At 71.8% G+C, this 55,303-nt stretch carries 52 protein-coding genes and 2 pseudogenes (2 of these 54 running past the window's edge); 28 read left to right on the top strand and 26 right to left on the bottom strand.

Annotated elements, in window-relative coordinates; translation table 11 throughout:
- Positions 1-901, top strand: partial view of a PucR family transcriptional regulator ligand-binding domain-containing protein gene (locus AB0C16_RS20895; RefSeq protein WP_357685223.1) — the 3' portion only. Its footprint begins 683 nt before the window's first position; the window shows 901 of its 1,584 coding nt (coding positions 684-1,584); its start codon lies off the left edge, out of view; it ends in the stop codon at positions 899-901.
- Here the strand turns inward: AB0C16_RS20895 and AB0C16_RS20890 are convergent.
- The gene (locus tag AB0C16_RS20890) at positions 861-1,484 is read right to left on the bottom strand and encodes a TetR/AcrR family transcriptional regulator (protein WP_357685221.1); all 624 of its coding nucleotides are present in this window, start codon (positions 1,482-1,484) and stop codon (positions 861-863) included. The genes AB0C16_RS20895 and AB0C16_RS20890 overlap by 41 nt on opposite strands.
- Before the next feature lie 230 nt (positions 1,485-1,714).
- Between AB0C16_RS20890 and AB0C16_RS20885 the strand changes: the two genes are divergently transcribed.
- Complete coding sequence (locus AB0C16_RS20885) at positions 1,715-3,142, top strand: aldehyde dehydrogenase family protein (RefSeq protein ID WP_357685219.1); 1,428 nt, start codon at positions 1,715-1,717, stop codon at positions 3,140-3,142.
- A gap of 16 nt (positions 3,143-3,158) precedes the next feature.
- Here the strand turns inward: AB0C16_RS20885 and AB0C16_RS20880 are convergent, their stop codons facing one another.
- Both AB0C16_RS20880 and AB0C16_RS20875 read right to left on the bottom strand, forming a co-directional pair.
- A complete protein-coding gene (locus AB0C16_RS20880) occupies positions 3,159-4,232 on the bottom strand; it encodes a trypsin-like serine protease (protein ID WP_357685217.1) in 1,074 nt (357 codons plus the stop codon).
- A gap of 57 nt (positions 4,233-4,289) precedes the next feature.
- Positions 4,290-5,291, bottom strand: coding sequence for a peptidase (locus AB0C16_RS20875; protein ID WP_357685215.1), 1,002 nt, complete (start codon positions 5,289-5,291; stop codon positions 4,290-4,292).
- A gap of 197 nt (positions 5,292-5,488) precedes the next feature.
- Here AB0C16_RS20875 and dxr point away from each other — a divergent pair, with 197 nt between their 5' ends.
- From dxr to AB0C16_RS20840, 7 genes are all read left to right on the top strand, one after another.
- A complete protein-coding gene (gene dxr, locus AB0C16_RS20870; protein WP_357685213.1) occupies positions 5,489-6,679 on the top strand; it encodes a 1-deoxy-D-xylulose-5-phosphate reductoisomerase in 1,191 nt (396 codons plus the stop codon).
- 42 nt (positions 6,680-6,721) lie between these two features.
- Entirely contained in the window at positions 6,722-7,888 is a 1,167-nt protein-coding gene (ispG, locus tag AB0C16_RS20865) for a flavodoxin-dependent (E)-4-hydroxy-3-methylbut-2-enyl-diphosphate synthase (protein ID WP_357685211.1), read from the top strand.
- A gap of 128 nt (positions 7,889-8,016) precedes the next feature.
- Positions 8,017-9,591, top strand: coding sequence for an alpha/beta hydrolase (locus tag AB0C16_RS20860; protein WP_357685209.1), 1,575 nt, complete (start codon positions 8,017-8,019; stop codon positions 9,589-9,591).
- Between the two features lie 36 nt (positions 9,592-9,627).
- A complete protein-coding gene (locus tag AB0C16_RS20855) occupies positions 9,628-10,470 on the top strand; it encodes a GNAT family N-acetyltransferase (protein WP_357685282.1) in 843 nt (280 codons plus the stop codon).
- A 254-nt stretch (positions 10,471-10,724) separates the two neighbouring features.
- A complete protein-coding gene (locus tag AB0C16_RS20850) occupies positions 10,725-11,129 on the top strand; it encodes a YbaB/EbfC family nucleoid-associated protein (protein ID WP_357685207.1) in 405 nt (134 codons plus the stop codon).
- A gap of 120 nt (positions 11,130-11,249) precedes the next feature.
- Positions 11,250-11,573, top strand: a complete 324-nt coding sequence (locus tag AB0C16_RS20845) for a hypothetical protein (RefSeq protein WP_357685205.1) — start codon at positions 11,250-11,252, stop codon at positions 11,571-11,573.
- The gene (locus tag AB0C16_RS20840; protein WP_357685203.1) at positions 11,564-12,412 is read left to right on the top strand and encodes a hypothetical protein; all 849 of its coding nucleotides are present in this window, start codon (positions 11,564-11,566) and stop codon (positions 12,410-12,412) included. Before AB0C16_RS20845 ends, AB0C16_RS20840 begins: the two co-directional genes overlap by 10 nt.
- A gap of 661 nt (positions 12,413-13,073) precedes the next feature.
- Here the strand turns inward: AB0C16_RS20840 and AB0C16_RS20835 are convergent.
- From AB0C16_RS20835 to AB0C16_RS20825, 3 genes and pseudogenes are all read right to left on the bottom strand, one after another.
- The gene (locus AB0C16_RS20835) at positions 13,074-13,451 is read right to left on the bottom strand and encodes a DUF3037 domain-containing protein (protein ID WP_357685201.1); all 378 of its coding nucleotides are present in this window, start codon (positions 13,449-13,451) and stop codon (positions 13,074-13,076) included.
- Positions 13,448-14,257: a HipA family kinase gene (locus tag AB0C16_RS20830; RefSeq protein ID WP_357685200.1), complete on the bottom strand. Its 810-nt coding sequence runs from the start codon at positions 14,255-14,257 to the stop codon at positions 13,448-13,450. The genes AB0C16_RS20835 and AB0C16_RS20830 overlap by 4 nt, the downstream gene beginning before the upstream one ends.
- Before the next feature lie 122 nt (positions 14,258-14,379).
- A pseudogene (locus AB0C16_RS20825) lies at positions 14,380-14,508 on the bottom strand (LLM class flavin-dependent oxidoreductase); the annotation flags it as partial.
- Between the two features lie 94 nt (positions 14,509-14,602).
- Here AB0C16_RS20825 and AB0C16_RS20820 point away from each other — a divergent pair.
- The 3 genes and pseudogenes from AB0C16_RS20820 to AB0C16_RS20810 all read left to right on the top strand — a co-directional run bounded on the left by AB0C16_RS20820 (position 14,603) and on the right by AB0C16_RS20810 (position 18,573).
- On the top strand, positions 14,603-15,421 hold the full coding sequence (locus tag AB0C16_RS20820; RefSeq protein WP_357685198.1) for an LLM class F420-dependent oxidoreductase: 819 nt from the start codon (positions 14,603-14,605) through the stop codon (positions 15,419-15,421).
- Between the two features lie 14 nt (positions 15,422-15,435).
- Positions 15,436-16,292, top strand: a pseudogene (locus AB0C16_RS20815) (RNA-guided endonuclease TnpB family protein); the annotation flags it as partial.
- A gap of 166 nt (positions 16,293-16,458) precedes the next feature.
- Positions 16,459-18,573 carry a PASTA domain-containing protein gene (locus AB0C16_RS20810; protein ID WP_357685281.1) on the top strand — a complete coding sequence of 705 codons (2,115 nt, stop codon included), beginning with the start codon at positions 16,459-16,461 and terminating at the stop codon, positions 18,571-18,573.
- A gap of 72 nt (positions 18,574-18,645) precedes the next feature.
- On the opposite strand, the gene AB0C16_RS20805 is transcribed toward AB0C16_RS20810, so the two are convergent.
- Entirely contained in the window at positions 18,646-19,167 is a 522-nt protein-coding gene (locus AB0C16_RS20805; protein ID WP_357685196.1) for a TetR family transcriptional regulator, read from the bottom strand.
- Positions 19,168-19,264: 97 nt separating this feature from the next.
- Here AB0C16_RS20805 and AB0C16_RS20800 point away from each other — a divergent pair, with 97 nt between their 5' ends.
- Positions 19,265-21,478: an MMPL family transporter gene (locus AB0C16_RS20800; RefSeq protein WP_357685194.1), complete on the top strand. Its 2,214-nt coding sequence runs from the start codon at positions 19,265-19,267 to the stop codon at positions 21,476-21,478.
- 16 nt (positions 21,479-21,494) lie between these two features.
- On the opposite strand, the gene AB0C16_RS20795 is transcribed toward AB0C16_RS20800, so the two are convergent.
- Entirely contained in the window at positions 21,495-21,806 is a 312-nt protein-coding gene (locus tag AB0C16_RS20795; RefSeq protein ID WP_357685279.1) for an ATP-binding protein, read from the bottom strand.
- 91 nt (positions 21,807-21,897) lie between these two features.
- On the bottom strand, positions 21,898-22,116 hold the full coding sequence (locus AB0C16_RS20790) for a DUF4328 domain-containing protein (RefSeq protein WP_357685192.1): 219 nt from the start codon (positions 22,114-22,116) through the stop codon (positions 21,898-21,900).
- Positions 22,117-22,257: 141 nt separating this feature from the next.
- Between AB0C16_RS20790 and AB0C16_RS20785 the strand changes: the two genes are divergently transcribed.
- Genes AB0C16_RS20785 through AB0C16_RS20775 form a run of 3 tightly spaced genes read left to right on the top strand, consistent with a single transcriptional unit; the run spans position 22,258 to position 25,043 of the window.
- Positions 22,258-23,301, top strand: coding sequence for an AraC family transcriptional regulator (locus AB0C16_RS20785; protein WP_357685190.1), 1,044 nt, complete (start codon positions 22,258-22,260; stop codon positions 23,299-23,301).
- Between the two features lie 33 nt (positions 23,302-23,334).
- Complete coding sequence (locus tag AB0C16_RS20780; protein ID WP_357685188.1) at positions 23,335-24,552, top strand: styrene monooxygenase/indole monooxygenase family protein; 1,218 nt, start codon at positions 23,335-23,337, stop codon at positions 24,550-24,552.
- Positions 24,549-25,043, top strand: coding sequence for a flavin reductase family protein (locus AB0C16_RS20775; protein ID WP_357685186.1), 495 nt, complete (start codon positions 24,549-24,551; stop codon positions 25,041-25,043). The genes AB0C16_RS20780 and AB0C16_RS20775 overlap by 4 nt, the downstream gene beginning before the upstream one ends.
- 37 nt (positions 25,044-25,080) lie before the next feature.
- Here the strand turns inward: AB0C16_RS20775 and AB0C16_RS20770 are convergent, their stop codons facing one another.
- The 3 genes from AB0C16_RS20770 to AB0C16_RS20760 all read right to left on the bottom strand — a co-directional run bounded on the left by AB0C16_RS20770 (position 25,081) and on the right by AB0C16_RS20760 (position 27,009).
- Positions 25,081-25,728: a metalloregulator ArsR/SmtB family transcription factor gene (locus AB0C16_RS20770; protein ID WP_357685184.1), complete on the bottom strand. Its 648-nt coding sequence runs from the start codon at positions 25,726-25,728 to the stop codon at positions 25,081-25,083.
- Positions 25,728-26,243 (bottom strand): cupin domain-containing protein, encoded by a 516-nt coding sequence (locus AB0C16_RS20765; protein ID WP_357685182.1) that lies wholly within the window; start codon positions 26,241-26,243, stop codon positions 25,728-25,730. The genes AB0C16_RS20770 and AB0C16_RS20765 overlap by 1 nt, the downstream gene beginning before the upstream one ends.
- 160 nt (positions 26,244-26,403) lie before the next feature.
- On the bottom strand, positions 26,404-27,009 hold the full coding sequence (locus tag AB0C16_RS20760) for a VOC family protein (RefSeq protein WP_357685180.1): 606 nt from the start codon (positions 27,007-27,009) through the stop codon (positions 26,404-26,406).
- 161 nt (positions 27,010-27,170) lie between these two features.
- On the opposite strand from AB0C16_RS20760, the gene AB0C16_RS20755 reads away from it, so the two are divergent.
- From AB0C16_RS20755 to AB0C16_RS20745, 3 genes are all read left to right on the top strand, one after another.
- Positions 27,171-28,136, top strand: a complete 966-nt coding sequence (locus tag AB0C16_RS20755; RefSeq protein WP_357685178.1) for an alpha/beta hydrolase — start codon at positions 27,171-27,173, stop codon at positions 28,134-28,136.
- A 259-nt stretch (positions 28,137-28,395) separates the two neighbouring features.
- The gene (locus tag AB0C16_RS20750; protein WP_357685176.1) at positions 28,396-29,124 is read left to right on the top strand and encodes a GNAT family N-acyltransferase; all 729 of its coding nucleotides are present in this window, start codon (positions 28,396-28,398) and stop codon (positions 29,122-29,124) included.
- Entirely contained in the window at positions 29,121-29,843 is a 723-nt protein-coding gene (locus tag AB0C16_RS20745; RefSeq protein WP_357685174.1) for a hypothetical protein, read from the top strand. Before AB0C16_RS20750 ends, AB0C16_RS20745 begins: the two co-directional genes overlap by 4 nt.
- A gap of 61 nt (positions 29,844-29,904) precedes the next feature.
- Here AB0C16_RS20745 and AB0C16_RS20740 read toward each other — a convergent pair whose 3' ends face one another.
- The gene (locus AB0C16_RS20740; RefSeq protein WP_357685172.1) at positions 29,905-31,980 is read right to left on the bottom strand and encodes a CHAP domain-containing protein; all 2,076 of its coding nucleotides are present in this window, start codon (positions 31,978-31,980) and stop codon (positions 29,905-29,907) included.
- 298 nt (positions 31,981-32,278) lie between these two features.
- On the opposite strand from AB0C16_RS20740, the gene AB0C16_RS20735 reads away from it, so the two are divergent.
- Entirely contained in the window at positions 32,279-32,956 is a 678-nt protein-coding gene (locus AB0C16_RS20735) for a PaaI family thioesterase (protein ID WP_357685170.1), read from the top strand.
- Positions 32,957-32,984: 28 nt separating this feature from the next.
- On the opposite strand, the gene AB0C16_RS20730 is transcribed toward AB0C16_RS20735, so the two are convergent.
- From AB0C16_RS20730 to AB0C16_RS20695, 8 genes are all read right to left on the bottom strand, one after another.
- Positions 32,985-33,734, bottom strand: coding sequence for a glucose 1-dehydrogenase (locus tag AB0C16_RS20730; RefSeq protein ID WP_357685168.1), 750 nt, complete (start codon positions 33,732-33,734; stop codon positions 32,985-32,987).
- The gene (locus AB0C16_RS20725) at positions 33,721-33,966 is read right to left on the bottom strand and encodes a hypothetical protein (protein WP_357685167.1); all 246 of its coding nucleotides are present in this window, start codon (positions 33,964-33,966) and stop codon (positions 33,721-33,723) included. The genes AB0C16_RS20730 and AB0C16_RS20725 overlap by 14 nt, the downstream gene beginning before the upstream one ends.
- A gap of 98 nt (positions 33,967-34,064) precedes the next feature.
- On the bottom strand, positions 34,065-35,849 hold the full coding sequence (locus AB0C16_RS20720) for a protein kinase (protein WP_357685165.1): 1,785 nt from the start codon (positions 35,847-35,849) through the stop codon (positions 34,065-34,067).
- A gap of 201 nt (positions 35,850-36,050) precedes the next feature.
- Positions 36,051-37,235, bottom strand: a complete 1,185-nt coding sequence (locus AB0C16_RS20715) for a serine hydrolase domain-containing protein (protein ID WP_357685163.1) — start codon at positions 37,233-37,235, stop codon at positions 36,051-36,053.
- A 277-nt stretch (positions 37,236-37,512) separates the two neighbouring features.
- Positions 37,513-38,988 (bottom strand): ATP-binding protein, encoded by a 1,476-nt coding sequence (locus tag AB0C16_RS20710; RefSeq protein WP_357685161.1) that lies wholly within the window; start codon positions 38,986-38,988, stop codon positions 37,513-37,515.
- A complete protein-coding gene (locus AB0C16_RS20705) occupies positions 38,985-40,634 on the bottom strand; it encodes an FAD-dependent oxidoreductase (RefSeq protein ID WP_357685159.1) in 1,650 nt (549 codons plus the stop codon). Before AB0C16_RS20705 ends, AB0C16_RS20710 begins: the two co-directional genes overlap by 4 nt.
- Before the next feature lie 101 nt (positions 40,635-40,735).
- Entirely contained in the window at positions 40,736-41,491 is a 756-nt protein-coding gene (locus tag AB0C16_RS20700; RefSeq protein WP_357685157.1) for an SDR family oxidoreductase, read from the bottom strand.
- 7 nt (positions 41,492-41,498) lie between these two features.
- Entirely contained in the window at positions 41,499-42,368 is an 870-nt protein-coding gene (locus AB0C16_RS20695; RefSeq protein ID WP_357685277.1) for an RNA polymerase sigma-70 factor, read from the bottom strand.
- 218 nt (positions 42,369-42,586) lie between these two features.
- Between AB0C16_RS20695 and AB0C16_RS20690 the strand changes: the two genes are divergently transcribed.
- Entirely contained in the window at positions 42,587-43,261 is a 675-nt protein-coding gene (locus AB0C16_RS20690) for a ThuA domain-containing protein (protein ID WP_357685155.1), read from the top strand.
- A gap of 105 nt (positions 43,262-43,366) precedes the next feature.
- Here the strand turns inward: AB0C16_RS20690 and AB0C16_RS20685 are convergent, their stop codons facing one another.
- From AB0C16_RS20685 to AB0C16_RS20675, 3 genes are all read right to left on the bottom strand, one after another.
- The gene (locus AB0C16_RS20685) at positions 43,367-44,002 is read right to left on the bottom strand and encodes a MerR family transcriptional regulator (RefSeq protein WP_357685153.1); all 636 of its coding nucleotides are present in this window, start codon (positions 44,000-44,002) and stop codon (positions 43,367-43,369) included.
- A gap of 15 nt (positions 44,003-44,017) precedes the next feature.
- Positions 44,018-44,866 carry a LysR family transcriptional regulator gene (locus AB0C16_RS20680; RefSeq protein ID WP_357685151.1) on the bottom strand — a complete coding sequence of 283 codons (849 nt, stop codon included), beginning with the start codon at positions 44,864-44,866 and terminating at the stop codon, positions 44,018-44,020.
- A gap of 241 nt (positions 44,867-45,107) precedes the next feature.
- On the bottom strand, positions 45,108-46,055 hold the full coding sequence (locus tag AB0C16_RS20675; protein ID WP_357685149.1) for a BadF/BadG/BcrA/BcrD ATPase family protein: 948 nt from the start codon (positions 46,053-46,055) through the stop codon (positions 45,108-45,110).
- Positions 46,056-46,134: 79 nt separating this feature from the next.
- On the opposite strand from AB0C16_RS20675, the gene AB0C16_RS20670 reads away from it, so the two are divergent.
- From AB0C16_RS20670 to AB0C16_RS20645, 6 genes are read left to right on the top strand one after another with little or no spacing between them, the layout of a single operon-like run.
- Positions 46,135-47,004: a MurR/RpiR family transcriptional regulator gene (locus AB0C16_RS20670; RefSeq protein WP_357685147.1), complete on the top strand. Its 870-nt coding sequence runs from the start codon at positions 46,135-46,137 to the stop codon at positions 47,002-47,004.
- Positions 47,005-47,739, top strand: a complete 735-nt coding sequence (locus AB0C16_RS20665) for an SIS domain-containing protein (RefSeq protein WP_357685145.1) — start codon at positions 47,005-47,007, stop codon at positions 47,737-47,739.
- Between the two features lie 16 nt (positions 47,740-47,755).
- A complete protein-coding gene (ngcE, locus tag AB0C16_RS20660; protein WP_357685143.1) occupies positions 47,756-49,168 on the top strand; it encodes an N-acetylglucosamine/diacetylchitobiose ABC transporter substrate-binding protein in 1,413 nt (470 codons plus the stop codon).
- Positions 49,168-50,079, top strand: coding sequence for a sugar ABC transporter permease (locus AB0C16_RS20655; protein ID WP_357685141.1), 912 nt, complete (start codon positions 49,168-49,170; stop codon positions 50,077-50,079). The genes ngcE and AB0C16_RS20655 overlap by 1 nt, the downstream gene beginning before the upstream one ends.
- A gap of 2 nt (positions 50,080-50,081) precedes the next feature.
- Positions 50,082-50,999 carry a carbohydrate ABC transporter permease gene (locus AB0C16_RS20650; protein WP_357685139.1) on the top strand — a complete coding sequence of 306 codons (918 nt, stop codon included), beginning with the start codon at positions 50,082-50,084 and terminating at the stop codon, positions 50,997-50,999.
- A gap of 51 nt (positions 51,000-51,050) precedes the next feature.
- Positions 51,051-51,896: a phosphotransferase gene (locus AB0C16_RS20645; protein ID WP_357685137.1), complete on the top strand. Its 846-nt coding sequence runs from the start codon at positions 51,051-51,053 to the stop codon at positions 51,894-51,896.
- Between the two features lie 108 nt (positions 51,897-52,004).
- Here the strand turns inward: AB0C16_RS20645 and metE are convergent, their stop codons facing one another.
- Positions 52,005-54,230 (bottom strand): 5-methyltetrahydropteroyltriglutamate--homocysteine S-methyltransferase, encoded by a 2,226-nt coding sequence (metE, locus tag AB0C16_RS20640; RefSeq protein WP_357685135.1) that lies wholly within the window; start codon positions 54,228-54,230, stop codon positions 52,005-52,007.
- Positions 54,231-54,313: 83 nt separating this feature from the next.
- On the opposite strand from metE, the gene AB0C16_RS20635 reads away from it, so the two are divergent.
- Positions 54,314-55,150, top strand: coding sequence for a LysR family transcriptional regulator (locus AB0C16_RS20635; RefSeq protein ID WP_357685275.1), 837 nt, complete (start codon positions 54,314-54,316; stop codon positions 55,148-55,150).
- A gap of 42 nt (positions 55,151-55,192) precedes the next feature.
- Here the strand turns inward: AB0C16_RS20635 and AB0C16_RS20630 are convergent, their stop codons facing one another.
- Positions 55,193-55,303: the final stretch of a DNA alkylation repair protein gene (locus AB0C16_RS20630; protein WP_357685134.1), read on the bottom strand. It continues 570 nt past the right edge of the window; only the last 111 of its 681 coding nucleotides appear in the window; the start codon falls outside the window, past its right edge — the gene reads right to left on this strand; it ends in the stop codon at positions 55,193-55,195.

Raw genomic sequence — 55,303 nt, 5'->3', positions numbered from 1 at the left:
CGGTCAGGTGTCCGCGGGGAGGCTACCGGCCAGTCTGGCGATCTCCGGGCCCGGCGGGCAGATCATCGTGCAGCCACTCGGCGGCGGGGCACGGCCGCGCGGGTTCTTCGCCGTGGGCGCGGCGCACGCCTTCTCACCCGTCAGCCACACGGTGATCAACGCGGCGGGCTCCCTCCTCACCCTGGCGCTGGAGCAGGGCGGCGCCCAGCGCGAGGGCGAGCGCCGGGTGCGCTCCGCCGTGCTCGCGCTACTGCTCGGCGGCGAGACCGAGCGGGCACGTGAGGTGCTGGAGACGCTCGGCGCGCGGACGCCCGAGGAGCCGCTGGTCGTGCTGGCCGCCGGCGGCGAGGCGCTCGACGCGCTGGAGCCGCACGCGTTCGCCGCCCGCCTCGGCGAGGAGGGCCCGGCCGTGGCGCTGGTGACCGAGGAGACGGCCGAGAAGGTGGCCGCGCAGGCCGGCGGGTCCGTGGGGATGAGCGCGCCGTGCGCCTACAGCGACCTGCGCGGCGGCCTCGACCAGGCGCGACGGGCGCTGCAGGCCGGTCGCGGCGGGGTCGTGCGGTTCGCCGAGCTGGCCGGGCAGGGGGTGCTCAAGCTGCTCGACCCGGCCGCGGCGCAGGCGTTCGGGGCCGCGCTGCTCGCCCCGCTCGTGCGTTACGGCTCGCGAGCCGACCTGGTCGACTCGCTCCGCGCCTACCTCGACAGCAACGGTCACTGGGACGCGGCCGCCCAGCGGCTCGGCATCCACCGCCACACCCTGCGCTACCGGATGAAGCGGGTGGCCGAGCTGCTCGGCCGGGACCTCGACGATCCCGGCGTGCGGGCCGAGCTGTGGATCGCGCTGGCCGCGACGGCTTCCGCTACTTCTGCACCAGAAAGCAGCAGATCGTCGCCGTCGTGACCACTTCGTAGGTGCGGCCGTCGCGCAGGTGCCCCCCGCGCTCCAGGCTGATCGCGCCCTGCGCCGCGGCCCACAGCGCGTCGGCGATCTTGCGTGGCTGGGTGGCGACGAGGTAGCCGGTGGAAATGCAGTCGGCGATGGCCCGGTCGAGGAGGTTGAGCGCCGCGCGGGCGAGGGTCCGGGCCCGCTCGCTGGGTTCGAAGCCGGGGATCGCCCGCTCGAACATGAGGCTGTAGTAGCCGGGCTCGGCCAGGCAGGCGTGCCGGTAGGCGGGGCCGAGCGCGGTCAGGTACTCGAGAGGGTCGCCGCGGTGCGGCACGGCCTCCAGGAAGCGCCGGAACCGCTCGAACCCCTCCAGATAGAGGGCCTCGGCGAGCCCCTCTCTGTTGCCGAACATCGTGTAGATGACGGTCGTGGTGCAGCCGGCCTCGGTGGCGATCCTGCGCATGGTCAGGCTCTCGGGCCCGTCGGAGACCAGGAGGTTCACCGCGACGTCGAGCAGCCGGGAACGCAGCTCGTCATGGCTGGCGCGTTCGCCCAACAGGTAGGCGCCTTGAAGCCCGAGCGGCGCCGAGGAGGTCATGGGCCCACGCCTTTCTGCTCGTGGGCCCACCGCGCTGGGGAACCCGCACCCGAGACTTAGCCATGGCGGAGATTCTTCAAACCGCCCTGCATGGTAAACATCCCGAATTAGGTCTACTTCCGTTACATAGCGGGTATACAAGAGGGCTTGTACTTATCGGTGAGCCCTGCCGGGACACTTGTGCAACGTGGTGTAAATCCCCGGTCTCCACCGTCGCATAACGTCATGGCATGGACGTGCGCACCTTCTGGCTAGCAGGACGCCCCGCCACCGGGGACACCGAGCTCACCGTGACCAACCCCCATGACGGTCGCGAGGTCGGCCGCTACTCAGTTCCCACCGAGGCCCAGGTCGAAGAGGCCGTCGCCGCGGCCCACGCGGTGACCCGGCAGGCCGCCGCGCTGCCCGTGCATGTGCGCGCCGAGGCGCTCGCCCACGTCTCGCGCCGCCTGGCGGAGCGGACCGACGAGATCGCCCACCTGATCTCGCGCGAGAACGGCAAGCCGATCTTCTGGGCCCGGGGCGAGGTCGGCCGGGCCGTCGCCACCTTCCGCTTCGCCGCCGAGGAGACCCGCCGCTGGTCGGGCGACGTGCAGCGGCTCGACACCGAGCCCGCCGCGGCCGGTCGCCTGGCCTACGTGTCGCGCGTCCCCCACGGCCCGGTGCTGGCCATCACGCCGTTCAACTTCCCGCTCAACCTGGTCGCCCACAAGGTCGCCCCCGCCATCGCCGTCGGCGCCCCCGTGATCGTCAAGCCCGCCCCGGCCACCCCGCTCTCCGCGCTCCTCCTCGGCGAGATCCTGGCCGAGACCGATCTGCCCGCCGGGATGTTCTCGGTGCTGCCGGTCGAGAACGAGCGGGCCGCCGGCCTGGTCCAGGACCCCCGGCTGCCCGTCGTCTCGTTCACCGGCTCGGCGCCCGTCGGCTACGCGATCGCCGACCAGGTCCCGCGCAAGCACGTGACCCTGGAGCTCGGCGGCAACGCCGCGGCCGTCGTCCTGGCCGACGCCGACCTCGACTGGGCCGCCTCCCGCGTCGCGCTGTTCTCCAACTACCAGGCGGGCCAGAGCTGCATCGCCGTACAGCGGGTGATCGTCGAGGAGCCGGTCTACGACGCGTTCGCCGAGCGGCTGCTGTCCGCCGTCGGCGCGCTCGTCACCGGCGACCCCGCCGACGAGAAGACCCAGGTCGGCCCGCTGGTGTCCGTCGCCGCGGCCGAGCGGGTCGAGCAGTGGGTGAAGGAGGCCGTCTCGGCCGGCGCGAGCGTGCTCGCCGGAGGCACCCGCGACGGCGCCACCGTCGCCCCCACCGTCCTCGCCGACGTGCCGGCGGACGCCAAGCTCTCCTGCGAGGAGGTCTTCGGCCCCGTCATGATCCTCCAGCGGGTGTCCTCGATCGACGAGGCGTACGCGATGGTCAACGACTCGAAGTACGGGCTGCAGGCCGGGGTGTTCACCCGCTCGCTGGACGCCGCCTTCCGGGCCAACCGGGAGCTGGAGGTAGGCGGCGTGATCATCGGCGACGTGCCCTCCTACCGGGCCGACCAGATGCCGTACGGCGGCGTCAAGGACTCGGGCGTGGGCCGCGAGGGGCTCAACTCCGCCATGCGCGACTACACCTACGAGAAGGTCATGGTGCTGACGGGGCTGATGCTCTGACCGGCGGCGCCGCCGGTCAGGAGCGCTCCGCGGCGGTGAACAGGGCCTTGGCCGAGCTGCTGAAGTAGGGGCCGTACATCGTGCGGTGGTCGTCGCTGTACTTGAAGCTGCTCACCGAGGTGACCGTGCCCTGGCCGCTGCCGAGGTCGAAGCGGGACAACCAGGGGCCGCCGCTGGAGCCGGCCGTCATGTCGCAGCCGAGGCCCTGGTCGCGGGTCTCGCCGTGGGGGTCGTCGTGCAGCGGGCCGGCGCAGTAGACCAGGTGCTCGCCGTTGTAGGGCGGGTCGGCGGGGTAGCCGAAGCCGAAGGCCTGGCCGCCGCGCGGGGCGTCGAAGGAGATCTCCTGGGCGCCCACCACGTCGGTCACATGCCTGCCCGACGAGGTGGCCAGCGCCACCATGCCCACGTCGTAGCTGTCGTCGGCGGCGTGGGACCACGGCGCGGCGACGAACATGCGGCGGGCGGGATAGCGGCCGTAGGGCTGGCCGCCGCCCTCGTGGTAGCCGGGCACGAAGGTCCAGTTGTCGGCCCACTGGCCGGTGCCGTCCTTGACACAGTGGCCGGCGGTGACCACCACGTCGCGGTTGGCGCTGCGGACCGTGCTGGCCGAGCAGACGAAGTCGGCCCCGGCCACGGTGAGGAACACCCGCCCGGTGGTGCGGGTCACCGCGCCGCCCGTCATCCAGCGGGAGCCGGCGGTCCGCTGCTGGGGTCTGGCCGACAGGTGGCGGCGGGTGGCGACCTTCGTGGTCGCGCCCGACAGCTCGGGCGCGAGGCCCACCCCCGCCTTGCCGGTCAGCCCGCTCACCAGGCCGCCGCCCTTGGTGACGATGTCCAGCAAGTCGATCGGCAGGGCCGCGGCCATCCGCTGCGGTGTCCAGTAGTCGAGCACCCGCCGCTGGTCGGCGGAGCCGCGCGCGGCCACGTGCTCGACGACCTCTGATCGCTTCGCCGCGGGCAGGTGCTGGACGGCGGCCGGACGGTCTGGCCGCGGCTCCCGCTGTTGGGTGGGAGTGGCGCCTACGAGAGCCGGGCCCATCAGTCCCGCGACGAGCGGAACGGCTGCCAGCATGGGGGTGCTCAAGGTCATGGCACCCGAGTGTGCACTACGGGATGTGTCGTTGCCGCTACTTTCGGTAAAGAGCGCTCAGAGGGTGTTGGCGCTCTGCGCGGCCTGGTAGACGGCCTGAGCCTCATTTCCGAAATATGGGCCGAACATCCAGTTCGGGGCGAAGTTGTATTTGAAGCTGTTCACGGAGTTCAGCGAGCCGAGCCCGGTGGACTCGTCGAAATTCCTGAACCACGGACCACCGCTCGCGCCGCCGGTCATGTTGCAGGTAAGGCCGTGATCCCGGGACATCAGAAAGTCGTCGAACGCGCGCCCGGCGCAGTAGATCAGCTTCGACCCGTCGTACGGCGCCGCCGCCGGGTAGCCGAACGCGTACATCTGCTGCCGCCTGGACTGGTTGAACGCCAGCCCCTGCCCGCCCACCGCGTCGACCAGCGTCCTCCCCTCCAGTGGCGCCACCACGGCGGCGGCGATGTCGAAGTTGATGTCCTCGCTCGCGTTCCACTGCTGGGTGGTCAGCAGCCTGGTCGCCACCCAGGTGCCGTGGGGCCGGTCGCCGTTGTCGTAGCCCGGGACGAACACCCAGTTGGTGTGGAACGCGCCGCCCAGCTTCACGCAGTGCCCCGCGGTCATCACCACGCTCTTGTTCGCGCTGGTCACGGCCGAGCCTGAGCAGGAGGAGTTGCGCCCCTGGTAGGTGAAGAAGATCCGCCCGGTGGTGCGCGTGACCGTGCCGCCGCCGGTCCACGCGGCGCCGGGGCTGTTGGGGGCCTGCGCCCGCAGGGAGGTGGAGACGGCGGTGCCCTGGGTGGTCCAGGGCGTGCCCGTGGTCGGCTCGCCGGGGCCGCCGGTCCCCATCGTGGCGCCCTGCTTGGGGGCCGGCGCGGCGAGCGGCTGCGCCGCCTCCATCTTCTGCGGGGTCCAGTACCGCAGGACCGCCCTCTGCTCGGCGGAGGAGTCGGCGGCGGCCTTGGCGGCGGGCTTGGGCGGCGCCGTCCGTGCCTGGGCCGCTCCCACCGGAAGCAGGGCACCCCCGAGGGTGAGGGTGACGACGGAAAGCAGAGCGACTCTGCGGTGCATTACGTACCTCCCGAAACCGGAAACTGAGGTTGGAAGGTAGCGGGGGCAATATCCGGATTTCTCGACATTTGCGCATTCGGATATAGCGCTATTCCGGCATTAACGCGCTCAAATATCTGCCGTCACATTCGTCGCGAGTTTTCGGCCGCCGCCGGGCCCCGTGTCTGGACACCGCGCGGAGCGGGGACAATGGACGGGTGCATGCAGACACCCTCCGCTCCGTGGTCGTCCTCGGCTCCACCGGCTCGGTCGGCACCCAGGCCCTCGATGTCATCGCCGCCAACCCGAGGGGGTTCCGCGTCGCCGCGCTCGCGGCCGGCGGAGGCAAGGTCGAGCTGCTGGCCAGGCAGGCGGCCGAGTTCGGCGCCGAGGCCGTGGCCGTCGCCGACCCCTCGGCGGTCCCGGCCCTGCGCGAGGCGCTGGCGGCGCTCGGCGCCGATCCCACGGTCCTCGCCGGGCCCGAGGGCGTCGCGGAGGTGGCCGCCTGGCAGGCCGACGTGGTGCTCAACGGCATCACCGGCGCGCTCGGCCTGACCTCCACGCTGGTCGCGCTGGAGGCCGGCCGCACACTCGCGCTGGCCAACAAGGAGTCGCTGATCATCGGCGGGCCCCTGGTGAAGCGGCTGGCCAAGCCGGGCCAGATCCTCCCCGTCGACTCCGAGCACTCGGCCGTGCAGCAGTGCCTGTGGGCGTCCGGGCCCGGCGGCCACGACCCCGACGCCGTCAAGCAGCTCGTGATCACCGCGAGCGGCGGGCCGTTCAGGGGCATGAAGCGGGCCGAGATGGCCGATGTGACGCCCGAGATGGCACTGGCCCACCCCACCTGGTCCATGGGCCCGGTGATCACCGTCAACTCCGCCACCCTGGTCAACAAGGGGCTGGAGGTGATCGAGGCCCACCTGCTCTTCGACATCGGCTTCGACCGGATCGCGGTGGTGGTGCACCCGCAGTCGATCATCCACTCCATGGTCGAGTTCATCGACGGCTCCACCATCGCGCAGGCCAGCCCGCCGGACATGCGGCTGCCGATCGCGCTGGCGCTCGGCCACCCCGCCCGCCTCGCCGGCGCCGGCCGGCCCATCGACTGGACCACCGCCCACACCTGGACCTTCGAGCCGCTCGACGACGAGGCCTTCCCCGCCGTCGCGCTGGCCAGGCACGTCGGCGCCGAGGGCGGCACCGCGCCCGCCGTCTACAACGCGGCCAACGAGGCGAGCCTCGACGCGTTCATGCGCGGTGACCTGCCGTTCCCGGCGATCGTCGACACCGTGGCCGAGGTCGTCCAAGAGCACCAGGTCACCCCGGCCGACACGGTCGAGGAGGTGCTCGCCGCCGACGCCTGGGCCCGCGTCCGGGCGGCGGAGATCACGGCCCGGCAGTCCCGATAGCTACCTAGACTGGACAACGTCGTCGACACCCAAGAGGGAGAAATGGCTTCTGTAGCACTCGGCATCCCGACGGTCCGCACCAAGCCGCTCGCCGAACGCCGACACTCCCGCCAGATCATGGTAGGCAGCGTGCCCGTGGGGGGCGACGCTCCCGTCTCCGTTCAGTCGATGACCACCACGGTCACCGCCGACGTCAACGCCACCCTGCAGCAGATCGCCGAGCTCACCGCCTCGGGCTGCCAGATCGTCCGCGTGGCCGTGCCGTCCCAGGACGACGCCGAGGCGCTGCCGACGATCGCCCGGAAGTCGCAGATCCCGGTGATCGCCGACATCCACTTCCAGCCCAAGTACGTCTTCGCCGCGATCGAGGCGGGCTGCGCGGCCGTGCGGGTCAACCCCGGCAACATCAAGAAGTTCGACGACAAGGTGGGCGAGATCGCCAGGGCGGCCGCCGACCACGGCGTGCCCATCCGCATCGGCGTCAACGCCGGCTCGCTCGACCCGCGGTTGCTGGAGAAATACGGCAAGGCCACGCCCGAGGCGCTGGTCGAGTCGGCGCTGTGGGAGTGCTCGCTGTTCGAGGAGCACGGCTTCCGCGACATCAAGATCTCGGTCAAGCACAACGACCCGGTCGTCATGATCAACGCCTACCGGCTGCTGGCCGCCAGGTGCGACTACCCCCTCCACCTGGGCGTCACCGAGGCCGGTCCGGCCTTCCAGGGCACGATCAAGTCGGCAGTGGCCTTCGGCGCGCTGCTGGCCGAGGGCATCGGCGACACGATCAGGGTGTCGCTGTCGGCGCCTCCCGTGGAGGAGGTCAAGGTCGGCGCCCAGATCCTCGAGTCGCTCGGGCTGCGCGAGCGCGGCCTGGAGATCGTGTCCTGCCCGTCGTGCGGGCGCGCCCAGGTCGACGTCTACACGCTGGCCGAGCAGGTGCAGGCCGGGCTCGAGGGCCTGACGGTGCCGCTGCGGGTGGCCGTCATGGGCTGCGTGGTCAACGGGCCCGGCGAGGCGCGCGAGGCCGACCTCGGGGTCGCCTCGGGCAACGGCAAGGGGCAGATCTTCGTCAAGGGCGAGGTCATCAAGACGGTGCCCGAGTCGCAGATCGTGGAGACCCTGATCGAGGAGGCCCTGCGCATCGCCGAGGAGATGGGCGTGGAGGTCGACCTCGACGACGACGCCACCGGTCCGCAGGTCACCGTGGGCTGACCCAGCCACCCCCGATCGTTACGGCGTGCAATCGTCTGATTACAAGTTGGCAAGCTTTTCCCATACTCAGCGTCACCGATCCGTCACCCGCGCCAGCATTTCTCCCTATGAGATGGGGAAGCGGGCAGGTGAAGCGATTCGCAGGGGTTGTCACCGCACTGGTGATGCTGTCCGGCGGAGTGGCGGGCGTCCAGGGGGCCGCCGCCGCGGGGAGCCGGCCGGTCGACGAGGTCGCCTGGGGCGCGTGCCCCCGGACCGCGGCGACGCCCGTCGCGACTCCTGGTGTGGAGTGCGCGACGATCCGCGTGCCGCTCGACTACCGCGAGCCGTGGGGTCAGTCGATCAAGCTGGCCGTCAACCGGATCCGGGGCACGGTCTCGCGCGACGCCAACCACCTGGGCACGCTGCTCGTCAACCCCGGCGGGCCGGGCGCTTCGGGGCTCCGGCTGGCCGAATACGTGGCCGCCGCGCTGCCCGCCGACCTGGCCGCGCGCTATGACGTGGTCGGCTTCGATCCGCGCGGGGTGGGGCGCAGCCAGCCCGCCATGCGGTGCGTCGACGCCTCGTCCTACTACGCGCCGCCGCGCCCCGACGCGGTGCCGCGCACCAGGCGCGACGAGCGCGCCCTGGTCGACCGGGCCGCCGACTACGCCAGTCGCTGCGGCAACCTGTGGGCCTGGCTGCTGCCCCACATGACCACCGAGAACGTCGCCAGGGACCTCGACTCCATCCGTGCCGCGCTGGGCGAGCAGCAGATCAGCTACCTCGGCTACTCCTACGGCACCTACATCGGCGGCGTCTACGCCACGCTCTTCCCCGACCGGGTCAAGCGCCTCGTCATGGACAGCTCGGTCAGCCCCGACGACGTCTGGTACCAGTCCAACCTGGACCAGGATCCCGCCTTCGACCGCAGGCACCGCGACTTCCTCGCCTGGACCGCGCGGCACAACGCGGTCTACAGGCTCGGCGGCACGGCCAAGGAGACCAGGTTCGCCTGGTACGCCATGCGCTCCAGGCTGCGCGACCGGCCCGCCGGCGGGGTCGTCGGCCCGAGCGAGCTCGACGACCTGTTCACCGTCGGCGGCTACACCGACCGGATCTGGCCGGAGCTGGCCCGGGTCTGGTCGGCGTACGTGCGCGAGGGTGACGTCAAGGGGCTGGCCGAGGCGTACAACCGGTTCGGGAGCCAGGACGCCGAGGACGAGAACGGTTACGCCGTCTACCTGAGCGTGCAGTGCCGTGACGCCGCCTGGCCGCGCTCGTGGGACACCTGGCGGCACGACATGACCCGCATGCACCGCCGTGCGCCGTTCATGACGTGGTCCAACGCCTGGTTCAACGCGCCGTGCGCCTTCTGGTCGGTCGCCGGGGGCACGCCGGTCACCGTCCAGGGGTCGACGAAGCTGCCGCCCATCCTCATGCTCCAGTCGCGCGGTGACGCCGCCACGCCGTACCAGGGGGCTCTGCACATGCTGCGCCGCTTCCCGACCGCGCGGATGGTCGTGGAGGCGGGCGGCAACCATGGCGTCTCGCTGGCCGGCAACCGGTGCGTCGACCGTCACCTGGCCGCGTACCTGACCGACGGCACGATTCCGGCGCGGACCGCCGCCTGCGACGCCGCGCCCGCCCCCCGCGCCGTGGCGCGCATGGCGGCCGGCGGGTCGTTGGGTCACGATCGGCTCACCGACGTACTGACCAGATAAGCCAATCCGTAGTCGTTCGCGTAGTCTGACCATGTGATGCTGCGTACATCGGCGTCGCGCGTGCTCGACGACAGCGACCGGGACGAGGCACTCGCCTTGCTCGACAACGACCCGGTCGCCAACGTCTTCGTCGCCTCCCGAGTGCGGACCGTCGGACTCAGTCCGGCGCGGCTGGGCGGGCAGATGTGGGGGTTCGGGCCGCGCGGCGGTCTCGTTTCGCTCTGCTACGCCGGAGCCAACCTGGTGCCGGTCGCCGCCGGTCCCGAGGCCGTGCACGCCTTCGCCGACCGGGCCCGCAAGCAGGGCCGCCGCTGCTCGTCGATCGTGGGCCCGGTCGACGCGGTCTCGCTGATGTGGGAGCGGCTGGAGCCCTACTGGGGCAGGGCCCGCGCGATCAGGTGGGCGCAGCCGGTCATGGCCACCTCGCGGAAGCCGCCCGTCCCCGCCGACCCGCTGGTGCGGCGGGTCCGGCCGGAGGAGTTCGACATCCTGCTGCCCGCCTGCGTGGCGATGTTCACCGAGGAGGTGGGCGTCTCGCCCAACCTCGGCGACGGCGGCGCCCTCTACCGCACCCGGGTCGCCGAGCTGATCCGCATCGGCAGGTCGTACGCCCGCATCGACGACGGGCGCGTGGTGTTCAAGGCGGAGATCGGCGCGGTCACCCCGTTCGCCAGCCAGATCCAGGGCGTCTGGGTGGACCCCGACCTGCGCGGGCGAGGACACGCGGTCGCGGGGATGGCCGCCGTCGTGGAGGCCGCCCTCGCCTGCTTCGCCCCCGTGGTCACCTTGTACGTCAACGACTTCAACACCTCGGCGCGGGCGGTCTACCGCCGGGTGGGCTTCCACGAGGTCGACACCTTCATGTCGGTCCTCTTCTAAAAGGGTTCGTCCAATGACGTTTCGCACTGCCGTCGAACGTGGCGGCAAGACCGCCACGGGGCTCGGGCCGCTCTCCCAGCCGGCTCGCCCGGTTGGCCGGATACACCCAGGTCTTGCGGCTATGAGGGCCAACGAAGTCAAGGAAGATTTCTAACCGGTTCTGGGCGGATTTGCTTGGTATGGCGGGGCAGGGCATGGTGCCGGCGATAAGCAGATCAAAGGCGTGTCAATTAGACATGATGAGGAACAGGCGGATGTCCGTATCTTCGAGCGGGAACGATGATTTCGGCCTGGATGCCGAACTGGCCCGCGTCGGCCGGGAGGTGGAGCGGCTGCGGGATCAGATGGCGAAGGTAAGTGGCAAGGCCGAGGCGGCTGGAGGGCTGGTGGCCGCGCGGGTCGGCGCGGATGGCCGGCTGGTGGGCCTGAAGCTTCAGCCACGCGTGATGCGGCTGGGTTCTGATGAGCTGGCCGAGGCGATTGTTGCGGCGGTCAATGCCGCGCTTGAGGACGGCGCCCGGCAGATGCGGCAGATGACGGTTGCTGCAGTCGATGATGGCCGCGCTGGTGCCGCGGGGACCGAGAGCGTGTCCGGGCCTGGACGCGATGCCACCCTTCAGCTGCTAGAAGACTTGAATCGGCAGTTGGGACAGCTATGAGCCCCGCCACTTTCCGGTGCTCGGCCGGCGCCGTCGAGATTACGGGCAACTGCGTGCTCGGTATCTGACAGTTCGTCCCATAGATCTGATCAACGACAAGGATGAGAGGCGACTGCAACGATGAGCAATCAGGAGGGTATGTCCGTGGCATTCGGTGCGGCGGAACATGCCACCCGGGAGATGATGCAGACCGTTGAACAATATGCCGAGGCCGTCGAGCTCCTCCGGGCCGGCCTTGTCACCTGTAGTGCTGGCGGTTCGCAGGACGGGGAACTGAGCGCGATACTGGGAGAGTTCACCGGCCTGCTGGTACGGGTGGCTGATCGCACCACGCAGGCTTATGCGGCCACGGCCGACGGTATGGCTGACTCGGTGACGGCCGTGAGCCAGGCTGACGCCGCCTCCGCTGAGCAGTTGAGCCCGGGGCGCACCGCATGGGTCTGACAATCCCCGCCGAGCTCACCAGCGTGGCCGCCCTTGTCGGCGGCGGGGTCGCCGAGCTGTTCACCGTGGACGAGGACAACGTGAAAGCGATCGGTAACACGATCGGCGCGTTCACCCGTCAAGCCATACCAGCCCTGGACGGGACCGAGCAGGCCGCCACCCGGTTCACCACCGCAACCAGCGGACCAACCCGAGACACCTTCGCCGGCCACTGGAACACCCTCGCCGCCAACGGTCACACCGGCAAGCTGCTCCATGTCGCCGAACGGGCATCCACCGTTCTCACCGTCACCGCCGAGGCAATCCGAACGGTCAAGATCGCCGCGCTGGGATGGCTGACCGCGTGTGCCGCGCAGCTGGCCATCGCAGCCGTCACTGCGGCCACCGGCGGCCTCATCATCACCGTCCGCGCGATACTGCACGCTCGCACATCCATCAACGCCGTCACCCGTCGCCTCTTCACCCACCTGCGCGGCGCCGTCGCCAACGCTATCCGCCGCGCCAGCAACAGCCTCCGCACCACCCTCGAGCAGCTCGGCAACCTCGGCCCCCACTCCCGCCTAGCCTTCTCTGGACCAAGCCCTGCGCAGGCCGGAGGACGAGGGGGCAACAGAATGAACGCAGATTTTTCCAAACGTGGCTGGAGAGGAAAGGACGGAGCCCCGGGTCCACGGGCCAGAGGCGTGGCCGTAGAGGTAGCGGAAGGCGATGCCAGATTGGCCGCGGAACAGGCCCGCGCACTGAAAGATGCTGCCGACGCCCTCCGAGGCATCAGTCCGAAGGCCGCCCAGCAAAAGGCAGCCGAAGCCGAGCTGCGCGGAACAGGTCGAGACAACTGAGCCAGGCCGTGGACACGCAGGTGGGTAGCGGGGCGGCCCATCATCGCCGAGCACGGCCAGGCGCTCGGCGTTGGCCGAGTCGGCGGAGACACCGACTATGGCAGTCGCGGGCCGCGGCGATGCAGCGGGCACGTGGGTGACGCCGGTGCCGATGATCTGCTCGATCTCCTCGCGGGGGTTGCCGATGTCATAGCGGCCACGACGTTGCTGCCCCGCTCGGGGTAAAGCAGGGGCGCGCCGTCGGCCAGCGCCTCCTCGGCGACGACGGCGTCGACCCGTCGTAGTTAATGTCGTTCACCAGGACTCCCCGGTCGGGTCGCCCCTGAGTTCGTCGTCGGTCAGCACGCCCAGTTTCTCGGCCGCCCCCACAGTCGGCTGTCACCAGTCAGCCGTTTGTACGCTCGCAAGGGCACGTCGATGAGGCCGCCCACTCCAGGGGCCCGGCGGCCGCTCCCTGGGCGATTGCCCGCACTTCTGGGACCTCCGCCAGGCTGTGTCGGGTTCGACGACCGCCCGCTCGAACGTCTCCCGTCCCCCTGTCCACCTCCCACGGGTGGTCTTGCCGCGCTCACCTCAGCACGGGTGGGATGGAGAGCGTCGAGCGCCCGGCGACCGAGATCGCCGCCGGGCCCGGCCGATGGGCACCGGCGCCGTTGCCAGGTCACAGGCGCACCAGGACGTCGAAGAGCCTGGTCAGCTCGGTGCCGGGGTCGGTGGTGAGGCCGGCGTGGACCGGGCCGGTCTGGACGATCGTGCTGCGCGGCGCGGTCAGCCAGCGGAACCTGCCGCCCAGCGACTCCCCGGCCAGCGGGCCGGCCTCCTCGCCGCAGGCCAGCTCGTAGGCGCCGAGCGCCCGGCGGACGCCCTCGGCGTCGGCGTCGGGATCGAGGGCGCGCAGGCGCACGGCGTCGAGTTCGACCCGCGCGCAGAGGTAGTCGCGTGGCTGGCAGTAGAGGAGCACGCCCACGTTGATCTGCTCGCCGCGCTCGATCCGGGGCACGACGCGGATCACCGCGTACTCGTACACGTCCTTGCTCATCGGCGGCCTCCCCGCCAGAACTCGCCGACGGACGCCGGCCCCGTCCGGTGGGCCTTGGGCTCGCCGCGGGTCAGCCACGCGCGCGGTCCGTGGGCGCGCCGCAGCAGGTGGTCGACGTAGGCGTCGCGGACGGCCTGTGCCGAGCCGAATCCCGGCTCGCCGTCGAGCCACTCGTCGGGCACCAGGGCGGTCACCTTCGCCAGCAGCTCTGGCGTGATCCGCGCGGAGAGCTCTTCGGCGGCCGCGTCGACGCCGGTCGCGAACGGGGCCAGCACGTGGTCGCTCGCGTCGAACGGGCGCTGGGGATCGGCCGTCTTCCAGTTGTGGTGGAACCAGAGCGCGGCGCCGTGGTCGATCAGCCAGACATCCTGGTGCCAGAGGAGCAGGTTGGGGTTGCGCCAGCTTCGGTCGATGTTGTGGATCAGCCCGTCGAACCAGAGTGTGCGGGAGGCGAAGCCGGGGTCGGGTGACCAGGTGAGCGGCTCGAAGCCGAGGGCGCCTGGCAGGAAGTCGATCGCCAGGTTGATGCCGGTGCTGGCCTTGAGCAGGTCCTGGACCTCCTCGTCGGGCTCGCGGACGCCGAGCTGGGGGTCGAGGTCGATCAGCTTGAGGTCGGGGGTGCGCAGGCCGAGCCGGCGGGCGAGCTCGGCGCAGATGATCTCGGCGACGAGGACGCGGCGGCCCTGCCCGGCTTCGCGAAATTTCACGACATAGGTGCCGAGGTCATCGGCTTCGACGACTCCCGGCAGCGAGCCGCCCTCCCGCAACGGCGTCACGTATCGCGTCGCGGCGATCCTTTCCAGCACGCCCCGAGGCTATCGCGCCGCGGGACCGTCTCCGGCTGCCGGGCGCGGCGGTCAGATCTTCGCGATGATCTCTTCGGCGAAGCGGTGATAGGCGCCGGCGTCGGCCTTGGCGGCGTGGTCGCCGGGGTCGGGGTGAACATCCACGGCAGGATGTTCTCCTGCCCGGCCCTGATGACCGAGCGGTCGGAGATCGTGAACGGCTGCCACAGCTCGGGGTGCGGGTTCTGATACAGCCTGGGGCAGACAGCGACGGCCCCATGCCCTCAGAATGGAAATGTTCGATCATCATCAGCGCGTCGAAGCCGATCCGGGGCGGCGCGCTTGGTTGACGGAAGGACGGTGCGCATGAGGCTCGGCGTCACGATGTTCGCCACAGACCTGGCCATGCCGATTCACGAGCTGGCCCGGGCGGCCGAGGAACGCGGCTTCGCCTCGCTGTACATGCCCGAGCACACCCACATCCCGGTCTCGCGGCGCACCCCGCCGGCGGGCGGGCAGGCTGAGCTCCCCGAGGAGTACAAACGCACCCTCGACCCACTGGTCGCGCTCTCGTTCGCCGCCGCCGCGACCGAGCGGCTGCTGGTCGGCACCGGCATCCTGCTCGCCGCCCAGCGCGACCCCATCGTCACCGCCAAGGCCATCGCCACGCTCGACCACCTCTCGGGCGGGCGCGCGGTGGTCGGCATCGGCTTCGGCTGGAACGTGGAGGAGATCGAGAACCACGGCGTCCCGTACGGCTCCCGGCGCGAGGTGGCCCGTGAGCACGTGCTGGCGATGCGGGCGCTCTGGCGCGACGAGGTCGCCTCCTTCGACGGGTTCGAGGCGTCCTGGTCGTGGCCCAAACCGATCTCCGGGCCGCCCGTCTACGTGGGGGGCGCGGCCGGGCCCAAGCTGTTCGCGCAGGTCGCCGAATACGCCGACGGCTGGATGCCGATCGGCGGCAAGGGAGTCAAGGCCGCGCTGCCCGCCCTGCGCGAGGCGTGCGAGAAGGCCGGTCGGCCGATGGCGCGGGTGATCCCGTTCGGCACGCTGCCGACGCGGGAGAAACTCGACTACTACGCCGGGCTGGGCGTCGAGGAGGTCGTGGTCGCCCTGCCCAGCGCGTCGTCCGGCGAGGTGCTGGCCAAGCTGGACGAGTACGCCCGGCTCATCGCGTCTCTTTGAGGTTGGAGACCTTGTTGACGCTGGCCAAGATGTCCGAGCCGCTGGACATCGTGTGGTCGCGCCCTCTCCCCGAAGGTGCGCGGCCGTCCACGGTGACCGTGGGCAAGGACGCGGCCGGGCGCTGGTTCGTGTCCATCCTGGTGGAGGAGAAGATCGCCCCACTGCCCCCGGTAGAGGCTCGGGTGGGGGTGGATGCGGGCATCAGCGCTCTGGTGACGCTGTCGACCGGGGAGAAGATCGTCAACCCGCGTCATGAGCGGGCCGACCGCAGGCGGCCGGCCCGTGCTCAGCGGGCGCCGGCCCGCAAACAGAAAGGCTCGAACAGCCGGGCCAAGGCCCGGCTGACGGTGGCTCGCGTGTACGCGCGGATCGCCGACCGCAGACGCGACTTCCCGCACAAGGTCAGCACACGGCTTGTTCGCGAGAACCAAACGATCGCCGTGGAAGACCTGACCATCCGCACCATGGTCAAGAATCACAACCTGGCGCGCGCCATCTCCGACGCGTCCTGGCGCCAGTTGCGCGGCATGCTGGAGTACAAGAGCCGCTGGTATGGGCGGCGGCTTGTCGTGGTGGACCGCTGGTTCCCGTCCTCCAAGCTGTGCTCGGCGTGCGGCACCATCACCGACACGATGCCGTTGAACGTCCGGACCTGGGTATGCGCCTGCGGCGCACACCACGATCGGGACGTCAACGTGGCCAAGAACATTCTCGCCGCCGGGCTGGCGGAGAGCTGAAACGCCTGTGGAGCCGGCGTAAGACCTCAAGGGAAGTCCCCTTTCCTGGCGGGCGGCCGGCGGTGAAGCAGGAAATCTCACCCGTGAGGGTGGGAATCGCCCTCGTTCACGAGGAGAGGAGGTCAACAAGGTGACGCGCCAGGGTGACGAAGGCATGACGTATTCGGGTAGCCTCTCCCGCTCGTCCTGACCGCCTTTGTCACGGTCGGGCGGCGATTGCCGTGGTCACCGTTGACTCCCGGCCGCCGGTTGCCTTCAGTGGATGGGGAAGAAGGCGGCGAGGGGAGGGGCCCCGTGCCTATGGCACAGCCGCTCAGAACGGGGGACCCGCGGCGGCTCGGGGCGTACGAGCTGTCGGGGCGCCTGGGCGAGGGTGGTCAGGGCGTGGTGTACCTCGGGACGAGGGGCGAGGCGAGCCACGGCGAGCAAGACTACGGCGAGGAGAGGCGCGGCGAGGAGCGGCAGGACGACGAGAGGCGCGGCGAAGAGAGGTCCGGCGAAGGGCGGTACGGCGAGGAGAGGTACGCGGTCAAGCTGCTGCATGGATCCGTGGGGGATGAGAGGGCGGCGTTCCTGCGGGAGGTGGAGCTGGCCAAGCACGTCGCGCGGTTCTGCACCGCCCAGGTGATCGAGGCGGGGTTCGACGACGGCCGGCCGTACATCGTGAGCGAGTACGTCGACGGGCCGTCGCTGCAGCGGCACGTCGCGCTCACCGGGCCGCCGGTCGGCGGCGCGCTGGAGCGGATCGCGGTGAGCACCGCGACGGCGCTCGCGGCGATCCACCGGGCGGGCATCGTGCACCGTGACTTCAAACCGCAGAACGTGCTGCTCGGCCCCGACGGGCCGCGCGTGATCGACTTCGGGCTGGCGCGGGCGCTGGACGCGGCGGCGACGGTGAGCGGCAGGGGAGTCGGCACGCCCGCCTACATGGCTCCGGAGCAGATCACGGCGTCGGCCGTCACCGGGGCGGCCGACGTGTTCTCCTGGGGCGCCACGATGTGCTTCGCGGCCAACGCGTCGGCGCCGTTCGGTCAGGACTCCGTGGCGCCGGTGCTGCACCGCATCCTGACCGCCGCGCCCGAGCTCGGCCGGTTGGACGGCCGGCTGCGGGAAATCGTCGAGGCTTGCCTGGACAAGAATCCGCGCAACCGGCCCACCAGTCGCGAGCTGCTGCTGGACCTGCTGGGGGATCCCGGGGCCGTGCCCGCGGAGGTGCTGCGCTCACCTCCGCCGCTCATCGTGCGCGTGCCCCCCGCGACCGCCTTCGCGTCTCCGGGCTCCGTGCCGGGTTCCGTGCCGGGTTCCGTGCCGGGCTCTGTATCGGACTCTGCGTCGGTCGCGCAGCCGGAGGCCACCGGCGCGCCCGGCGGTTACCGTCTCCCCGGCCCGGTTTCGTCAGGGGAGCACCCGCCCCCGGGGTCTCCCGCCACGTCGGCCGGCATGGGACTGGGAGTGGTCCACGGGACCGGGCCGTCCTTCGCCGAGGTGGAGACGACGCGGCGGACCGGCCAGGCGTTCAACCGGGCGGGTCTCGCGGTGTCCGCCGCGCTGCTGGTCAGCGCGGCGGTGCTGGTCACCGTGGTGGTGCCGGCGTTCCGGTCGGACGGCCCGCCGCGGGCCGCCGGGCCCACCGCCATCACGACCGCTCCGGCCGGCACGCTGACCCGGCCGGACGCGAAGGCCACCGAGAAGAGCGGGCGGACACCGGAGACCCGCGGGCCGTCCTCCGAACCGCCGGCCAGGGTGCCCGCTGGGGTGCGGGTGCCCGCGCTCGCGGGGCTGGACCGCGCCGCCGCGATCAGGGCGCTCAAGCGGGCGGGGCTGGCCACCGGCACCGTCACCCAGGTCGACTCCGGCCGCGAGGTCGGCCTGGTGCTGACCACCCAGCCTGTGGCGGGAGCCCTCGTGTCCAAGGGGGCCGCGGTCGGGCTGCGCGTGTCGGCCGGGTTGCCGGTGCCCGTCGTCGCCGGTCTCCAGCGCAAGGCCGCGGAGGCGGCCCTGACCGGAGCCGGGCTCACGGTGGGCGCGGTCACCGCCTCCTGCTCCACGCAACCGACCGGGCAGGTGGTGTCCAGCAAGCCGGAGGCGGGCAGCCGTGTCGCGGGCGGCGCCCGGGTGGCGCTGGTCGTGTCGCGCCAGGGTGCGGCCGTCCCATCGGTCACCGGCAAGGCGCCCGCGGCCGCGCGCGCCGAGCTGCGTGCCGCCGGGTTCACGGTGACGCGGCAGGGTCGGATGGTGACCGACGAGGCGCAGGTGGGCACCGTGCTGGCGCAGAGCGTCGCGGCCGGTGCCTGCGCCAGGCCGGGCAGCGGCGTGGTGATCACCGTCGGCGTCGAGGCGCAGACCGACCCGGATCCCACGGAGCCCTCGGAGCCGCCCGCCACCCAGTCTCCGGAGCCGCCCGCCGAGGGTTAGCGACCCGGCCGGCGGCGGCGCACGGCGGCGCCGCATCCTCGCCGACCGCCGCGGGAGCGCGACGTGCCCGGCCTAGATCGCCTGGACCGCCCGGGTGAGCACCTTCTCGACCTGCTCCGGAGGCAGGTCCATCGTCTGCACGACACCCCACTGCAACGCGCCGAGCACCGCCCAGCCGCGCAGCCTGCTCTCGGCATCGGGATCGGGGCCCACCAGTCTGACGAAGATCTCGTCCCGGAACGTTCTGATGGCCTCGCCCGGCGAGCCCGGCGGGGCGTCGTCGGCTCCGTTGATGTCCTCCATGACCAGCCGGATCACCGCGCGGTGCCGTACCACGAAGGAGACCAGTGCCCCGAGGAAGGCCCCCCGGTCGCCGAACTCGGTCCCCAGCAGCGTGAGCATGTCGTCGGCGGCGGGGGCGAGCAGCTCGGAGGCCAGCCGGTCCTTCGGGTGGAAGTGGTAGGCGACGGCCGTCTTGGTGAGGCCGACGGCCGCGGCGATGTCGGCCAGCGAGGTGTTGGAGTAGCCGCGCTCGGCGAACAGCTCCCGGGCCGCCGCCAGGATTCGGCTGCGCGTGTCGTCGGCTGTGGTCATCGTCTCATTTCCGCACATGCACCGGCGTACCGGATATTTCGCGTTCTATCGTAGGTCCTGTACGACCGTACAGGACGGCCGTCGAGGGGGATCTGCGATGACGCGCTTTCTGGGACGGCTGGGCGGCTGGTGCGCACGACACGGGCGGATCGTCCTGACGTTATGGGTGATCGCGGCGGCGGCCCTGCTGGGCGGCAGCCTGGTGATCGGCAGCCCGGTCAGCACGGACGTGACGATCCCCGGCACCGACGCGCAGCGCGCCCACGACCTGATGCGCTCCGGCTTCGGCCCCGGTTACGGGCCGGGCGGCACCGTCCAGCTCGTGCTCTACTCGGAGAAGGAGCCGCTAACTGCCGAGCGCGGCAAGCAGGCCGTCGAACAGGCCATGGACCGCATCCGCGCCCTTCCGCACGTCGTGAAGGTGGAGACGCCGTACCGGATGGGCGGCATCGCGTCCAACCTGCGCATCGGCGTCATCAGCGTGCGCATGGAAGGGCACGACGGCAGCAAGGTCGCCGAGACCACGCAGGCCGTGTCGAAGGCGGCCGACCCGGCGCGGGCCGCCGGGCTGGAGGTCGTGCCCGCCGACAGCTCGACGCCGGCCGACAAGGAGATCAAGACCGGCCCCAGCGAGATCATCGGAGTGACGTGCGCGCTCCTGGTCCTGGTGTTCGCGTTCGGGACGCTGACGGCGGCGATGGTGCCCATCTTCACCGCGCTGGTCAGCGTCGCCACCGGGCTGGGCATCATCGGGCTGCTCGGACACGTCGTGGACGTGCCCAAGCAGGCCGGCATCATGGCCACGATGATCGGGCTCGGCGTGGGCATCGACTACGCCCTGTTCCTGCTGTCACGGCACCGGCGGCTGCTCGCCTCCGGCGTCACCGTCGGCGAGTCGGTGCGGCGGACCGTGGCCAGCTCGGGCGGGGCCGTGGTGTTCGCGGGCGGCACTGTCATCATCGCGCTGAGCGCGCTCATGCTCGGCGGCTTCCCGCTGCTGCGGACGCTCGGCTGGATCACCGGCATCTCCGTGGTGACCGCCGTGCTCACCTCGGTCACGCTGGTGCCCGCGCTGCTCGGGATGCTCGGCCACCGGATCAACGCCCTCAAGGTGCCCTTCCTCGGCCGGCGCCCCGAATCGTCCGGCTGGGGCGCGCTCGGCGCCTGGGTCGCCCGCCGGCCCTGGCGGGTCCTGCTCGGCAGCGTGGTCGTGCTCGCCGCGCTGGCCGCGCCCGCGCTGGCGCTGAAGCTCGGGCCGCTCGACGACGGGTACGGCACGCAGGGGTCGGACTCCCGGCGGTCGTACGAGCTGATGGCGGTCGGCTTCGGCCCCGGCAGCAACGGACCGTTGCTCGTCGTCGCCCAGCTGCCGTCGCGGGTGGCGGACACCGACAAGCCCGCCCCGATCGTCGAGCGGATCACCCGCGAGATCGAGGCCGTCGACGGCGTCGCGCACGTGGCGCCCGCGCAGGTCAACGACTCGGGCCGGTCCGTCCTGGTTCAGGTCGTCCCGGAGTACGCGCCCAGCGACACCCGGGCCGCCGAGGTGGTGCGCGACGTCCGCGCCATCTCCGTTCCCGGCGTCTCGCTGCACGTCGGCGGGGAGGTCGCCGCTCTGGCCGACGCCGCCGACCGCATGTCCGACCGCACCCCGCTGGTCATCGGAGTCGTCGTGGTGCTCAGCGCCATGCTGTTGCTGCTGGCCTTCCGCGCGCCCGTCGTCGCCGTCAAGGCGGCGCTGATGAACCTCGTGTCGCTGGGGGCCGCCTTCGGGGCGCTCGCCCTGGTGTTCTCGGTCGGGCTGGGCAGCGGGCTCGTCGGCATGGACGCGCCGGCCGGCGCCTCGTACCTGCAGACCGTCTTCTTCGCGGTGCCGATCGAGAGTTACGTGCCGCTGATGCTGTTCGCGGTGCTGTTCGGGCTCTCCATGGACTACGAGGTGTTCCTGCTGACCGCGGTGCGCCAGGCCTACCAGCGGCACGGCGACAACGCCCGCGCCGTGGCGGAGGGCCTCGGGGCGACCGGCCGGGTCATCACCTCGGCGGCGCTCATCATGGTCGCCGTCTTCGTGGCCTTCATCGCCTATCCGGACCCGATGGTCAAGACGTTCGGGGTGGGCCTGGCCGTGGCCATCGCGGTGGACGCCACGATCATCCGGGGCTTCCTGGTGCCCGCCACCATGGTGCTGCTCGGCCGCGCCAACTGGTGGTGCCCGGCCTGGCTCGACCGCCTCCTGCCCAACCTCTCGGTCGAGGGCCACGACGAGGACCCGGCCCCCGCACCGCCCGCCAAGGAGCTCGTCCACACCTGACCGGTATGGGGCGAGCTCAGGGGGTGTGGATTCTCGCCCAGACCTTGTGGTCGATCTCGTCGTCGCCTTCGTGACCTGTTCGGTCGGCGATGGCGGCGACGATGGCCAGGCCACGTCCGTGTTCGGCGGTGGTGCGGCAGGGGGTGGCGAAGCGTGGGGTGGCACCCCATCCGCAGTCATAGACGGCGAGGGTGATCGCCGCGGTGGTGCGGGTGATTTCGACGATGAAGGTGCCATGAGGACGGTTGCTGCCGGTGTGCTGGAGGGCGTTGGTGGCGAGTTCGGCGATGATGAGTTCGGCGTCGTCCTGGCAGGGGGAGTCGGCCAGGAGGTAGCGGGTGAAGTGGCGGGCGCGGGGGATCTGGTCAGGGTGCCGGGGAAGGTGCGTCGCCAGGTCAGGCCGCCGGGGTGCAGGTCGATCATCGCGTTGACGTGCTCGGGCCGGATCGGGTGGGTGGGCGTGGTGGGGGTGTCTTGGTCAGGGATGCACAGAGGCGTGGATATCTCTGCCAGCTCGCCCACCAGACGGTGACCAGTCGGGAGCGGGGTGACGGGTCGGCGCCGGCTCGATGGGAGGCACGCCAGATGTCGTCGACGATCTGCTTGGGATACCAGAAGCGATGATCGGCACCACCCACCCGGCGAGCTGTACGGGCGCGCCAGGCGCGTATACCGGAGCCGGTTGAACTCGGTAGCTGTGTGCATTTCTACCTGGAACGCCGCCTCCCGCTCTGACGATGATCACGTGTCACCCGGATACGTGCGAAGGCAGGCGCTCGATGGTGCACAGGGTTTTGCTGGACAACACGCCGCTGGTCACCGGCTCGGATCCGGACGAGGTGCGCGAGCAGGTGGGGCGGGTGTTCTGCGCGCACCGGCTGGACCTGACCGGCGATCCCGCCCTGCTGGCGGCGCGGTTCAACTCCGCGCAGCTCGGCTCAGTACGGGTGAGCTACCTCGACTACGGCACCGACGTCCGCATCGAGCCGGGGGAGCTGGAGTCGTTCTTCCTGGTGCAGGTGCCCCTGGCCGGGCACAGCCTGATCCGCTGCGGCGGGCAGGAGATCGTCTCCACCCCTTCGCTGGCTTCGCTGCCGTCGCCCACGGAGCATCTCGACATGCGCTGGGCCGCGCAATGCCCGCAGCTGATCGTCAAGTTCGACCGCGTGACCGTCGAGCAGACCCTGGAGCAGATGCTCGGTGAGCGGCTCGACCGGCCGCTCGTCTTCGACCTGGGGATGGACATGACCAGTGGCTGGGCCCGGAGCTGGCGGGCGATGGCCGACCTGATCGTCCATGCGGCCGAGGACGGCGGCGGGCTGGCCGCGCAGTCGCTGGCCCTCGCCCACCTGGAGAACGCGCTCCTGTCCAGCTTGCTCACCATGCAGCCGTCCAACTACTGGCCGAAGCTGGCCGCGCCGCGGCCGCCGGCCGTGCCGAAGGTGGTGCGGCGGGCGATGGGGTTCATCGAGGAGCACGCCCACCTGCCGATCAACACCGCCGACGTGGCGGGGGCCGTCGCGGTCAGCACCCGCTCGCTGCAGGAAGGCTTCCGCGCGCACCTGGGCCTGACCCCGATGGCACACCTGCGTGACGTGCGGCTGGCCAGGGTGCACGAGGAGCTGCTGGGCGCCGACCCGGCGCGGGTCACGGTCACCGCCGTTGCCGCACGCTGGGGTTTCCCGCATCAGGGCCGCTTCGCCGCCGCCTACAGGGACAGGTACGGCCAGGCACCGTCGGCGACGCTGCGTAACTCCGCGCCAATCGGACGGAACCCGCGCTCAGCGGATGGATGGCGTACGGCACCGAAACGTACCTTCTGATCATCCACTCCAGCACACAGAAGGACCACCACCATGCGCGACATCCTCATCGTCGGCGCCGGGCAGGCCGGGCTCCACCTGGCGCTCGGCCTGCTGCGCAACGGTTACGGCGTCACCGTCGTCTCCAACCGCGCCCCCGAGGACATCCGGCACGGCCGGGTCACGTCGAGCCAGGCCATGTTCGGCACCGCGCTCGGCCACGAGCGCGACCTCGGCCTCGACCAGTGGCCGGACTGCCCGCCGATCGACGGTATCCAGCTCGCCGTCCCCGGGCCCGACGGTGGCAAGGCCATCGGCTGGGCGGCCCGGCTGAACGAGCCCGCCCGCTCGGTCGACCAGCGGCTGAAGATGCCCGCCTGGCTCGCCGAGGTGGAGAGGCTGGGCGGGAAGGTCGTCATCCACGACGCGACGCCCGGCGACCTGGAGGAGTACGCGGCCCGTCACGACCTGGTCATGGTGGCCGCGGGCAAGGGGAAGATCGCCTCGCTGTTCGAGCGGGACGCCGCCCGTTCGCCGTACGACGTCCCGCAGCGCGCCCTGGCCCTCACCTACGTCAACGGGCTCACCCCCCGGCCCGGACACTCCGCCGTCTGCTTCAACCTGATCCCCGGCGTCGGCGAGTACTTCGTCTTTCCCGCGCTCACCGTCACCGGCCCGTGCGAGATCATGGTGTTCGAGGGTGTCCCCGGCGGGCCGATGGACTGCTGGGGCGACGTCTTCACCCCCGCTGAGCACCTGGCCAGGAGCCGCTCGATCCTGGAGACGTACCTGCCGTGGGAGGCCGCCCGCTGCGCCGACGTCGAGCTCACCGATGAGCGTGGCACCCTCGCCGGCCGGTTCGCGCCCACGGTCCGCCGGCCCGTCGCCGTCCTGCCGACGGGCGCCCCGGTGCTCGGCGTCGCCGACGTGGTGGTGCTCAACGACCCCATCACCGGCCAGGGCGCCAACAACGCCGCCAAGTGCGCCTCCGCCTACCTCGCCGCCATCCTGGAGCGCGGCGACCAGCCGTTCGACCAGGCGTGGATGGAGGCCACCTTCGAGCGTTACTGGGCGGGCGCCCGGCACGCCACCGAGTGGACCAATGCCCTGCTCGCCCCTCCGCCGCCGCACGTGCTGGAGATCCTCGGCGCCGCCGGCTCCCTGCCCGCGGTGGCCTCCCGCTTCGTCAACGGGTTCGACGACCCGGCGGACTTCGCCGAGTGGTTCATGGACCCGGCCGCAGCACGCGACTACCTCGCGAGCGCGTCATGAGGACACTGCGTGACGCGCTCGGCCGCTACGCCACCGGGGTGGCGGTGGTCACCACCTGCGCGCCGGGCGGGGAGCGGATCGGGGTCACCGTGAACTCCTTCGCCTCCGTCTCGCTTGACCCCGCCCTGGTGTTGTGGTGCCTGTCCAAACGGGCGCCGAGCACCCCGGTGTTCCTGCGGGCCGAGGGGTTCGCCGTCAATGTCCTGGCCTGCGGCCAGGAGCACCTGTCGCAGCGGTTCGCCAGACCGGCGCCGGACAAGTTCGCCGGAGTGGAGACCCGTCTCACGCCCAGCGGGCTGCCGGCTCTCGCCGGTGCCCTGGCCTTCTTCGCCTGCCGTACGGTGACCGCGTACGAGGGCGGTGACCATCGCATCTTCATCGGCGAGGTCGAGCACTTCCAGTGGCAGGAAGGCGAGCCGCTGGTCTTCCACGCGGGCCGCTACCGCGAGCTGGGCGCCATGGACCCGACCATGGACCGGATCGGAGCCTGAGCCACTACCCGTGATCAAACCGGCTGGTGGGGACCCCTCAGAGGGCAGAGGGGCGGCCGGAGCGGCGCCAGGCTGTGAAGCCGCCGTCCAGGGGGCGGGCGGTGTGGCCGTGGGCGCGCAGGAGGCGGACCGCCTTCGGGGAGACGACGCAGTAGGGGCCGCCGCAGTAGGCGACGATCTCGACGTCGTGGGGGAGGTCGTCGAGGTGGTCCTGGAGGGTCGCCAGGGGCACCGAGATGGCGCCGGGGACATGACCTTCGGCGTAGGCCGCCGCGGACCGTACGTCGATGACGATCGTGCCGGGGTCGGTGAGACGGGCGGCCAGCTCGTCGGCGGTGACGCCCTCCAGGGAGCCGAGGTGCTCCGAGACCGCGTCGCGCAGGTCGGCGAGCCGGCCGTGGGCGAAGCCCTGCAGCTGGCCCAGGAAGCGTGACACCCGCTCGTCGGCCAGCCGGTAGTGGACCCGGGTGCCGTCCTTCCGGCCGGTCACCAGGTGGGCGGCCCTGAGGTGCTGGAGCTGGGCCGAGGTGTTCTTCAGCGGGACGCCCGCCTCCTCGGCGAGCTCCTCGACCGTGCGTTCGCGCTGGTCGAGCACGTCGAGCAGGCGCAGCCGCACCGGGTTGGACAGGGCCTTGCCGATGCGGGCGAGCTGCTCGTAGATCGGTTCTTCGGGGAAGCCGGACATCAGACCATGTACTGGTCGTGGCGGAGGTAGAGGTCGGTCCACTCCTCGGGGGTCAGCCGGCGGCCGGTGACGGCGATGTCGGCCAGCTCCTCGAAGTAGGCCTCTCGCGGGGCGCCGGGGGTGAACAGGATGAGCATCGAGGCGGGCTCGCCCGACTGGTTGCAGAAGGCGTGGATGCCGCCCTCGGGCACGTACAGGAAGTCGCCCGGCCTGCCGTCGGCCCACCGCTCGCCGTTGTAGAGCCTGATGGAGCCGTCGAGGACGTAGAACGACTCGGTGATCGTGCGGTGGAAGTGGGGGCTCGGGCCGGTCCTGCGGGGGCCCATCTCCCAGCGGTAGAGGCCGAAGGCGCCGCCCGTCGTGGCGCCGGTGCCGAGGTAGTGGACCTCGGTGCCTCTCTGGGCCGGGTCGTCGGTCTTGGGGCCCATCGTGAGGTCCGGCGGCGTGTCGGCGGTCCGGAAGACGCCGCTGCTCGCGCCCTTCTCGTCCAGGTAGCGGGCGTCGGGGTAGGACATGGTGATCTCTCCTTCAAATGTTCCAAGGATCTTTAGATTACTAGTTCGCTGATCCGTTGTGAAGGGAGGTCGGGGGCAGCCGTGGGGGCGCCGCCCTGGGGCCCATGGGGCGGCGCGAAGGAAGAGGTGATCGGCGTGAACGAGTGGGATGCCGCCTTGGTCAGGGCTCCAGGGTGATTCCTTCGCGCCTGAGGTCCTCGATGATGCCGTCCACCAGGCGGGTGCTGACCGTGTGGGCGAGCTGCCCGGTCTCGCGCAGCTCTCGCACGGCCGGCACCGGGTCGGGGTCGGCGAACAGCCGCTCGTCCGCGTAGTCCACCGGCCGGCCCGTCGGGTCGATCGTCCACCAGGAGGCCTCGAGGGCGATGCCGTTGGGGTCGCTGAAGTAGATGGAGCGCAGGAAGCCGTGGTCGATGACGTCGGTGACCTCACAGCCGTGGGCCTTGAGCCGGTCGCGCATCCTGATCAGGGCGTCCTCGTCGGGCAGGTGCAGCGAGAGGTGGTCGAACTGGGCGGCCCGGGCGTAGGGGACGCCGGCCGGCTTGGCGAAGCTGTCGAGCTCCTGGTCGGTGTATTCGAAGAAGGCGATGGTGTTGCCCGGCGCCACCTCGAAGAAGTAGTGCTTGAACGCGGGGATGGCGAGGGTGGTGACCAGCCGGGCGTCGAGCACCCCGTGCCAGAACCGTACTGTCGCGTCCATGTCGGCGGTCACCAGGGCGAGGTGGTGCACTCCCCGCCAGTGCATCGTTTCTGGGGTTGCGGCCATGGGTCAACAGTACGTCTTTCAACTATCTCCGTGGGGCTAGGCTCTGGTTTCACTTCCGGCCAAGCGGGTGGAAGGACGGGAATCATCGCCGAATGGTGGTCGCCCCGCTGAAGGGGCCGATCAGTGGGAAGTACGGCAAGTGACCTGTGGAAGGAAACGGAATGACGTCCCATCCCAATCTCGACCCCGAGCTCCGTGCGGGGCTGGAAGAGATGCTCTTGCCGGAGTTCGACGCGTCCACCATGACCATGGAGGACATCGCCGGGCAGCGGGCCCAGGTCAACGCGATGCTGGCCGGAGTCCCGGTGCCCGAGACCGACGTCGTCATCGAGGATCGCCACGTGCCCGGCCCCGACGGCGGGTCCGACCTGCGGCTGCGCCTCTACCGGCCGCCCGGGGCGGGCGCCGGGCGGCCCTGCCTCTACTGGGTGCACGGTGGCGGGATGTTCCTTGGCGCGCCCGAGATGGACGACTTCACCCTCGTCGGCTACGCCGAGCGGCTCGGCTGTGTCGTCGTCTCGGTCGACTACCGGCTCGCGCCCGAGAACCCGCATCCCGCGCCCGTCGAAGACTGTTACGCCGGGCTGGTGTGGACCGCCAAGAACGCCGCCGAGCTGGGCATCGACCTCGAACGGCTGGCGGTGGGCGGGATGAGCGCGGGTGGCGGGCTGGCCGCCGCGACCGTGCTGCTCGCCCGCGACAGGAGCGGTCCCGCCGTGGCCTTCCAACTGCTCCAGTGCCCCATGCTCGACGACCGCAACACCACCCCGTCCAGCCACGAGTTCGCCGAGGCCGTGGTCTGGGACCGCGGGGCCAACATCTTCGGCTGGACCGCCCTGCTCGGCGACCGGATGGGCGGCGACGACGTCTCCCCGTACGCCGCGCCGGCCCGCGCCACGGACCTTTCGGGGTTGCCTCCGGCGTTCATCGACGTGGGGGAGCTCGAGGTGTTCAGGGACGAGGACCTCGACTACGCCCGGCGGCTCGTCCAGGCGGGGGTGTCGACCGAGTTTCACCTGTATCCGGGCGGCTTCCACGGATTCGACGCGATGATCCCGGGCGCCGCGCTCAGCCACAGGGCCGTGGCGACCAGGTTCGCCGCGCTCGAACGCGCCTTCCGGCGCTGACGTACGGCCGATCTGGCGCAACGGTTCGACCGGTTCGCCTCACGCCTGCGAGCTGTGGAGTAACGGCCGCGACGTGTGGCGGCAGCCCCAGGCAGTCCGTCGCCGCGGCGTACGGCATCACACCACCCCCTCAGCCGGCCGGTTGAGTTCTGCACGAGGTTCACCGGGCGGACGCCTCGCTGCCTCCGATCGATGGCGCCACGGTCATTCAGTCATGTCGACATGGTCGTGAGACAGTTCCACGGAAGGACGCGCGCCCATGACGATCGCTCTTGACACCGGTCGCTACACGGTCGGCATGGCCACGAGTGCCGCCGACGTGCGGGAGGCACAGCGGCTCCGGTACGAGGTCTTCGCCGAGGAGATGGGAGCGCGGCTCGACAGCCCGGTCTCCGGTCTCGACGTGGACAGGTTCGACGCCTTCTGCGACCACCTCCTGGTCCGCGACGGCGGCACGCTGGTCGGCACCTACCGGCTGCTCCCGCCCGGGCGCGTGGACCGGCTGTACGCCGACGGCGAGTTCGACCTCGTCAACCTCGCGGGCCTCAGGAGGGGCCTGGTCGAGGTGGGCCGCACCTGCGTGCACCGCGACCACCGGAGCGGTGCGGTGGTCGGCCTGATGTGGGCGGGCATCGCGCGTTACATGGTGGCCGGCGGCCACCGGTGGCTGGCGGGCTGCTGCTCGGTGCCCCTCGACGACCGGGGCGCGCTCGCCGCGGCTGTCGCCGAGCGGGTGCCGCTGGGCCCGGAGGAGTATCGCGTCACGCCCCGCGACCCGTGGCGGGCCCGTGAGCCGATCCGCGACGTGGTCCGGGCCGATCGGTTCGTGCCGCCCGCTCTCCTGCGCGGCTACCTGCGGCTCGGCGCCTGGGTGTGCGGGGCGCCCGCGCACGATCGGGACTTCGGCGTCGCCGACTTCTTCGTGCTGCTCTCGATGGCCAAGGTGAACACCCGCTACCTGCGCCACTTTCTGGGCGAGCCGCTGTGAGCGGCACCGCGCGCCCGATCGAGGTCAGCCCCTGGCTCCGGATGGGGCCGTGCACCCCCGCGGCCTGCGTGTCGGCTCCGGTCGTCGCCGCCGGGCCCCTCCGTCGCGCGGGCCGGCTTGTCGCGGCGTGCCTCGTGCTGCTCGCGGGCGTCCCGATCTCCCTCGCGATCCGCCGGACCCGTACGGCGTGGCGGACGCAGATCACGAGGACCTGGGCGAGGCTGCTGCTGCGCGCGCTCGGCATCAGGTTCAGGACGGCGGGAGCGGGCTCCCTCGCGGCGCCGTCGGGGAAGCCGGGGACCTTACTCGTGGCCAACCACATCTCCTGGCTCGACCCGCTGGTCCTGGCGGCCACGGTACCGGCACGACCGCTGGCGAAACGGGAGATCGGCGAGTGGCCGCTCATTCGCGGCCTGGCGGCGGGCTCCGCGGTGCGCCCCGCGACGCTGTGCTACCTCGAGGGAGAGTCGGTCTCGACCCGCGGTTGCTACGTCGGAGACGACTCGCTTCTCGCCTCCCTCCTGCGGGTGGTCGCGACCCGCCGCCTGGTCGTCGAGGTGGCCCTCCATCCTCAGGTGGAGCCCGTGCCCACCGGGCGGCGGCACGAGGCGCGTGTAGCGCTGGCCCGGATCGCCGAGGCCCGGGTTCGTGCCGGCGTCGCCGGGGTTCAGCGCGAACGCCTCCGCACAGGGCTTCGTGCCGAACTCTCCGACGCCTGAGTCCCCGGTCGACGGGGATCGTCTGCGGGCCGCTCGCGTCCTCGGGGCCGCGATGGACGCGTCAGGCGCGGTGGCGGCCTCGGCGGGAGCCCTTGCGCTGATCCGCGCCGGACGCCGTGACGAGGGCGGGCGCTTCCGTGGCGTGGGCGGCGGCGCGGTGGCGGCGGCCTCGTGGCACGGCATTCCGCACGGGCGGCTCGTCCAGGTACGCATCCGTGACGCGGTGGCGGCGGCCAGGCGGCGCGTCCTCCTCCGCCGAGAGCGCGCCGCCTCGTGGCGCGTCGGGGCCCGGCGGCATCGGCCACAGGGCGTCCGCCCAGTAGGCGTCTCCGCGCGGCTCCGCGAACAGGGCATCGCCTTGGTGCGGTGCGGGACGGGAGGGCTCTGCGCGATGAGGATCCGCTCGGTGGGCTTCCGCTCGGTGGGCTTCCGCGCGGCGCGGCGACGGCCAGGGGGCGTCCGCGCGGCGGGGGTCCGAGAAGCGGGGGTCGGACCAGCGCTGATCGGAGCGGTGAGTCTCGGCGCGGTGGGCGTCGGAGGTGCGGTGGCGGCGGCCGCGCAGAGGGGCGTCGGGGGTGAAGGCGGCGGGCTCCTCGATCGGGTGGCCGCTGCGGCGGCGACGGCCGTAGTAGCCGCCGTCCCTTCGATGGGTGTGCGACTGGGGCGAGCGCGCCGCCTCGTGGGCCCGCGGCAGGCCGTCCGGCTCCTGCCAGGTGTCGTCCAGGGCCGGGAAGGGGCGGCGGGCACGGATGGGGCTCTCGAAGGGGTGCCGGACGGGGGCCGGAGCCGGCCAGGGCTCGGTGGGAACGTACCGGGGCCCGCGGGCACCGCGCAGGGGCGTCGCGGAAGGCGTGAACGCGTCGAAGTCGCTGGTCGCCTCGGGAATGTCGGGAACGACGACCGGGGCGAACGGCGGGGCGCCTCCGACGGGGACGAGGAGCGCCGGGGTGACGGGCTGGGCGCCTCCGACGGGGACGAGGGGCGCCGGGGTGACGGGCTGGGTGATGACCCGCGTGGCGGGCTCGACGGTTTCCGGCACGGGGCTGGCGAGGAGGGCGACCGTGAACGCGGTGCGCGGCTTGCGGCGGCGGTGGCCGCGCCGGGCGGGCGCGGCGGGCTCGACGGGCGCCGGGGCGGCGAGCGCGGGCCGTACGCGTAGCTGTCTGGTCTTGGCGATGGCGAGCATGGCGAGGGCGGCCACCAGGGCGGAGCCGATCAGGGCGGGGGAGCCGAGCGCCGGGACGGGATGGGAGGCGGAGGCGTCGACGAGGACGGGAAGGGGCTCGCTGGTCACCGTTTTGGTGTCGGCGGTGGCCGGCTTGGCGTGCTTGCCCTTCTTCGCCGCCTGCCCCACGCCGGCGGAGGGCGCGGTGGTGGTCGTGCGGGGGGTGTCGGAGGACTGGACCTTGCCTTGGGCCTGGGTGGCGGCCGAAGCGGGGGCGCCCGCCTGCTGGGCCTCGTTCCGCTGGGCCTCGTCGCGCGGTGCCCGGGAGGGGGCGGTCTCGGCGGGCAGCGGGGGCTGGGCCTCCTGGCGGACCTCCGAGTAGGGGATCAGGGAGCTGAGCGGGCCGTTCTGCAGCCGGCCGACGTCGGTGGCGTTGGTGGTGGGTTCGTTCGCCCGGTCGCGGGAGGCGTTCTCCCGGGCCTGCTGCTCGGCCAGTCGCTCGTCCAGGCGTTCCTTGATCCGCTCCGGGTATCCGTAGCCGACGACCTTGCTGGTGTCACGTTCCTTGCGCTTGAGGACGCCGCCGTCGATGTTGCCCTCGATGGTGTGGATCGTGTTGCCCTCGACCCTGGTCACGACGCCTACGTGGTCGATCGCGCCGATCGAGCCGGAGCCGTCCCAGTCGAAGAAGACGAAGGCGCCCGGCTCGGGCTTGCGGCCCCAGGCGTCGTTCTTCTTGAACCATCTGGCGTGCCCGATGGTCCAGGCGAACTGCCCCATCCACTCCTCGTAGCCGAGCTTGTGCGCGGCCCACGAGAGCAGCATGTCGCACCAGGGCGCGGCGCTGTAGTCGGCGTCGAACTCGACGTTCTTGCCGTACCAGTCGCCGAACTTGGTGTAGGCGCCGGACTTCTCGGAGTAGCCGAGCTGGCTCTCGAGAAGGTCGATGAACTTCTGCGTCTCTGGCGTCATGGACGTGCTGGGGAACCTTCCGGGCAAGACCGGGTTTGCCATCACAATCCTGGGTAAAGCGGGTATCCCGGGACAGATGCGACAATCCGGAGGCCTGTCGTCTTCCGTGATGAAGGAGGCTACCGTGACAAAAGGGCAGGTCAAGCACGCGTCATGAGAACGTAAAGCCCTCAAGGTTGGTGAATCTGCAGGTCAAGAGCTTGCCAGAAATGTCCCCGCAAAGTCGGTTTATCCGTAAAAGATCTACCTTGTCTTACCGGTGAACCGGATTCGGTAGAACGTGTTCTAGGATGTCGGCATGACGATTGAGGTGACCGCCGATGAGACCCGTCTCGCGGCACTGTGCGTGCTGGCGCAGCGGACCCGCGAGCTGATGGACGCGGTGGCGGTCACCGACGTCGGCGAGGACGAGCTGGCAGCCGTCACCGCCGAGCTGACGGCGCTGACCGAACGGCTCAACGCCGCCCGCCGCACCTCGCCGCAGCCCTTCGAGATCGGGCCGGGCGGGACGGTGCGGCACCTGGGCAACGCCGTCACCGGCGCCGCCAACCCGTACGCGCCGCCGCTGGTGATCGAGGCGCCCCCCGAGGGCGGCGTGCGGGCGGAGGTGACCTTCCGGCCGCTGCACGAAGGCCCGCCCGGCGCCGTGCACGGCGGGGTCAGCGCGATGATGCTCGACCACCTGCTCGGCCAGGCGGTGGCCGTCGCCGGCTTCGCGGGCCTGACCGGCACGCTCACCATCCGTTACCGTGCACCCGTGCCGTACGGCCGGCCGCTCGTGGCGTCGGCCGAGTACGACCGCTCCGAGGGGCGCAAGGCCTGGGCGAACGGGCGCATCGCGCTGCCCGACGGCACGCCGCTGGTCGAGGCGACCGGCCTGTTCATCGTCCCGACGGCCTGGCTCGACCGCGAGGTGACGGACGTGCCCCGGATCGGCCCCGGCGACGTGGGATGGCCCGCGCTGGCCGCCGGTTAGCGGCCGGCCGGACACATCCTGGGGCGGCTCAGTAGCCGGCGCCGGTGAGCAGGCCGCCGTCCACGGTGAATTCGCTGCCCGTGCAGTAGCTGGACCGGTCGGAGGCCAGGAACGCCACCACGTGCGACACCTCGACCGGCTTGGCGAAGCGCTTGATGACCATGGACTTGACGAACGCCTCGGCGTCCACGGCCTCCATGATCTCCGGGTCCATCACCATCGAGGTGTTGATCGCCCCCGGATGCACGGAGTTGACGCGGATCTTGAAGCGGGCGAGCTCGCGGGCGGCCGACTTGGTGACGCCGCGGACGCCGAACTTCGAGGCCGCGTAGGCCGACAGGCCCTCGGCGCCGACGAAGCCCTCGATCGAGGAGATGTTCACGATCGACCCCCCGCCGGCGGCCTTCATCGGCTCGATGACCGACTTGACGCCGAGCCAGGAGCCCTTGAGGTTCACGCCGATCACGCGGTCGAAGTCGTCAAGGTCCATATCGCTGATGCGCCGGAATTTCAGGATCCCGGCGTTGTTGACCAGCACGTCAAGCCGGCCGTGCGCCGAGACGGCCGTGCCGACGGCCCGCTCCCACTCGGCGGGGCTCGTCACGTCGTGATGGACGTACGTCGCCCCCGTCTCCGCGGCCAGCGCCCTGCCCTCCTCGTCCAGCACGTCGCCGAACACCACCGACGCTCCCTCCTGCAGGAACAGCCGCACATGCGCCTCGCCCATGCCGCGCGCCCCGCCGGTGATCAGCGCCACCTTGCCGTCAAGCAGTCCCATGTCGTCCTCCCGCCGCGATGGCCACCGCGGCCGCCTCCATCGATCGGTAGACGGGGATTCCCGCCGCCGCCGCGATCTCCCGTACATCGTCCTCGATACCGGCGGGCACGCACTCGCCGTTCCTGGTGACCAGGACGATCCTGGTCACCGGCAGCTCGCCCTGCGCCGCCGCGAGCTCGCCGCCCCCGCGGGCGGCCCAGTAGGGGGAGGTGTCAGCGGCATCGCGTGCCAAGCTAGCGCACGCTTGGTTTCCCGGCAAGGCCGCGCCGCCGACGGCGGAAGGGGGCGCCGGCGGAGGTCCGTCCGGTCGCGCGGGGCGCGGCACGGCCGTCAGGGCCTCGCGTCCGGTGCGCCGAAGCCCTCGGAACCGGGCACCTCGTCGGAATGGGTGGCCGTGCCGGAGAGCGCGGACGGCGACTCGCCGGGCGAGGTCGGTTGCGCGGCAGGGGTCGGGGGCCCGGCGGCCGACGCGCCCCCGGATCCCTGGGTGGCCGTGCCCGGCGGGGGAACGGAAGGAGTGGGGCCGGACGGGCAGGGAGCCCCGTCCACGGCCACCTCGCTGACCTGCGGGCCGTTCCCCGCGGCGGGCTCGGTCAGCACCACGATGCCGAAGTGGGCGCGCACTCCGCACGGCACGACGCCCGGAGGGCGCAGCACGCCGCTCGTGTAGACGGTCCTGCCGGTGAGCGTGCGCGACTCCTCGCCGACCGTCCGGGCCGGGCCGTCGCCCTCGCGCACGGTGTAGGTGAGGCGCAGCCGGACCGGTCCCGTGCCCTCGGCGGCGACGCGCACCTCGCCCGCCGAGCCGCTCCACTGGACGATGTCGGCCGAGCGCACGGCCGGTCGGGGCTGCGCGTTCGCGCTGCGCCGGGCGGTGGGAGCCATGGTGGGGGCCGCGGTGGGCGCGGCCGTGGGCACGGTGGTGGGTGCTGCCGTGGTCGTCGGCACGGCGGGCTGCGAGCCGGCCGGCCGGGAGCCGGTGGGGGCGGCCGTCGGGGAGGCGGGGGGCGTGCTCCTCCCGGGGGATCGGGCCGGGGTCGTCGCGTCGGCGGGGGCGGGGTCGAGCTCACCGGCAGTCTCGGGCTGCGGCATCAGCACCGTCCCGGGACCGGGAGGCAGCCGGCCGCCCGACAGCATGAGCGCCACCAGCACGGCGACGACCGCCGCGCCCGCGATCCACAGGTGGGGCGGCAGCCGGGGCACCCTCGACAGCCTCTCGCGGACGGTGACCGGGGCCGGACCGGCCGCCGCGTCGGCCCTGGCCAGCGGGAACCGCAGGGCGAGCAGCGTCGCCAGCTCGGCCAGGTGGCGACGGCCGCGCTGCTCCCACTCGGGGCCGTAGCCGGCGACCGCGTCCTCCTCCAGCTCGGCCGCGAACTGCCTGGCCGAGGCGTACCTGAGCGCCGGATCCTTGGCCAGGCCGCGCCGGAGCAGGTCGCGCAGCGTGTCGGGGACCACCTCCAGCGGCACCGGCTCCACCAGGTGCGCGTCCCGCAGCGCCGGAACGTCGTCGGCCCGGAACGGCGGCCGTCCCTTGACCGCCTCGAACAGCACGCAGGCCGCGGCGTACAGGTCGGCGGGCGGCCCCGCCTGGTCCCGCGTCCACAGCTCGGGCGACATGTACGGCGGGCTGCCCGCGGGCACCCCGGGCTCCTCCGCGTGCACCACCACGCCGAAGTCGCCCAGCTTGGTCGTGCCGTCGGCCTGGACCAGCACGTTCTCGGGCTTGACGTCCCGGTGCGGCACCCCTTTCTCGTGGGCCGCGGCCAGCGCCAGCAGGGTCCCCTTGAGCACCGCCAGCGCCGCCTCCGGGCTGGTCCGGCCGTGCTCGCCCAGCAGTGTGCGCAGCGACACGCCGTCGACGAGCTCCATGACCACGGCGGCCCGGGTCTGCGTCTCGACGTACTCGTAGAGCCTGACCACGTTCGGATCGTCGATCTCGACCAGCGCGGGGGCGTCCACCCGGAAGCGCTCCATGAACTCGGCGTCCCTGCGCAGCGTCGCGTTCAGGTACTTGATCGCCACGTACGCGCCGGTGGACTGGTAGGTCGCGAGGAACACACGGCCGGTGTGGCCGGCGCCGAGCTGGCGTACTTCGCGGTAACCAGGGACCACGTCCAACCCCCATCACGCAGCCGTCCTGAGGTTCGACGGTCTCACCCGGGGTTCCGGTTGTCACGATGGCAGATATTTCGCCGTCAGTTGCCACATATCACCCGCTGTCACCTTTTTGTAGGCCAAGAGAGCTCCTGTCGCTTGAGCCAAGCAAGCGCACGGCCAAATCGGCGGCGTGACCACGCACTGAGCGCCGTGCGGTCACAGCGCCCGGTAGACGGCCTCCGTGAGACGGAACGCCCGCAGGCTGCCGGAGACGGCGTTGGCCATCCTGTTCATCACGTAGCCCACGGCCAGCCCGCGCTCCTCGTCGCCCATGCCCAGGAAGCCCCCGAAGCCCGTGTGACCGAACGCCGTGGCCGACGGGACGAAGAACGTCATCGACGGGCGCATGTAGCCGAGGCCGAACGAGCTGTCCACGTACAGCACCCGGTCGGGGCCGTTGACGCGCGGGCGGACGGCGTCGCGCAGCGTCTCCGGGCGCAACAGGTCGCCGGCGATCAGCGACCGGTAGAAGCCCGCCAGGCTCCTGGCCGTGGTGACCAGTCCGGCGGCGGGCCAGCCCGCGCGCAGGATGGCGGGGTTGTTGGCGCCTCCTTCGAGCGCCTGGATCCGCGGGTTGCCGAGGGCCCGGTTCATCAGGCTCTCCGGGTCCTGAGCGGCCCGCGCCATCCGCGTGAAGACATCGCCGCGCACGTCCGCGTCGGCCCTGCCGTCGCCGGGCGCCGCGCCCGGGGCGTCCGCTCGGGCGGCGGAGGGGCGCTCGCCGCTCGACAGGCGGGCGGCGCGGGCGATCACCGCGTCGGGGGCGCCGAGGCACAGGTCCAGTCCGAGCGGCCCGGCGATCTCCGCCGCGACCAGCTCGCCCACCGACTTGCCCGTAACCCGCCGCACCACCTCGCCCACCAGGAACCCGTACGTGAGCGCGTGGTATCCGTGCGCCGTCCCCGGCTCCCAGAGCGGCCGCTGCCGGGCGAGGCGGGCCGCGATGGCCGGGTGGTCCCCGAACTCCCGCACGGGCACCGGCTCCTCCAGCGCGGGCAGCCCGGCCTCGTGGGTGAGCAACTGCCCGATGGTGATCGCCTCCTTGCCCTGCGCCGCGAACTCCGGCCACACCTCGGCCACCGGCGCGCTCACGTCCACCAGCCCCCGCTCGGCCAGCTGGAGCAGGACGGTGGCGGTGACCGCCTTGGTGCAGGAGTAGGCGTACGCGGGGGTGTCCTCCCCCCAGGCCCGCCCGGTGTGCCGGTCGGCGACGCCGCCCCACAGGTCCACGACCAGCTCGCCGTCGAGGTAGACCGCGAACGCCGCGCCGAGCTCCTCGCCGTCGGCGAAGTGACGCTCGAACACCTCGCGCACGCGCGAGAACCGCGGATCACAGTGCATGGAACCCTCCACCTCGAAAGGAAGCGCTTACTTGGTTGCCGAGCCTAACAACTGGGGCCGTTTCGGCCCAGACGACCAGGGTGGCACCCTCTGCAACGGCCACCCCGCCGCCCGGGTCGGCCGACCGCCGCCAGCGCCCAGGCGGGAGCAGGCCAGGAGGAGTTCGAGGACGGCGTGGGAGTTCTGGCCCAGCCACAGGACCCGCTCGCCGGGCGTCACCCCGTGCCTTGAGACCTCCGGCCGCCGAAGTTTTCCGCCCTTAGGGCGAGGGCGGCGCTCAGGCCGGTGACGGGACCGTGGTGGGCTCGCGCAGCGGCAGCCGCACCTCGAACCACGTCTCGCCGGGCACCGACCGCACCTTGATCTCGCCGCCGTGCCGCCCCGCCACGATCCGGTAGGAGATGTCCAGCCCGAGCCCCGTGCCCTGGCCGACGGACTTCGTGGTGAAGAACGGCTCGAAGATCCGGTCCTTGATCGCGTCGTCGACGCCGTGACCGGTGTCGCCGACCTCGATGATCGCCTCGTCCTCGTCGTGCGCGGTGCGGATCGTCAGCGTGCCCTCCTGGCCCATCGCGTCGAGCGCGTTGTGGATCAGGTTGGTCCACACCTGGTTGAGCTCCCCGGCGTAGGCGGGAACGGGCGGCAGCGTCGGGTCGTAGTCGGTGACGACGGTGATGCCGGGCGGGATCTTGCCGCGGAAGATGGCGACCGTGCTGTCGAGCAGCTCGCGCAGGTCGCAGACCTGAAACGGCGCTCGGTCCATCTGGGAGTACTGCTTGGCCGAGCGGATCAGCGAGGTGATCCGCTCGGTGGCCTCGGTGACCTCGGTGAGCATTTGCGAGATCTCGACCGCGCCCGCCAGCCAGCGCAGCGACGCGGGCGCGTGCTCCTCGCCCACCTTGGCACGCACCTTCGCCAGGTGCTCCTCGGCGAAACCGGCGCTGACCAGCGCGGGCGCCAGATCCCACGCGTCGTCGACCCCCAGCTCCTCCAGGGCGTCGGCCAGCGTCTCCTCGGCGTCGGAGATCTCCATCGGGCTGCGCGCCGGCAGTGTGTCCACCGCCTCGGTGCACCTCTCCTGCATCTCGATGATCGCGCGCAGCCGCTCGGGCGCGATGCCGTCCTCCGCCAGCTGGGCGAGCCGCATGCGCGAGGTCCTGATCAGGGAACGCAGCTCGCCCACCGCCCGCACGGCCGCCGCCGCCGGGTTGTTCAGCTCGTGCGTGAGCCCCGCCGTGATCGTGCCGAGCGCCGTCAGCCGCTGCCGCCTGTCGATGACCTCCCGCTGCGCCCGGCCGCCCGACATCAGCCCGTCGAGCAGGTGCATCCCCATCGGGAACCACTCGGCCACGATGTGCGCGAACTTCTTGGCGGGCAGCATGAACATCCGCGAGGGCGCGGTCGCCTTCAGCGAGTGCTGGTAGGTCTGCGGCGCCCGGTCGCCCAGGTAGGCGGCCGTGGCCCCGCCGTAGACGCCGGGCTGGGAGGTGCGCGGCATGGCGACGGTCCCGGCGCTGACCGTCTCCTGGATCATCTGCACCTCGCCCTCGACCAGCACCGCGAAGCACTCGGCCGGGTCGCCCTGCCGGACGACGAACTCGTCCTGCCCGTAGGCGCTCATCGCGCCGCTGGCGGCCAGCTTGGACAGCTGGTCGTCGGTCAGCCGCTCGAACAGGAACAACTTGCGCAGCTCGTCGATGTCGACGTTGGTTTCGACGTTGGTGCCGACGCCCGCCGATGGCTCTGTGCTCATTGTTTCTCCAGGTAGCGATGCACGAGCGCGACGGCCATCGCGCCCTCGCCGACGGCCGACGCGACCCGCTTGATCGACTCGGCCCGCACGTCACCCGCGGCCAGCACCCCCGGGACGTTCGTCTCCAGGTGGTACGGCTCGCGCCTGAGCGTCCAGTTGCGCGGCCGCTTCCCGCCGTGCACCAGGTCGGGCCCGGTCAGCACGAATCCCCTCTCGTCGCGCTCGACGGTGTCGCCGAGCCAGGCGGTGTGCGGCTCGGCGCCGATGAACACGAACAGCCACTGCGCGTCGACCGTGCGCTCCTCGCCCTTCGTCGAGAACGTGAGCCGTTCCAGGTGCCCGTCGCCCTGCCCGCCGGTGACGTGGCTCTGGACGTGCACCTCGATGTTGGGGATCGCGTTGATCTGCTCGATGAGGTAGTGCGACATGGATCTCTCCAGACCGTCACTCCTTACCAACACATGGACCGTGCTCGCGAATCCCGCCAGGTAGACGGCCGCCTGCCCGGCAGAGTTCGCCCCGCCGACGATGTAGACCTCGCTGTCCCGGCACGCGGGCGCCTCGGTCATGGCGGCGCCGTAGAAGACGCCCCGGCCGACGAAGTCGTCGAGGCCGGGCGCGTCGAGGCGGCGGTAGGTGACGCCGGTCGCCAGGATCACCGCGTGCGCCGCGATCTCGCCGCCTCCCTCGAACCCGACCACCCGCGCCTGCCCGCGCGGCTCCAGGTGGGTGACCTTGCGCGCGGTCAGCAGCTCGGCGCCGAACTTCAGCGCCTGCCTGCGGGCCCGGTCGGCCAGCTGCTGGCCGGAGACGCCGTCGGGGAAGCCCAGATAGTTCTCGATCCTGGAGCTCTGGCCCGCCTGCCCGCCGGAGGCGTGCGCCTCGACCAGCACGGTGTTGAGGCCCTCCGAGGCGCCGTAGACCGCGGCGCCCAGCCCGGCGGGGCCGCCGCCGATCACGATCAGGTCGTAGAAGTCGGTCGCCGGAGTGGTCGACAGGCCCACGGCCGAGGCCAGCGTGGACTGGTCGGGCGACTGCAGCGACCCCCCGTCGGCCGTGACCACCAGCGGCAGGTGGCACTCCTCTCCCACGGCGGCCACCAGCTGCGCGCCCTCCGGGTCGTCGGCCAGCATCCACTGGTAGGGCACGTGGTTGCGGGCCAGGAAGTCGCGCACCCGGTAGGACGGCGCCGACCAGCGGTCGCCCACCACCCGCAGCTCCGAGACCTCGATCCGGTCGGTGCGGTGCCAGGCGTCCAGCTGGCCGTCTATCACCGGGTAGAACTTCTCCTCCGGCGGATCCCACGGCTTGAGCAGGTAGTGGTCGAGGTCGACCACGTTGATCGCCTGGATGGCGGCGTCGGTGTCGGCGTAGGCGGTCAGCAGCACCCGGCGCGCGTACGGGTACATGTCCATGGCCGCTTCGAGGAACTCCACCCCGTTCATCTGCGGCATGCGGTAGTCGGCGAGGATCGCGGCCACCTCGTCACCGCGCAGCCGCATCTCCTTGACGGCCTCGATGCCCTGGCCGGCCGCCTCGGCCCGGACGATCCTGTACTGACGGCCGTAACGGCGCCTGAGGTCTCGGGCGACCGCCCGGGACACCCCCGGATCGTCGTCGACCGTCACGATGACCGGCTTGTCCATGACCCTGCCTTCCCCATGAGGTCCTTCACGAGGTCCCTAAGGGCAGGATGTCATGTGATGCCCGGCTGGTAACAATTCACACTGGGTCACCAATGCGCTGGTCAGGCGATGACCCGGCTGGCGCCGCCGTCGACGAGCATCGAGATCCCGTTGACGTAGGAGGCGGGCTCGCTCGCCAGGAACGCGACCACGTCGCCCACCTCCTCGGGGCGGCCGATCCGGCCCACGGGCACGCCGGAGGCACGCGCGGACGGCTCCTCCAGGGCCAGCTCGCGCAGCCGCTCGGTGTCGATCGGGCCCGGCAGCACGTTGTTGACCAGCACCCCGTCGCCGCCCACCTCACGGGCCAGGGTGCGGACGATCCCGGCCACGGCCGAGCGGGTGGCGTTGGACAGGGCCAGCCCGTCGATCGCCTCACGCGCCGACCTGCTGGTGATCGTGACGATCCGGCCCCAGCCACGCGAGCGCATCTCGGGCAGCACGGCGTGGATCAGCCGGACGGTGCCGAGCAGGTTGCGCTGGATCGCCACGTCCCACTCGGCCAGGCTCGCGTCGACGAACCGGCCGGCGGGCGGGCCGCCCGCGTTGGCGACCAGGATGTCCACCGGGCCGAGCACCTCGCGGGTCTCGGCCGCCAGGCGGGCGGCCGACTCAGGGTCCTCCACGTCGGCCAGCACGGCGTGCACCACCCCGCCGTACTCCTGCAGCTCGACGACCGCGTCCGCGAGTCGTTCGGGGTCACGGGCGCTGACGCAGACGTCGCACCCCTCGCGTGCGAGGCTCTTGGCGGCGGCCAGGCCGATGCCCGCGCTGCCGCCGGTGACGAGTGCGACTTTGCCCTTGATACCGAGATCCATGGGCCGACTATAGATCGGCGGCCCGCGTGGGCCGTACCCGCTGGAGCTTGTCGGGGTTGAGGACTCCGTAGATCGCGTGGACGAGCCCGTCGCGGACATCGAGCGTGATCAGCTGCTCGGTGCCGGCGATGCGGGCCCAGATGGCGGGCTGGCCGTTGGCCTCGAGGATCCGCGCGGCCGAGAAGTCGTAGCGGGCCCGCAGTCCGGCGATGAAGGCCGCAGCCTTGCGACGGCCGAAGATCGGGCGCAGCGCGGCCCTGACCCGGCCACCGCCGTCGTTGTAGAGGACGACGTCCTCGTGCAGCATCTCCGTGAGGGTGGCCAGGTCGCCGCCCGAGGCCGCCTCCATGAACCTCCGCAGCAGCCTGCCGTGCTCCTCGGTCGTCGGCCGGAACCGCCCGCGCCCGTCCGCCAGCCGCACGGAGGCCCGGCGGTACATCTGCCGGGCGTTGACCACCGAGACGCCGACGATCCCGGCGATCTCGTCGTAGGGGAGCTCGAACGCCTCCCTCAGCACGAACACCGCGCGCTCGGGAGGAGCGAGCCGCTCCATCATGTGCAGCGTCGCGAAGGACACGGTGTCGCGCAGCTCGGCCGTGTCGAGCGGCCCGGCCTCGTCCGTCGTGATCGGCTCGGGCAGCCAGGGGCCGGTGTAGGCCTCGCGCTTGACCCGGGCCGAGCGGAGCTGGTCGAGAGCCAGCCGCGACACGACCGTGATCAGGAACGCGCGCGGCTCCCTGACCTCACTCCTGTCCACGCCGTCCCAGCGCAGCCAGGCGTCCTGCACCACGTCCTCGGCGTCCCACATGCTGCCGAGCAGGCGGTAGGCCAGCCCGAGCAGCACGGGACGCACTTCCTCGAAGTCCACGGATGGCATCATGCCCGCCCGTCCAGCATCGACGAGTATCGGGGCCGCCAGTCGAGCCGTAGCCGCGCCCGGCTGTTGTCGGCGCCGCGCAGCCTCGTCATGTACGCCACGCCGAAGGGCCGTGGTCACTCCCTCGGTAGATGTTCCTCTCCCCAGGACGGGGGTCCGCCTCCGGATGTGACAGTTCGCGGGTGGCAAACCCGCGACAACCGTGATGAGCTTTGCGAATGGCGAGAAATCTGATCCTGTCAGGAGGCCTGTTCCACGATTTCGACGCCACCTCGTCCGCGCTCGCGCAGGTGCTCGCCGAGGTGGGGATCGAATCCGAGATCACCGACGACATCGCGGGCGCGCTGAGCGAGCCCTCGGAGGTCCAGCTCATCACCGTCAACGCGCTGCGCTGGCAGATGGGCCTCGACCGGTTCGCCGACCTGCGTGACGAGTGGCGGTTCGAGCTGCCGGCCCAGGCCCGCACGACCCTGCTCGATCACCTCGACCGGGGAGGCGGCCTGCTGGGCATGCACTCGGCGTCGATCTGCTTCGACGACTGGCAGGGCTGGCCGCGCGTGCTGGGCGGCAGCTGGAGCTGGCCCACGTCGCACCACCCGCCGCTCGGCTGGACCGGGGTCCGCGTGCACGGCGGTCACCCGGTGGTGGAGGGGCTGCGCGACTTCGACCTGGTGGACGAGGTCTACAGCGACCTGCGGGTGCTGCCGGACGTGCGGCCGCTCGCCTCCTCCAACGGCCAGCCCCTCGTCTGGGCCCGCCCGGTACGCCGGGGCCGGGTGTTCTACGACGCGCTCGGGCACGACACCCGGTCCTACGACAACGAGATCCACCGCACCCTGCTGCAACGGGCCGCCCTGTGGCTGCTGAAGCGGCCCGTCGCGGTGCGCGACTAGAGGGCCTCTGCCGTACGACGACGTCTTCGGCGAGGGGCGAGCCTGGAGTCGTTCCCGCCCCAGCCGGTGGAGCCGCCGCCCGCCAAGCGGAGAGCGCGGCGTCTCCTACGAAGGGGGCGGCTGAAGGAGGAGCCGGCGGGCCGACTCCGACTCGTGGGCCAGGCGGCGCAGCGTGTCGAACGCCCGGCCGAAGAGGACCGTGCCGAGCACCATCGCCTCGACCGCCGTCTCACGGGGCCCGTCGAGCGGGATCGTGTCCATCTCCACCTCGGAGACGAGCTTCTGGGCCGCCGCGGCGTAGGGCGTCAGGTCGGTCGACAGGCCCAGCTGGCGCAGCCGGACGAGGGTCTGGGCGAGCTCGTTCCTGGCCGGGGCCTCGGCGGCGATGTTCCAGCCCCGCTCCTCGATGAGCCGGTCCACCTGGGCGCGGGCCGTCTGCCATTCGGGTCCGGGCTCCGGCTCGACCACCGGGCCGAGGGCGTACTGGGCGGTGCCGAGCAGGTAGTGGACCGGGAGCGACTCGTCCTCCACCGCCTCGATGACCTTCTTGATGGCGGCCACCGGCAGCCTGCCCACCTCCAGGAGCGCTCTGATCAGCCGGAGCCTGCGCAGGTGGGACTCGTCGTACTCGGCCCGGGTGGCGGCGACCTGCTCGCCGGGGTGCAGCAGGCCCTCGCGGAGGTAGTACTTGATCGTGGGGATGGCCACGCCGGACCGGGTGCTCAGCTCCGAGATGCGCATCGATAGATAATAGCGCTATCCAGAGCGGGCGAGATGGCGGGCGGCGTGCGTCAGGTCGTGCACGTCGGCCTGCCGGTTCCACAGGAAGACCACCTCGATCGGCGGCATCTCCTCCGCGATCGGGACGAACGCCAGGCGCTCGGGCACGGGCGTCGCCTCCCGGATGCTGAGCGTGTATCCGGCGCCCGACTCGACCATCGCGATGGCCGCGTCGTGGCCGGCCGCCGACGGGCCGAGGCGGGGATGCAGGCCGAGCCGGACGAAACCCTCGAGATAGCGGCGGGCGCCCGCGACCGCCTCCGAGTCCGGCATGACCAGCGGTTCCGAGGCGAGGTCGGCCAGGTGCAGGGACTCCCGCGCGGACAGCTCGTGGTCGCGGGGGAGGAGGGCGTGGACGGGGTAGCGGCGGACGAGCATCCGGGCGACACCCCTTGGCAGCGAGCCGGGAGCGTAGCCGAGCCCGGCCTGCAGCGTGCCGTCCATGATGGAGACGATCTGCTCGGCCGTGCCCATCGGGGCGACGCGCAGCCGCGAGCCCTGGAGCTGCGACAGCAGGCGGGCGACCACGTCCCCCAGGCCGTCGGCCACGCCCAGGCGGATCGTCTGGCCCTTGCCGCGGGCGGCGGTCACCGCCCGTTCGAAGGCGTCGACCGCGACCGTCGCCTGGGCCAGGAACACCTCACCCGCCTCGGTCAGCCGCACGCCGCTGGACGAGCGGGTGAACAGCTCCACGCCGATCTCCTTCTCCAGTGCTCTGAGCTGCTCGGACAGGGTGGGCTGGGCGATGCGCAGCACCGCGGCGGCGCGGCGCAGGCTGCCCGCGCGGGCGATCGCGAGGGCGTACCGTACGTGCCGTAGATCCATCGCTCACCTTCTCGGGGTGATAGGGATGGGCTATCGGATGATCGCACCTCCCGACCGCAAACGGGATATCCATCGCGAAGCGGTTCAGTTGCCCTTGGGTGATGATATTTCCCCTAAAAGGGCCGCCGGACGTGGACGTGGCCCTCCTCCACGACGGCTACTCCTGGCTGGTGCCCGGGATCGGGCAGCCACATCCGGTACAGCTCGTCGGGCTCCGCGCTGCCGTGGGCGGCCGGCCCGGTCAGGGGGTGGCGGTGAACGCCGGGTGCAGCTCACGGGCCCGGTCCTCAGGCAGGAGGGGGCGGGCGGCCAGCCAGGCCGCCGCGCCCGCCGCGTCACGCGCCGTCGTCACGGTCTCGCCCGCCAGCAACTCGTGGACGGCCCGGCGTACCGGGCCCTCGTTGGTGAGGACACTCCCGGCGAGCACCACGGGGCCCGACACGTGCACGCGCCGGACGGTGGCGACCAGGCGCCCGGCGGCCCGCCGGGCGATCTCCAGCGCCGCCGGGTCGCCGGCCGCCGCGGCCTGGCTCACCAGGGCCGCCAGCGCGGCCAGCCGCATGTGATCGGCCTGCGCGAGGCGGACGAGACGGTCGGCGCTCTGGCGCGGTGAGGAGCCGCGCTCCGAGCCCAGGAAGTGATCCAGCACCAGCTCGGTGAGCAGCCCCCCGGACCCGCCGCGGTCGAGGGCGGCCACGACGGCCTTGGCGGCGGCGCGGCCGATCCAGAAGCCCGAGCCCTCGTCGCCGAGCAGCCAGCCGAGCCCGTCGGCGATCATCTCCTGGCGGTGGTCCACGATCCTGGAGGCCACCGCGCCCGTGCCCGACAGCAGCAGAGACCCGGACGGCTCGGGCGTGCCCGCCACGTAGGCGATGGCCACGTCGCCCGCGACCTCGGGGCCACGGGTGACCCCCTGACCGGCCCAGACCTTCGCCAGCTCGGGCACCAGCTCGTCGACCCTGCCCGCCACGCCCGCCAGGGACGCCACGACCCGGGAGCCGTCGAGGGAGCCCAGCGCCTCCTCCAGGGCCACGCCGATGGCGGCCACCGCTCTGGCCAGGCCATGGGCGCTCGGATTGCCGGCTCCGGCCCTGGCGTAGCCGACGCGGGCGCCGTCGAGCGTGTGGACCGAGACACGGGTGGAGGTGGCGCCGGCGTCGACTCCGACGACCAGCGGCGAGTTCGTCACGGACCGATTGTGGGTCTTGACGTGACCGAGTTGCAAGAATAATTTTCGCTGCAAGACCGGGCATCCGGAAGGAATATTCGTGACTTCAGGAGCCCTCGGGCGCATCGAGACCGAACTCCCCGGGCTGCCGGAGGCCCTGCGCCGGGTCGGCGAGGTGGTTCTCGGCGATCCCGCGGAGGCCGCGCGCTCGACCATCATCGCCCTCGCCGAGCGGGCGGGCAGCTCGCCCGCGACCGTGACCAGGTTCTGCCGGGCGTTCGGCTTCTCCGGCTACGCGGAGCTGCGCGTGGCGATCGCCACCGAGACCGGCAGGGCCGCCCAGGCCGGCTGGGGAGCGGGCGTCGGCCACGAGATCGGCCCCGACGACCCGCTCGAGTCCGCCATCGAGGTGATGGCCGCGGCCGACGCCCGGCTGATCCAGGAGACCGCCGCCCAGCTCGATCCCGAGATCGTCGCCCAGGTCGCCGACGCGATCGTGGCCGCGTCCCGCGTGCTGCTCGTCGGCGTCTCCACCAGCGGCAACGTCGCCACGATGCTCGAAGGCCGGCTGCGCCGCATCGGCGTCCCGGGCTGGAGCGCCGGCGACGCGCACGAGGCGCTGTCCGACGCCGCGCTGCTCGGCCAGGGCGACGTCGCGATCGGCATCAGCCACCGGGGCCGCACCCGCGAGGTGATGGAGGCGCTGGCCGAGGCCGGCAGCCACGGCGCCACCACGGTCGCCGTCACCTCCTTCGCCCGCTCCCCGCTGGCCGAGCTGGCCGACCTGGTGCTGACGACGGCCAGCCGGGAGACCACGTTCCGGCTCGGCGGGCTGGCCGCCGTCCATTCGCAGCTGTTCGTGCTCGACGCCGTGTACGTGGCGGTGGCCCAGCGCACCTACGAGCGCACCAACGAGGCCTTCGAGCTGACGATCAGTGCCGTGGAGAGCCATCGGGTGGAGAGAGGCTGAATGACGTACGCGACCAAGGCCCTGGAGCTGGCCCGCCAGGTTTCGCAGACCCAACTGGAGCACGTGCGGCAGGCCGCCGAGCTGATCGTCTCCTCGCTGCGCGCCGGCGGCGTGGTCAACGCCTTCGGCTCCGGGCACTCCGAGGCCATCGCCATGGAGATCGCCGGCCGGGCCGGGGGGCTCGTGCCCAGCAACCGGCTCACGCCGCGCGACCTCGTCCTGTACGGCGGGCAGCCCCCGAGCGTGCTGACCGCCGAGCTCGAACGCGACCCGGCGATCGCCCACCAGATCTACGCCCTGGCCCCGGTCGAGCCGCAGGACGTGTTCGTCCTGGTCTCCAGTTCGGGCGTCAACGGCGCCGTGGTCGAGCTGGCCACGATCGTCAGGGAGCACGGCCATCCCCTGATCGCGCTGACCTCGGTCGAGCACAGCAGGCGGATGGCCTCGCGCCACCCGTCCGGCGGCAAGCTGCTCGACCTGGCCGACGTCGTGCTGGACAACGGAGCGCCCTACGGCGACTCCATCCTCGAACTGCCCGGTGGCGGCGGCTACGGCGCGGTCTCCACGATCACCTCGGCGCTGCTCGCGCAGATGGTGGTCACCGAGGCCGTGGCCCGGCTCGTGGCGCTGGGTGAGACCCCGCCCGTCTACCTGTCGGCCAACGTGGCCGGCGGCGATGAGCACAACAGAGCCCTGGAGAGCCGCTACGCAGGGCGCATCAGACGTGGAGCTTGAATAGTCAGGAGCAGACATGATGCCGCACACCCCCCGCATCACCCGGCGTGACCTCCTCCGAGCAGCCGTATTGACGCCCATGGCGGGTGCGCTGGCCGCCTGCGCCACCCCGGCCGCCAAACCCACGGCGTCCTCGGCCGCGCCCGCCGCCACCAGCGCCGCCAACCCCTTCGGCGTGGCGGGCGACAAGCCGCTGGAGGTCTGGATCTTCGACGGCGGGTTCGGCCAGGACTACGCCAAGAACATCCACCAGCCGCTGTTCAAGCAGAAGCACCCCGGCGTCGAGATCAAGCACAACGCCACCAAGGAGATCACCAAGGTCCTGCAGCCGAGGTTCGCGGGCGGCAACCCGCCCGACGTGATCGACAACTCCGGCGCCAACGCCATGGACTTCGGCGCGCTCGCCCAGGACGGCCAGTTGCAGGATCTCACCCCGCTGCTCGACGCGCCCTCGTGGGACGACCCCGCCACCAAGGTCCGGGACACCGTCGACCCCGCCGTCATCGAGATCGGCACCTATGACGGCAAGTTCGCCGTGCTCGGCTACGTCAACTACATCTTCGGCATCTGGTACTCCCAGAAGGTCTTCCGCGACAACGGCTGGGAGGTGCCCAAGACCTGGGACGAGTTCCTCAAGCTCAACGACACGATCAAGAAGTCCGGCAAGATGGCGCCGTTCACCTACGCCGGCAAGTTCCCGCAGTACCTGTACGAGCCGCTGCTCACCATGGCCGCCAAGATCGGCGGCAACGAGGTGCTGGTCGGCATCGACAACCTCGAGGACGGCGCCTGGACCTCCGAGCCGATGAAGACCTCGGCCGCCGCCTGGGCCGAGATCGGCGCCAAGTACCTCATGGAGGGCACCGCCGGGCTCGACCACGTGCAGACCCAGACCGCCCAGAACAAGTACAAGGTGGCCATGCTGCCGTCGGGCTCGTGGCTGGAGAACGAGCAGAAGACCACCACGCCGGACGACTTCGAGTACGGGATGTTCCCGCTGCCCGACTTCACCACCTCCGACCAGCTGCCGTACGGGACGCTCCACACCTCGCCCGGCGAGAACTTCATCGTCCCCGCCAAGGGCGCCAACCCGCAGGCGGGCATGGAGTACCTGCGGGCCATGCTGTCGAAGAAGGCGGCGGGCGACTTCAGCGAGCTGGTCAAGACCGTCTCGGTGGTCAAGGGCGCGGGCGAGGGCCGCCGGCTGTCCCCGGGCGCCGCCAGCGCCTCCAAGGCCGTCACCGACGCGGGCGCCAACACCGTCACCTACCGCTGGCAGACGTGGTACGCCCAGCTCAAGGACGAGGCGATCGCCGCCACCGGCCGGCTCATGACCGGCGGGCTCACTCCGGACAAGTATCTCGAGCGCCTGCAGAAGAAGGCCGACGAGATCAAGAACGACTCTTCGATCAAGAAGTACAAGCGCTGATGTCCGAAGCCCACCGCCGGGGGCTGTTCGTCTTCGCCTTCCTGGCGGCTCCGGTGACGCTCTACCTGGTGTACGTCATCTCGCCGTACATCCAGGCGTTCTACATCGCCATGACCGACTGGCGGGGCGTGACTGCCACGCCTGACTTCGTCGGGCTGGACAACTTCGTCCGGCTGTTCTCCGACGGGATCTTCTGGAAGGCGGTCACGCACAACCTGGCGCTGCTCGTGCTGCTGCCGCTGCTGACGATCGTCATCGCCCTGTTCTTCGCCTTCCTGCTGAACGTGGGCAGCGCGGGGCGGGGCGTGGGGGGAGTGGGCGGGTCGAAGTTCTACCGGGTGGTGTTCTTCTTCCCCCAGGTGCTGGCCGTCGCGGTGGTCGCGGTGCTGTTCCAGCAGGTGTTCAGGCCCGACGGCAGCGGCATGCTGAACGGCCCGCTGATGGCGCTGGGCGCCAGGCCGGTCGGCTTCCTGTCCGACCCCAACGTGGCGTTCTGGTCGGTGCTCGGCGTCATGGTGTGGCAGGCGGTGGGCTTCTACGTGGTGCTGTTCTCCGCCGGGCTCGCCTCGATCCCGCGCGACATGTTCGAGGCGGCGCAGATCGACGGCGCGGGGCGGGTGAGCCTGTTCTTCCGCATCACGCTGCCGCTGCTCTGGGACACGGTGCAGGTGGCCTGGGTCTATCTCGGCATCCTGGCGCTGGACGTCTTCGCCATCGTGTGGGTGATGACCGACCAGCACGGCGGCCCCGACTACTCCACCACGGTCATGGCCGCCGAGATCTACCGCAACGCCTTCCAGTACTTCCGCTTCGGCTACGCCTCGGCGCTGGGCGTCGTGATGTTCTTCTTCACCATCGGCTTCGCGATCCTCTCGCTGCGCCTGACGCGCCGCGAACGAATCGAGTACTAGAGATGACGACGACGACCTCCTGGACGGTCGCCAACTCCCGCGGGCTGGCCCGGCGGGAGCGAGCGCGGCGGCTAGGCCCGATGGCGACGCTGTCGCACCTGGCACTGCTGCTGTGGACCGTGCTCACCGTGGTGCCGATCCTGTGGACGTTCCTCGCCTCGGTCAAGAGCGAGGACGAGATCTTCGGCGACGCCTGGTCTCTGCCCGAGACCCCGCGGTGGGACAACTTCGCCCGGGCCTGGGAGCAGGCGCACATCGGCCAGTACATGCTCAACAGCGTCATCGTGGTCGTGTTCGGCACGTTCGGCACGATGCTGCTCGGCTCGATGGCCGCCTATGTGCTGGCCCGCTACCGGTTCCGCGGCAACCGGGCCGTCTACCTGCTGTTCGTCTCGGGCCTGGCCTTCCCCGTCTACCTGGCGCTGACGCCGCTGTTCTTCGTGGTGCAGAACATGGGCAACGTGCCGCTGGCCGGCCCGTTCATCGGGCTCAACACGCACGCGGGCCTGGTGCTGGTCTACGTCGCCTACTCGATGCCGTTCACGGTGTTCTTCCTGGCGGCGTTCTTCCGTACGCTGCCGCAGGCGGTGGCGGAGGCGGCCCTGGTCGACGGCGCCTCGCACACGCGCGTCTTCTTCCAGATCATGCTGCCGATGGCCCGGCCCGGCATGGTGAGCATCACCATCTTCAACATCCTGGGCCAGTGGAACCAGTACCAACTGCCCCTGGTGCTGCTGCAGGAGCGCGACAAGTGGGTGCTCACCCAGGGTATCGCCGACATCTCGACCGCCGCGGGCTACGACCAGGACTGGGCGGCCCTGTTCGCGGCGCTGACGCTGGCCATCCTGCCCATGCTGGTCGTCTACACGATCTTCCAGCGCCAGATCCAGTCGGGGCTGACGGCGGGCGCGCTCAAGTAGCCGCCGGGCCCGGCCCTCGCGTCCCGAGGCGGGCGGGCCTAGGCTGCCAGTGTGATCGGCGACATTCGGGCGTTACTGTCCCGCCAGCTGCCCCACTACGAGGTGCGCACCCTCACCGAGTCCGGCCGTGGCCTGGACAACGTCGTGTACGAGGTCAACGGTGAGCTGATCGTCCGGTGCGGCCGGGCGGGCGACCCGGAGGCCACCAGGCGGGAGGCCGAGCTGCTGGCCGTCGTCGCCGAGCTCTCCACGCTCCCGGTGCCCGAGGTGGTGTTCAGCGACCCGGAGGCGGCGGTGATCGCCTACGCCAAGCTGCCGGGCCTGCCCCTCAACCGGCACCCGGTGCCCGACCCCCGGAGCCTGGCCGAGCCGCTGGGCGCCTTCCTCAGCGCCCTGCACGGGGCCGAGCCGGGCACGATGCGCGACCTCGCGCCGCTCGACGTCTACCCGGCGCCGACCCTGCTCAATGACGCCGAGCTCGACTACCGCGACGTGCGGGCGCACGTCCCCGAGCACCACAGGCCGCTGATCGAGAGCTTCCTCGGCGCGGCGCCGCCCGCCGAGCCCGGGTCGCCGCGCTTCTGCCACAACGACCTGGGCGCCGAGCACCTGCTGGCGGACCCGGCGACCGGAGCGCTGACGGGGGTCATCGACTGGACCGACGCCGCCGTGACCGACCCGGCCCACGACTTCGCGCTCATCTACCGCGACCTCGGCCCCGAGGTGTTCGAGCTGACGCTGTCCCACTACGACGGCCGCCTCGACGACGCCGACCGGGCCCGCGTGCTGTTCCACGCCCGCTGCGCCCTGATCGAGGACCTCGCCTACGGGCTCAGCACGGGCCCGCGCCACTACGCCGACGCCGCCCTGGCCCACCTCGCCCACACCTTCGCCTAACCCGCACGCACCGGCCACCCCACGCCCACACCCGCCCGCCCGCGCCCGCACCGGCGCCCGCGCGTCACCGGCACGCCCGCCTGAACGCACGCTCGGAGGTCCGCTCGCTCAGCGGGCGGCGTCGGCGAGCTCGTCGCGCAGCCGCCGCGTGGCCGCGGCCATGTTCGCCAGCGCGGCCTCGACCTGCTCGTACGTCCGCGTCTTCAGCCCGCAGTCCGGGTTGACCCAGACCCGCTCGGCCGGCAGCACCCGCAGCGCCTCGCGCAGCAGCCTCTCGACCTCGTCGGCGCCGGGCACCCGGGGCGAGTGGATGTCGTAGACGCCGGGCCCGAGACCGCGCCCGAACGCGCCGACCGAGCCCAGCAGCCGGGCTCCCGAGCGGGCCGACTCGATCGTGGTGACGTCGGCGTCCAGGCCGTCGATGGCGTCCAGGATCTGGTCGGCATCGGAATAGCACAGGTGCGTGTGGATCTGGGTGCGGTCGCCCGCGCCGGAGGTGGCCCGCCGGTAGGCCGCCACCGCCCACTCCAGGTAGCCGGCCCGCGCGGCCTCGCGGGGCGGCAGCAGCTCGCGCAGCGCGGGCTCGTCCACCTGGATGATCGGGACGCCGGCCGCCTCCAGGTCGCGCACCTCCTCCCGCACCGCGTCGGCCACCTGGAACACCACGTCGCGCAGCGGCAGGTCGTCCCGGACGAACGACCAGGCGACGATCGTCACCGGCCCGGTGAGCATGCCCTTGACCGGCTTGTCGGTGAGCGAGCGCGCGTGGCGGGCCCACCGCACGGTGATGGGCCCGGGTCGGCTCACGTCGCCGTGCAGGATGGGCGGCCGGGTGCAGCGCGAGCCGTACGACTGGACCCAGCCGTTCTTGGTGACCGCGAAGCCGTCGAGGTGCTCGGCGAAGTACTGGACCATGTCGTTGCGCTCCGGCTCGCCGTGCACGAGGACGTCGAGCCCGAGTCGCTCCTGCACCCGGATGACCCGCTCGATCTCGGCCTCCACCTGCCGCTCGTAGTCGGACGCCGCGAGCGTGCCCGCCGCCAGGGCCGCGCGGGCCGCGCGCAGCTCACCGGTCTGCGGGAACGAACCGATCGTGGTGATCGGCAGCACGGGCAGCCGCAGGTGCTCCGCCTGCGCCCTGGCCCGCACCGCGTACGGGCCGCGCTCCGCGAACGGCGCCGGCGCGGGCCAGGCCACCGGCGGGGCGGCCGGCGCGGTGTCCCGCGCGCCGGACCGTGCCAGCTCGACGACCTCGGCCACCTTCTGCTCGGCGAAGGCCAGCCGCGCCCGCAGCGCCGGGTCGAGATCCGGCTCCGCCTCCACGTCGTACGGCACGTGCTGGAGCGAGCACGAGGTGCCGACCACCACGTCCGCGGCGTGCTCCTCCACGGCCCGCAGCAGGTGCGCGGCCCGCTCCGGAGACGTCCGCCACACGTCGCGTCCGGACACGACACCCGCGACGACGGTCTTGCCGGCCAGCGCGCCGAGCCCGTCCAGGCCGCCGCGCACCAGGTCCACGCCGACCGCCTCCACCGGGGTGGCCGCCAGCACGGGCAGCGCCTCGCCCAGGTGGCCGAAGTAGGAGGCGACGAACAGCCCCGGCCGGGCGGCCTGGGCCCCGAGCCGCTCGTAGGCGGTCCGCACGGCGGCCAGCTCCTCCGGAGTCCGGTCCTCGACCAGCGCCGGCTCGTCGAGCTGCACCCATGCGACCCCTTCGGCGGCCAGCGCGGCGAGCAGCTCCTCGTAGCAGGCGAGCACGTCGTCGAGGCGGTCCAGCGCCGAGGCCAGCAACAGGAACGTCACGGGCCCGATGACCACCGGCCGCGTCTCGAAGCCCAGCTCCCGCGCCTGCCGCAGCTCGGCGAGCGGCTTGGCGGCGTCCAGCTTGAACACGGTCTCCGGCCCGACCTCCGGCACGATGTAGTGGTAGTTGGTGTCGAACCACTTCGTCATCCGCAGCGGCGCCAGCCCGTCGGTGCCGCGGGCCATCGCGAAGTAGGGGTCCTCGGCCGCCAGATAGCGCTCGGGCACCGCGCCGAGCAGCACCGCCGCGTCGAGCACCTGGTCGTAGAGCGAGAACGTGTTGCACGGCAACCCCGCCAGCCCCAGCTCGTCGAGCCGCCGCCAGGTCCGCTCGCGGATCGCGGCCCCGACCGCGTCGAGCTCCTCACGGGTGCCGCGGCCGTCCCAGTAGGACTCCAGGGCCCGCTTCAGCTCCCTGCGCGGCCCGATCCGCGGATAGCCGAGCACGGTGGACCGCGGAAAACGGGACGAAGCAGGGGACGGAGAAGGGGACGGAGAAGGGGACGGAGAAGGGGACGGAGAACGGGACATCGTGATGCTCCCTCGCTAGGCGGCAGATCGGGGGCATCCTGCACGGCCCCGCCGAGCTCAGGCATCATCTATTCGTGACGCTTATGCTCAGGGAGATCCAGTGCTTCGCCGGAGTGGCCGCCCGGCTCAGCTTCTCGCGAGCCGCCGCCGACCTGGGAATGTCCCAGCCGGCCGTCAGCCAGGCCGTCTCCAGGCTCGAACGGGCCACGGGGGTCCGGCTTTTCGAGCGGACCGCACGTCAGGTGCGGCTCACGGCCGAGGGCAAGGCACTGCTGCCGTACGCCGACCGACTGATGGAGTCGGCGGCCGAGTTCTCCTCCGAAGCGTCCCGGCTGACCCGGCCGCTCATTCACCTCGCTTATCCACCGCTCATCGGCACGCTCGCCGCGCGGGTCGCCAGGCGGCTGGCCGGCCGCACCCCGGCCATCGGCGTCGAGCTGAGGGCCGCCGGCCGGGCCGCCGCCTCGGCCGCGCTGGCGCGGGGGGAGGTGTCGGCCGCCATCCTGGCCACCCCGGCGCCCGCGCCGCTCGTCACGGCGGCCAGGTTCCACGTCACGGTCGACCATCTGGCCGTTCCCGCCGGCCACCCGCTGCGGAGCAGACCGCGGGTCGTGCCGGACGACCTGGCGGGCCAGGTGCTGCTGACTCCGGGCAGGTCGTGGGCCGGGCTGCCCGGCCGGCCGCGCATGGTCGCCGACGACGACTTCGGCGCCGCGCTCGACCTCGTGGCGGCGGGCGCCGGGCTGCTGCCGACCCCGCAGCTCCTGGTCAGGACCGTCCGCCGGGACGACATCCGGTTCGTCCCGCTCGACGCGGGCGACCTGCGCATCACCTACACGCTGGCCTGGTCGAGGGAACGCGCCACGCCCGAGCTGATGGCGCTCGTGCAGGCCGTACAGGACGCCTTGTGGACCAGGTGACTCGTCCGACCAGGTGAGTTGACGAGCAGGTGAGGGTGCGGACTAGGTGACGGGCAGGTTCTTCAGCGCCTCGCGGCGGCTCAGCCCCGAGATGCCCTTGGCCCGTACGTAGCGGACCACCTCGTCCGGGGCGGTCTTGGCGTATTCGCGCAG

Source organism: Nonomuraea sp. NPDC048916 (assembly GCF_040649575.1).
Lineage (GTDB): Bacteria > Actinomycetota > Actinomycetes > Streptosporangiales > Streptosporangiaceae > Nonomuraea.
Note: the sequence above shows the minus strand (reverse complement) of the source record. Positions and strands in the feature narration are given on the sequence as shown.

What these genes read in the sequence shown, in the direction of transcription:
- AB0C16_RS20890 (WP_357685221.1), bottom strand. Translation starts at nt 1,484, where the DNA reads ATGACCTCCTCGGCGCCGCTCGGGCTTCAAGGCGCCTACCTGTTGGGC.
- AB0C16_RS20885 (WP_357685219.1), top strand. Translation starts at nt 1,715, where the DNA reads ATGGACGTGCGCACCTTCTGGCTAGCAGGACGCCCCGCCACCGGGGAC.
- AB0C16_RS20880 (WP_357685217.1), bottom strand. Translation starts at nt 4,232, where the DNA reads ATGACCTTGAGCACCCCCATGCTGGCAGCCGTTCCGCTCGTCGCGGGA.
- AB0C16_RS20875 (WP_357685215.1), bottom strand. Translation starts at nt 5,291, where the DNA reads ATGCACCGCAGAGTCGCTCTGCTTTCCGTCGTCACCCTCACCCTCGGG.
- ispG (WP_357685211.1), top strand. Translation starts at nt 6,722, where the DNA reads ATGGCTTCTGTAGCACTCGGCATCCCGACGGTCCGCACCAAGCCGCTC.
- AB0C16_RS20855 (WP_357685282.1), top strand. Translation starts at nt 9,628, where the DNA reads ATGCTGCGTACATCGGCGTCGCGCGTGCTCGACGACAGCGACCGGGAC.
- AB0C16_RS20850 (WP_357685207.1), top strand. Translation starts at nt 10,725, where the DNA reads ATGTCCGTATCTTCGAGCGGGAACGATGATTTCGGCCTGGATGCCGAA.
- AB0C16_RS20845 (WP_357685205.1), top strand. Translation starts at nt 11,250, where the DNA reads ATGAGCAATCAGGAGGGTATGTCCGTGGCATTCGGTGCGGCGGAACAT.
- AB0C16_RS20840 (WP_357685203.1), top strand. Translation starts at nt 11,564, where the DNA reads ATGGGTCTGACAATCCCCGCCGAGCTCACCAGCGTGGCCGCCCTTGTC.
- AB0C16_RS20835 (WP_357685201.1), bottom strand. Translation starts at nt 13,451, where the DNA reads ATGAGCAAGGACGTGTACGAGTACGCGGTGATCCGCGTCGTGCCCCGG.
- AB0C16_RS20820 (WP_357685198.1), top strand. Translation starts at nt 14,603, where the DNA reads ATGAGGCTCGGCGTCACGATGTTCGCCACAGACCTGGCCATGCCGATT.
- AB0C16_RS20810 (WP_357685281.1), top strand. Translation starts at nt 16,459, where the DNA reads ATGGCACAGCCGCTCAGAACGGGGGACCCGCGGCGGCTCGGGGCGTAC.
- AB0C16_RS20805 (WP_357685196.1), bottom strand. Translation starts at nt 19,167, where the DNA reads ATGACCACAGCCGACGACACGCGCAGCCGAATCCTGGCGGCGGCCCGG.
- AB0C16_RS20800 (WP_357685194.1), top strand. Translation starts at nt 19,265, where the DNA reads ATGACGCGCTTTCTGGGACGGCTGGGCGGCTGGTGCGCACGACACGGG.
- AB0C16_RS20785 (WP_357685190.1), top strand. Translation starts at nt 22,258, where the DNA reads ATGGTGCACAGGGTTTTGCTGGACAACACGCCGCTGGTCACCGGCTCG.
- AB0C16_RS20780 (WP_357685188.1), top strand. Translation starts at nt 23,335, where the DNA reads ATGCGCGACATCCTCATCGTCGGCGCCGGGCAGGCCGGGCTCCACCTG.
- AB0C16_RS20775 (WP_357685186.1), top strand. Translation starts at nt 24,549, where the DNA reads ATGAGGACACTGCGTGACGCGCTCGGCCGCTACGCCACCGGGGTGGCG.
- AB0C16_RS20770 (WP_357685184.1), bottom strand. Translation starts at nt 25,728, where the DNA reads ATGTCCGGCTTCCCCGAAGAACCGATCTACGAGCAGCTCGCCCGCATC.
- AB0C16_RS20765 (WP_357685182.1), bottom strand. Translation starts at nt 26,243, where the DNA reads ATGTCCTACCCCGACGCCCGCTACCTGGACGAGAAGGGCGCGAGCAGC.
- AB0C16_RS20760 (WP_357685180.1), bottom strand. Translation starts at nt 27,009, where the DNA reads ATGGCCGCAACCCCAGAAACGATGCACTGGCGGGGAGTGCACCACCTC.
- AB0C16_RS20755 (WP_357685178.1), top strand. Translation starts at nt 27,171, where the DNA reads ATGACGTCCCATCCCAATCTCGACCCCGAGCTCCGTGCGGGGCTGGAA.
- AB0C16_RS20750 (WP_357685176.1), top strand. Translation starts at nt 28,396, where the DNA reads ATGACGATCGCTCTTGACACCGGTCGCTACACGGTCGGCATGGCCACG.
- AB0C16_RS20740 (WP_357685172.1), bottom strand. Translation starts at nt 31,980, where the DNA reads ATGACGCCAGAGACGCAGAAGTTCATCGACCTTCTCGAGAGCCAGCTC.
- AB0C16_RS20735 (WP_357685170.1), top strand. Translation starts at nt 32,279, where the DNA reads ATGACGATTGAGGTGACCGCCGATGAGACCCGTCTCGCGGCACTGTGC.
- AB0C16_RS20730 (WP_357685168.1), bottom strand. Translation starts at nt 33,734, where the DNA reads ATGGGACTGCTTGACGGCAAGGTGGCGCTGATCACCGGCGGGGCGCGC.
- AB0C16_RS20715 (WP_357685163.1), bottom strand. Translation starts at nt 37,235, where the DNA reads ATGCACTGTGATCCGCGGTTCTCGCGCGTGCGCGAGGTGTTCGAGCGT.
- AB0C16_RS20710 (WP_357685161.1), bottom strand. Translation starts at nt 38,988, where the DNA reads ATGAGCACAGAGCCATCGGCGGGCGTCGGCACCAACGTCGAAACCAAC.
- AB0C16_RS20705 (WP_357685159.1), bottom strand. Translation starts at nt 40,634, where the DNA reads ATGGACAAGCCGGTCATCGTGACGGTCGACGACGATCCGGGGGTGTCC.
- AB0C16_RS20700 (WP_357685157.1), bottom strand. Translation starts at nt 41,491, where the DNA reads ATGGATCTCGGTATCAAGGGCAAAGTCGCACTCGTCACCGGCGGCAGC.
- AB0C16_RS20695 (WP_357685277.1), bottom strand. Translation starts at nt 42,368, where the DNA reads ATGCCATCCGTGGACTTCGAGGAAGTGCGTCCCGTGCTGCTCGGGCTG.
- AB0C16_RS20690 (WP_357685155.1), top strand. Translation starts at nt 42,587, where the DNA reads ATGGCGAGAAATCTGATCCTGTCAGGAGGCCTGTTCCACGATTTCGAC.
- AB0C16_RS20685 (WP_357685153.1), bottom strand. Translation starts at nt 44,002, where the DNA reads ATGCGCATCTCGGAGCTGAGCACCCGGTCCGGCGTGGCCATCCCCACG.
- AB0C16_RS20680 (WP_357685151.1), bottom strand. Translation starts at nt 44,866, where the DNA reads ATGGATCTACGGCACGTACGGTACGCCCTCGCGATCGCCCGCGCGGGC.
- AB0C16_RS20665 (WP_357685145.1), top strand. Translation starts at nt 47,005, where the DNA reads ATGACGTACGCGACCAAGGCCCTGGAGCTGGCCCGCCAGGTTTCGCAG.
- ngcE (WP_357685143.1), top strand. Translation starts at nt 47,756, where the DNA reads ATGATGCCGCACACCCCCCGCATCACCCGGCGTGACCTCCTCCGAGCA.
- AB0C16_RS20655 (WP_357685141.1), top strand. Translation starts at nt 49,168, where the DNA reads ATGTCCGAAGCCCACCGCCGGGGGCTGTTCGTCTTCGCCTTCCTGGCG.
- AB0C16_RS20650 (WP_357685139.1), top strand. Translation starts at nt 50,082, where the DNA reads ATGACGACGACGACCTCCTGGACGGTCGCCAACTCCCGCGGGCTGGCC.
- metE (WP_357685135.1), bottom strand. Translation starts at nt 54,230, where the DNA reads ATGTCCCGTTCTCCGTCCCCTTCTCCGTCCCCTTCTCCGTCCCCTTCT.
- AB0C16_RS20635 (WP_357685275.1), top strand. Translation starts at nt 54,314, where the DNA reads ATGCTCAGGGAGATCCAGTGCTTCGCCGGAGTGGCCGCCCGGCTCAGC.